This is a genomic window from Streptomyces sp. NPDC005485 (assembly GCF_040606085.1).
In the GTDB taxonomy this organism is placed as follows: domain Bacteria; phylum Actinomycetota; class Actinomycetes; order Streptomycetales; family Streptomycetaceae; genus Streptomyces.
Genome location: NZ_JBEXDZ010000009.1, coordinates 56,725 through 100,600, shown reverse-complemented (window position 1 = coordinate 100,600; position 43,876 = coordinate 56,725). Strand labels below are relative to the sequence as shown.

General features: G+C 70.9%; 40 protein-coding genes (1 of these 40 cut by a window edge). 28 read left to right on the top strand and 12 right to left on the bottom strand.

What is annotated here, in order from left to right; all coding sequences use genetic code 11:
* Window positions 1-584: 584 nt before the first annotated feature.
* Window positions 585-1,148 carry an ATP-binding protein gene (locus ABZS97_RS05810; protein WP_356133969.1) on the bottom strand — a complete coding sequence of 188 codons (564 nt, stop codon included), beginning with the start codon at window positions 1,146-1,148 and terminating at the stop codon, window positions 585-587.
* Window positions 1,145-1,903, bottom strand: a complete 759-nt coding sequence (locus ABZS97_RS05805) for a GntR family transcriptional regulator (RefSeq protein WP_356133967.1) — start codon at window positions 1,901-1,903, stop codon at window positions 1,145-1,147. Before ABZS97_RS05805 ends, ABZS97_RS05810 begins: the two co-directional genes overlap by 4 nt.
* Window positions 1,904-2,230: 327 nt before the next feature.
* On the opposite strand from ABZS97_RS05805, the gene ABZS97_RS05800 reads away from it, so the two are divergent.
* The 5 genes from ABZS97_RS05800 (at window position 2,231) to ABZS97_RS05780 (ending at window position 7,864) form a co-directional block, all read left to right on the top strand.
* Complete coding sequence (locus ABZS97_RS05800) at window positions 2,231-3,271, top strand: GntR family transcriptional regulator (RefSeq protein WP_356133965.1); 1,041 nt, start codon at window positions 2,231-2,233, stop codon at window positions 3,269-3,271.
* On the top strand, window positions 3,268-3,930 hold the full coding sequence (locus ABZS97_RS05795; protein ID WP_356133963.1) for an HNH endonuclease signature motif containing protein: 663 nt from the start codon (window positions 3,268-3,270) through the stop codon (window positions 3,928-3,930). The genes ABZS97_RS05800 and ABZS97_RS05795 overlap by 4 nt, the downstream gene beginning before the upstream one ends.
* Window positions 3,927-5,570, top strand: a complete 1,644-nt coding sequence (locus ABZS97_RS05790; protein WP_356133961.1) for an ATP-binding protein — start codon at window positions 3,927-3,929, stop codon at window positions 5,568-5,570. Before ABZS97_RS05795 ends, ABZS97_RS05790 begins: the two co-directional genes overlap by 4 nt.
* Before the next feature lie 250 nt (window positions 5,571-5,820).
* Complete coding sequence (locus tag ABZS97_RS05785) at window positions 5,821-6,060, top strand: helix-turn-helix domain-containing protein (RefSeq protein WP_356133959.1); 240 nt, start codon at window positions 5,821-5,823, stop codon at window positions 6,058-6,060.
* A gap of 550 nt (window positions 6,061-6,610) precedes the next feature.
* Complete coding sequence (locus ABZS97_RS05780) at window positions 6,611-7,864, top strand: site-specific integrase (protein WP_356133957.1); 1,254 nt, start codon at window positions 6,611-6,613, stop codon at window positions 7,862-7,864.
* A gap of 139 nt (window positions 7,865-8,003) precedes the next feature.
* Here ABZS97_RS05780 and ABZS97_RS05775 read toward each other — a convergent pair whose 3' ends face one another.
* Window positions 8,004-8,267: a hypothetical protein gene (locus tag ABZS97_RS05775; protein ID WP_356133955.1), complete on the bottom strand. Its 264-nt coding sequence runs from the start codon at window positions 8,265-8,267 to the stop codon at window positions 8,004-8,006.
* Between the two features lie 1,247 nt (window positions 8,268-9,514).
* Here ABZS97_RS05775 and ABZS97_RS05770 point away from each other — a divergent pair.
* From ABZS97_RS05770 to kynU, 10 genes are all read left to right on the top strand, one after another.
* A complete protein-coding gene (locus tag ABZS97_RS05770) occupies window positions 9,515-10,060 on the top strand; it encodes a DUF2617 family protein (protein ID WP_356133953.1) in 546 nt (181 codons plus the stop codon).
* Between the two features lie 139 nt (window positions 10,061-10,199).
* Complete coding sequence (locus ABZS97_RS05765; protein ID WP_356133951.1) at window positions 10,200-11,843, top strand: polyamine aminopropyltransferase; 1,644 nt, start codon at window positions 10,200-10,202, stop codon at window positions 11,841-11,843.
* Window positions 11,844-11,920: 77 nt separating this feature from the next.
* Complete coding sequence (locus tag ABZS97_RS05760; protein WP_356133949.1) at window positions 11,921-12,775, top strand: SRPBCC family protein; 855 nt, start codon at window positions 11,921-11,923, stop codon at window positions 12,773-12,775.
* A gap of 113 nt (window positions 12,776-12,888) precedes the next feature.
* On the top strand, window positions 12,889-13,680 hold the full coding sequence (locus ABZS97_RS05755; protein ID WP_356133947.1) for an aldose 1-epimerase: 792 nt from the start codon (window positions 12,889-12,891) through the stop codon (window positions 13,678-13,680).
* A 10-nt stretch (window positions 13,681-13,690) separates the two neighbouring features.
* Window positions 13,691-14,242, top strand: a complete 552-nt coding sequence (gene pyrE, locus ABZS97_RS05750; protein ID WP_356133945.1) for an orotate phosphoribosyltransferase — start codon at window positions 13,691-13,693, stop codon at window positions 14,240-14,242.
* Window positions 14,243-14,467: 225 nt separating this feature from the next.
* Complete coding sequence (gene fbaA, locus ABZS97_RS05745) at window positions 14,468-15,490, top strand: class II fructose-bisphosphate aldolase (RefSeq protein ID WP_356133943.1); 1,023 nt, start codon at window positions 14,468-14,470, stop codon at window positions 15,488-15,490.
* 68 nt (window positions 15,491-15,558) lie between these two features.
* Entirely contained in the window at window positions 15,559-17,040 is a 1,482-nt protein-coding gene (locus tag ABZS97_RS05740; RefSeq protein ID WP_356133941.1) for an MFS transporter, read from the top strand.
* 296 nt (window positions 17,041-17,336) lie between these two features.
* On the top strand, window positions 17,337-17,750 hold the full coding sequence (locus ABZS97_RS05735) for a DUF3151 domain-containing protein (RefSeq protein WP_356133939.1): 414 nt from the start codon (window positions 17,337-17,339) through the stop codon (window positions 17,748-17,750).
* 165 nt (window positions 17,751-17,915) lie between these two features.
* Entirely contained in the window at window positions 17,916-18,764 is an 849-nt protein-coding gene (locus tag ABZS97_RS05730) for a tryptophan 2,3-dioxygenase family protein (RefSeq protein WP_356133937.1), read from the top strand.
* Window positions 18,757-19,992: a kynureninase gene (gene kynU, locus ABZS97_RS05725; RefSeq protein WP_356133935.1), complete on the top strand. Its 1,236-nt coding sequence runs from the start codon at window positions 18,757-18,759 to the stop codon at window positions 19,990-19,992. The genes ABZS97_RS05730 and kynU overlap by 8 nt, the downstream gene beginning before the upstream one ends.
* 237 nt (window positions 19,993-20,229) lie before the next feature.
* Here kynU and ABZS97_RS05720 read toward each other — a convergent pair whose 3' ends face one another.
* Window positions 20,230-20,838: a TetR/AcrR family transcriptional regulator gene (locus tag ABZS97_RS05720; RefSeq protein ID WP_356133933.1), complete on the bottom strand. Its 609-nt coding sequence runs from the start codon at window positions 20,836-20,838 to the stop codon at window positions 20,230-20,232.
* Window positions 20,839-21,036: 198 nt separating this feature from the next.
* Here ABZS97_RS05720 and ABZS97_RS05715 point away from each other — a divergent pair, with 198 nt between their 5' ends.
* From ABZS97_RS05715 to ABZS97_RS05680, 8 genes are all read left to right on the top strand, one after another.
* A complete protein-coding gene (locus tag ABZS97_RS05715) occupies window positions 21,037-22,017 on the top strand; it encodes an alpha/beta hydrolase (protein ID WP_356133931.1) in 981 nt (326 codons plus the stop codon).
* Window positions 22,018-22,268: 251 nt separating this feature from the next.
* Window positions 22,269-23,324 (top strand): alpha/beta hydrolase, encoded by a 1,056-nt coding sequence (locus ABZS97_RS05710; protein WP_356133928.1) that lies wholly within the window; start codon window positions 22,269-22,271, stop codon window positions 23,322-23,324.
* Window positions 23,325-23,373: 49 nt separating this feature from the next.
* Window positions 23,374-24,570 (top strand): acyltransferase, encoded by a 1,197-nt coding sequence (locus ABZS97_RS05705; RefSeq protein WP_356133926.1) that lies wholly within the window; start codon window positions 23,374-23,376, stop codon window positions 24,568-24,570.
* Window positions 24,571-24,772: 202 nt separating this feature from the next.
* Window positions 24,773-26,107 (top strand): sensor histidine kinase, encoded by a 1,335-nt coding sequence (locus ABZS97_RS05700; protein ID WP_356133977.1) that lies wholly within the window; start codon window positions 24,773-24,775, stop codon window positions 26,105-26,107.
* Entirely contained in the window at window positions 26,104-26,778 is a 675-nt protein-coding gene (locus ABZS97_RS05695) for a response regulator transcription factor (protein ID WP_356133923.1), read from the top strand. Before ABZS97_RS05700 ends, ABZS97_RS05695 begins: the two co-directional genes overlap by 4 nt.
* A 115-nt stretch (window positions 26,779-26,893) precedes the next feature.
* Entirely contained in the window at window positions 26,894-28,240 is a 1,347-nt protein-coding gene (locus ABZS97_RS05690) for a histidine kinase (protein WP_356133921.1), read from the top strand.
* Window positions 28,237-28,923 carry a response regulator transcription factor gene (locus tag ABZS97_RS05685; protein WP_356133919.1) on the top strand — a complete coding sequence of 229 codons (687 nt, stop codon included), beginning with the start codon at window positions 28,237-28,239 and terminating at the stop codon, window positions 28,921-28,923. Before ABZS97_RS05690 ends, ABZS97_RS05685 begins: the two co-directional genes overlap by 4 nt.
* A gap of 95 nt (window positions 28,924-29,018) precedes the next feature.
* Window positions 29,019-30,221 carry a cytochrome P450 gene (locus ABZS97_RS05680; RefSeq protein ID WP_356133917.1) on the top strand — a complete coding sequence of 401 codons (1,203 nt, stop codon included), beginning with the start codon at window positions 29,019-29,021 and terminating at the stop codon, window positions 30,219-30,221.
* Here the strand turns inward: ABZS97_RS05680 and ABZS97_RS05675 are convergent.
* The 3 genes from ABZS97_RS05675 to ABZS97_RS05665 are packed head-to-tail and all read right to left on the bottom strand — an operon-like array spanning window position 30,205 to window position 32,939.
* A complete protein-coding gene (locus ABZS97_RS05675) occupies window positions 30,205-30,429 on the bottom strand; it encodes a hypothetical protein (protein ID WP_356133915.1) in 225 nt (74 codons plus the stop codon). The genes ABZS97_RS05680 and ABZS97_RS05675 overlap by 17 nt on opposite strands.
* A 45-nt stretch (window positions 30,430-30,474) precedes the next feature.
* Complete coding sequence (locus tag ABZS97_RS05670) at window positions 30,475-32,043, bottom strand: ABC transporter permease (protein WP_356133913.1); 1,569 nt, start codon at window positions 32,041-32,043, stop codon at window positions 30,475-30,477.
* Window positions 32,040-32,939 (bottom strand): ABC transporter ATP-binding protein, encoded by a 900-nt coding sequence (locus ABZS97_RS05665; protein WP_356133911.1) that lies wholly within the window; start codon window positions 32,937-32,939, stop codon window positions 32,040-32,042. The genes ABZS97_RS05670 and ABZS97_RS05665 overlap by 4 nt, the downstream gene beginning before the upstream one ends.
* A gap of 73 nt (window positions 32,940-33,012) precedes the next feature.
* Here ABZS97_RS05665 and ABZS97_RS05660 point away from each other — a divergent pair, with 73 nt between their 5' ends.
* Complete coding sequence (locus tag ABZS97_RS05660) at window positions 33,013-33,507, top strand: MarR family transcriptional regulator (protein ID WP_356133909.1); 495 nt, start codon at window positions 33,013-33,015, stop codon at window positions 33,505-33,507.
* A gap of 25 nt (window positions 33,508-33,532) precedes the next feature.
* Here the strand turns inward: ABZS97_RS05660 and ABZS97_RS05655 are convergent, their stop codons facing one another.
* Together ABZS97_RS05655 and ABZS97_RS05650 are read right to left on the bottom strand one after the other, a co-directional pair.
* On the bottom strand, window positions 33,533-35,065 hold the full coding sequence (locus tag ABZS97_RS05655) for an APC family permease (protein WP_356133905.1): 1,533 nt from the start codon (window positions 35,063-35,065) through the stop codon (window positions 33,533-33,535).
* 153 nt (window positions 35,066-35,218) lie between these two features.
* Window positions 35,219-36,082, bottom strand: a complete 864-nt coding sequence (locus tag ABZS97_RS05650) for a diacylglycerol kinase (RefSeq protein WP_356133902.1) — start codon at window positions 36,080-36,082, stop codon at window positions 35,219-35,221.
* 191 nt (window positions 36,083-36,273) lie between these two features.
* Here ABZS97_RS05650 and ABZS97_RS05645 point away from each other — a divergent pair, with 191 nt between their 5' ends.
* The 3 genes from ABZS97_RS05645 to ABZS97_RS05635 all read left to right on the top strand — a co-directional run bounded on the left by ABZS97_RS05645 (window position 36,274) and on the right by ABZS97_RS05635 (window position 40,029).
* The gene (locus ABZS97_RS05645) at window positions 36,274-37,557 is read left to right on the top strand and encodes an adenylosuccinate synthase (RefSeq protein ID WP_356133900.1); all 1,284 of its coding nucleotides are present in this window, start codon (window positions 36,274-36,276) and stop codon (window positions 37,555-37,557) included.
* 232 nt (window positions 37,558-37,789) lie between these two features.
* Window positions 37,790-39,625 (top strand): 5'-nucleotidase C-terminal domain-containing protein, encoded by a 1,836-nt coding sequence (locus ABZS97_RS05640; RefSeq protein ID WP_356133898.1) that lies wholly within the window; start codon window positions 37,790-37,792, stop codon window positions 39,623-39,625.
* A 113-nt stretch (window positions 39,626-39,738) separates the two neighbouring features.
* On the top strand, window positions 39,739-40,029 hold the full coding sequence (locus tag ABZS97_RS05635; RefSeq protein WP_356133896.1) for a hypothetical protein: 291 nt from the start codon (window positions 39,739-39,741) through the stop codon (window positions 40,027-40,029).
* A gap of 33 nt (window positions 40,030-40,062) precedes the next feature.
* On the opposite strand, the gene ABZS97_RS05630 is transcribed toward ABZS97_RS05635, so the two are convergent.
* A complete protein-coding gene (locus ABZS97_RS05630; protein ID WP_356133894.1) occupies window positions 40,063-40,467 on the bottom strand; it encodes a helix-turn-helix domain-containing protein in 405 nt (134 codons plus the stop codon).
* An 84-nt stretch (window positions 40,468-40,551) separates the two neighbouring features.
* On the opposite strand from ABZS97_RS05630, the gene ABZS97_RS05625 reads away from it, so the two are divergent.
* The gene (locus ABZS97_RS05625) at window positions 40,552-41,481 is read left to right on the top strand and encodes an NmrA family NAD(P)-binding protein (RefSeq protein WP_356133892.1); all 930 of its coding nucleotides are present in this window, start codon (window positions 40,552-40,554) and stop codon (window positions 41,479-41,481) included.
* Here ABZS97_RS05625 and ABZS97_RS05620 read toward each other — a convergent pair.
* Together ABZS97_RS05620 and ABZS97_RS05615 are read right to left on the bottom strand one after the other, a co-directional pair.
* Window positions 41,478-42,128, bottom strand: coding sequence for a hypothetical protein (locus ABZS97_RS05620; RefSeq protein ID WP_356133890.1), 651 nt, complete (start codon window positions 42,126-42,128; stop codon window positions 41,478-41,480). The two genes, ABZS97_RS05625 and ABZS97_RS05620, sit on opposite strands and share 4 nt — an antisense overlap.
* 108 nt (window positions 42,129-42,236) lie before the next feature.
* Window positions 42,237-43,876: the 3' portion of a dolichyl-phosphate beta-glucosyltransferase gene (locus ABZS97_RS05615; protein ID WP_356133888.1), read on the bottom strand. The gene runs 814 nt beyond the window's last position; 1,640 of the gene's 2,454 nt are visible here — the last part of the coding sequence; its start codon lies beyond the right edge, outside the window; its stop codon occupies window positions 42,237-42,239.

Sequence of the window (43,876 nt, the reverse complement as noted above, 5' to 3'; positions counted from 1 at the left end):
GCTTGTTGTCGCTACAAGCGACAACAAGCACACCCCCACCTAGGGGCCCTCCAGGGGCTGTGACCCCCTGTTCCCGCTTGTCGCTTGTAGCGACAACAAGCGACAAGCAACCACACACCGTAACCGTCAGGCGCCCGGACAAGCGCAGCCCACCACGGCTTTTCAGCCCGGCGCAGACGGCCGTCCCTTCCACGGCCCCGGCGCCTGAAAAGCCGTCCTTCTCGTCTTACTAGAGAGTTGAGGGAAGATAGCGTCCGCAGCGTCCGCCGGCTATCTCTCACTCCTTCTGACCTGCACTGTTTCTGTGGACGCTAAACAAAATGTTTAGCGTCCGCTAGTGTCCGCAGCGTCCGCACACGCACCACTACTAAGAGCCGTTTTTGCACAGGTCAGGGCGGCTCTTAGTTGCCGGCGGGTTGCGGACGCTGAGCCCGGAGTGGCGCAGCAGAAGAGACCACCCGCGTGCGGCGAGGTGGTCTCTTCAACATCACGGGCGGGCCCGGGCGACGGCGCTTGGGCCTGCCCGTCGGCCGCGCGCGAGCGCAGCGAGCTGCCAGGGGCCGCGCGGCCGTAGGCCGCACCTTCTATCTCCTGTCTTGCTGGGTCGCTTCATCAAGCGCCTTCAGCACTGAATTAGGGTCGCCGTTGTACACGAGGTGTGGTTCGTCCGGCTCCGGAGGTTCAAACCGGGTTCGGTAGCGGAGCAAGTCACTTTCGGCGAAGTAGATGGAGTTTGGGTCGGCCTCATGGTGAGCATTCCGTTTGCTCACACGGGCCCAGAGTTCTTCGTGACTCGCCTCTAGGTAGACGAGTACCGTGCTCGCGCCCGCCTCCGTCGCGATCGAGTGCCAATGAGCACGGTCGTTGGGTGTCCAGAACCCGTGGTCAACCACCACGTCATGCCCGGCGCGGAGTTGCCCGCGGAGTTCGTCGGAGATCTCTTCTAGGACCGGTCGTTCCAGGGTCGGAAAGACGCCCCGAGGGAAATCAACTCCGTACACGCCGTGTCGGTGGAACATCTCTTCGTCGGGACACAGCCTGACAAAGCCTATGGATACGAGCGCACGGGACAGAGTCGTCTTGCCCGACCCGGGGAGTCCCGCCATCAGGACGCAGAACGGCCGGCGGGCGCCGTTGGTGGCGGTCACGCGGTGACTTCCGATTCCGTCCGCCAGGTACGCCCGGGGCCCCCAAGGTCGACCCCGTACTCCACAACCTCGCCGTCACTGTCGACGAACTTTGCCGTCATCACCACTACCGGTTCAGCAGGCGGCTTCACGGGGTCCAGCTCCAGGAGTTCGGCATCCTCCGGCGTCAGCACGCGCGCAGACGCGGTGTCGATCCGATGCGTGATCGGTCGACCGGTGGCCGCGGCAATGAGCTGTAGCGAAGTGCCTCCAGTGAGACGCTCGCCCTTCGCCAACTGCGGGATCAACTTCTCATACCGGGCCGGAATCCATGATGTCGAGTGAGCGACGATGCCGTGCCGGTCGCGATACACACGACGTCGCCTGATCACATCCGAGCCGGGCTTGATGTTGAGCGCTTGGGCCACGTCTCGGGGTGCCGACACTACTGCCGCTTGGTGGGAGTCGGACCGTTCGCCAGATCCCCAGCTAGACCCGGTGCGGCGTCCGCGATCCTGGCGCTGGGCTCCCGAGGACATCGGGGCAGGCCGGTCTAGAACCTCCGTCCCGATTCCGTGAATCCCCCTGACCAGTCCCTCATTGCGAAGCTTCGCCAACGCCTTTTCGACGGTGGCAGTGCTGACCTGCCACTCCTTCGCGATGCTCTTGATGCTTGGTAGGAGAGAGCCCGGCTGTAGTGCGCCGGACGTGATCAGTTCCGCGTAGTGGGCGGCAATCTGCGCGTACGGCGCTCGGTTGTCGGCCTGATCCGACATCTCGCGTGCTCCCTTGTCTCAGTGGATGCCATCCCTACTGTACCCCTTGACACCCTAGGGTGCCCTAGGGAACCTTAGGGATGTGCCCGCCGGTCGGATCGGTCGATCGGAGACGGTCTGTCCGGCGTGCGCTGTACCGCGAAAAGGCCTGGTCACGCCAGGAAAAGCAAGGAGCGGCCTCCACCGCCAAGCAGATAGCCGCTCCCTGACCCTCGAAGGGGCTCATCCATCATGCCCGGAGTCGTTGCGGAACGGACGAACGAGCAGGTCACGCGTCAGGGCAATGGTCCCGGTGGGCGCCGGTTACGTCAGGGGGAGGACATCCCGTTGACGGCTGCGCAGTCGCAGCGCCTCGCCGCTCTCTACGAGCGCCACGGTGCCCACCTGGTCGGCTACGCACGGCGCAAGCTGATCAGCTACGGCTTCAGCTTCGCGGCGGCTGAGACGCTGGCGGAGGACATCGCCCAGAACGCGTGGCTTGAGGTCTCGCGGACGGGTGCGAAGGACTTGCTTCGCGCGGAGCCGCTGAGTGAAAGTGACACGCGATTCATCCTCTACGCACGGGTGAAGACGCAGCTCGGGAAGCACTTCAAGCGTTCGTCCTCGTACGAGCGGCCCATGGACTTCAGTGACCCGATCACCTGCTACGTCCTGGCCCCGATGGTGGAAGGGCAGTGCCCCCTTGCGGACCCGTCCGAGACCCTCTTGCGGCTGGTTGCTGACCTCCCCGAACGGGAGCGGGAGGCGCTGCTGGCGCGGTTGGACGGCTGCCCCGCCCTGATCGTGGGCGAGCGTCTGGGGTGCAGCCTGGCGACCGGCAGTCGGCTAGTCGAATCGGCACTGCTGCGGATTCAGATGTGCCACCCGGAGGTGGCTCGCGAGCCGGTCACGCTGGAGTCCCTTCCGGCCTGGCAGCGCGAGGCGCTGGCCACGCTGGACGACGCCCAGCGTGACGCGCTCCTGCGCATCGACGACTTCCCGCGGCAGGTGCTGCTGCTGCACCTGAGTGAAGGCCTGGAAGCCAACGCGATCGCTGCGCGACTGGGTGTCGACCGCATGGCAGTTCGGTCGGCGTACGGCTGCCTGACCTCCATCAAGACACCCGAGAAAGCTGCTGCACGCGGAATCTTCCGGGAGAAGGGGGCCGCTGCCCGCGACCTGGCGAACACACTGCGCGGCGAGGTGGAAGCGCTGGCACCGGGCGAGCGGGTACCGCCCGAACGCGACCTCGCCGCCCGCTTCAGGTGCTCCGCCAAGACCGTGCGCGCCGCGATGAAGACGCTGCGTGCCGAGGGTCTGGTCACCCTGATCCGTCCGTACGGGTTGTTCCGCGCGACGGCAGCCCGTGATCTGGCGGTCGCAGCATGAGCCGCCGTCCACCGCACCTGAACGCGGCTCGGCGGCGAGCCCGCAAGCAGCAGCTCGCCGCCCGCGACGGCGCACACTGCTACTACTGCCGTCGCCCTTTCCTGGACCTGCGGGAAGCCACCGCCGACCACATCGCACCAGTGAGCGTGTGGCGCTCCTGGTCGGTGTCCTCTCTCGTGTTGGCCTGCCGATCCTGCAACGAGGCCAAGGCCGACCGCTTCCCGCTCTTGCTCGCCCTCCTGCTGTCTTCGACGCCCGTCAACGACGCTTCGACGCCTGTCGACACGGAGGGCGGCGTCACGGCCCTCATCAGCGTGACGGCCCGCGTCACGCCCGGCGTCACGGCTCAGATCGACGCCGACTCGGTACCCGTCGACCGGACGGCCGACGGGGGATCGACGCCCGTCAACGCCGGCGCGACGCCCGTCAACCTGCTCGCTGTGTGGTGCCTGCTGGCCCGGCTCGCTCACGCCCACCAATCGGTGTTCACGGCGGTGTGGTCGGCCGATTCAAGCGACGGCGAGTCGACCCCTGACCTTTATGAATCGACCTGCCACGGCCGTCGCACGCGGCGGCCGTCGGCCCGACCCGTCTGCCTGCGAACGACCCGTCCTGTGCGGAAGTGTTCAGGGCCGACCGGAGAGGCGGTCCCCGCGTGAACATCGTGAACACTCCCGTGAACGGATCGGCCCGCGCTGTGAACAGCGTGAACGGGGCCGTGAACACCCCGGGCGCACACCCCTCCGCCCGTACGGATCGGGCACCCGCACGGGTCCCGCACGGCGCGGGTGACGACAAGAAGCCGTCAGCCGCCTCCCGACTGGTCGCCCTCGCGCGCGAGCAGTACCGGTTCGTGATGTCCCCGGACGGCCGCCCGTACGCGGTCGCCATCGACGGCCCGAACATCGCGCTGCCGCTGCGGAACAAGGGCGGACTGCGCCAACGGCTGGCCCGCCAGTTCGCCGACGCCTACCCCAGCGAGGTGGCCTCACAGTCCGCCCTCGCGGACGCCATGACCGTGCTGGAAGGCATCGCGGAGGACACCGACCCGGTACCGGTGCATCTGCGAGTGGGGCGCGACCCCGCCGGCGCAATCGTGGTCGACCTCGGCAGCGCGGACGGACGCGCGGTCGTCGTGACCGGCGTCGGCTGGCAGGTGGTCGACCGGGCCCCGGTGCTCTTCCGCCGCTCCGGCGCCATGGCCCCGATGCCGCCCCCGGTGCTGGACGGTGACGGACTGGCCAAGCTGCATGCCCTGCTGAACATGGACACGGCCGCGTTCCACCAGCTCGTTGCCTGGCTGGTCGCCGCGTGGATTCCGGACATCCCGCACCCGGCCGTGGTCTGCAAGGGCGAGCAGGGCACGGGCAAGTCCAAGGCCGCACAGATGTTCATCAACCTCATCGACCCGTCCCCGGCCGCCAAGCGCAGCCAGCCCCGTGACGAAAAGGCTTGGTCACGGCAGGCGTTCAGCTCATGGGCGCTGTGCCTGGACAACATCAGCACCATCCCGCCATGGCTCTCCGACACCCTGTGCAAGGCTGTGACCGGCGACGGCGTGGTCGACCGCGCCCTGTACACCGATGACGACGTGGTGGTCCTCACCTTCAAGCGGGTGCTCGCCCTGACCACCATCGACGCGGGAGCGCTCGCCGGGGACCTCGCCGAACGCGTCCTCATGCTCGACTTGCAGCTCATCGATTCCGAGCACCGCCGCTCCGAAGAGGAGTTGGACGCCACCTTCGAAGCGGTACGGCCGGCCGTGCTCGGGGCCCTGTTCGACGTGCTGGCCTGCGTGCTCGCGGTCCTGCCCGCGGTGCGGCTGGAGTCCATGCCGCGCATGGCCGACTTCGCCCGCGTCTTGGCGGCCGTCGACCAGACGCAGGGCTGGAACACCCTGGACGACTACCTCGCCACCTCCGCGAACGTCGCCACGGACGCGATGGAGGGCGACCTGTTCGCCATGGCCATTGCCCACCTGGTGGAGCAAGCAGGCACCTGGCAGGGCACCGCCGGGCAGCTGCTCGAAGCCCTGCCCACCCCGTTCGTCCGGCCGAAGAACTGGCCGGCAGACCCCACCCGCGCGAGCGGACGCGTCAAGCGGCTCGCCCCGCTCCTGCGGTCCATCGGGGTCATGGTCGACGACACGCAGCGTAGCCGCGACCGAACCCGACACCGACTCCTCACGCTCACCCGCGCACCCGACGAAGACGACTCAGCGTCCGCACCCGAACAGGCCTCCCTCTGGCCGGAGGTGGCCCGACCGGGGCACCTTGAACCCCCGCCCGACCAGCACTGACGTAGCCGGACAACCCGCCGGGCCGGGCCGCACACCAGCGGCCCGGACACGTCCAAGCTGCGGACGCTACAGCTGTCCAGCGTCCACAGCGTCCGCACTAGCGTCCACACCCCTTGCCCCCGCTGGCCTGCACCAACGCGACCGTGCGGACGCTAGGACGCTGCGGACGCTGCGATACACCAACTCTCTAGGACGGCGACCGGCACCACTCCCACGCACCGCACCCCGGACACGAGGAGTCACCACCGCCATGGCCACCCCCGAGCACACCGACCCGCGCGCCATCCTGCGCGACGGCCTCCCGGACCGCTACCTCACCCCTGAAGACCTGGTCACCATGTTCAGCCTCCCGAGCGTCGAGACCGTGTACCAGTGGCGCCGCAAGCGCATCGGCCCGCCCGGCTTCCGCGTCGGCCGTTACCTCCGCTTCAACCCCGCCGCCGTACGGGAGTGGGAGGCGGAACGGACCGCTATCACCGACGCGGCCTGACTGTACGAACGCGGCCTGAGGTAGAGCCCTCCCGCTCTACCCGAGCCCGTCGGTCCACCCGGCGAAGGGCGTACTCGCCCCGCCCTGCCCATCGCCGCCGGGTAGGGGGCCCTCTACCTCGGTAGAGGGGCAGGTAACGGCCGCTGACCTGCCCGGTAGAGGGGCAAAGGGGGCGCCGCCCACGGGGAGGCAACCCCCCCCCAGGGCCGGGGAGGAGGGGAGAACTCCCTGACTCCCTCCCTGACCCGCATCCCTCCACCTGATCAGCGCAGATGCCCTCTCAGGGAGGCAGGGAGGCACACCTCCAGCACCCCCGAAAACCCCCTCCAGAGGCCACCCGAGCCCCTGTCACAGCCTCCCTGAACCCCGCCAGAGCCCTGCTACCGGTAGCACCCCGACCCGCTACCGGTAGCAGCCCCGCTAGCACCCCAAACCCCCAGTGATCAGGCCCATAGCGAGTAGCGGGCCTGGCCCGGCACACCCCTAAACCGGCCGGACGGACGCCACCAGGCCCCGCCGTGCCCTGCTACCGAGAAGGGAGTCAGCCCCCATGGCTGGCCACATCCAAGACCGCTGGTACAGGACCGAGACCGGCCCGGACGGCAAGACCGTTCGCGTCAAGACCGATCGGCACGGCACGGGCATGCGCTACCGGGCCCGGTACGTCGGCCCCGACGGCACCGAGAAGTCCAAGAGCTTCCCCGACGGCAAGAAGCGGCTTGCTGAGAAGTGGCTCAGCGCCATCGAGACGGACATGACGCGAGGTCAGTACACCGACCCCAAGTCCATGCAGATCACGTTCCGGCAGTATGCCGACAAGTGGTTGGACACCAAGACGCCCAGTGTGATGACCCGGAAGGAACTCGGCCGGCGGCTGCGGCTGCACGCCTACCCGGTGCTCGGCTCCCGACCGATCGGGACGTTCCGGCCGGAGCACATCCGGGAGTTCGTTGCCGCCCTGGAAGCGAAGCCCGGCGTCGGCCCCTCCTACGCCCGGAACATCTTCGCGGACGTTCAGGGGGTCCTGTCTGCCGCTGTCGACGACACGCTGTTGTCGCGCAACCCCTGCGGTGCGCGCACCGTTCGGCGTCCCAAGCCTGACCCGCATCCCGTGGTCCCGTGGGTACCCGACCACGTGTTCGCCGTTCGCGCGGCCCTTCTGGATCGGTACCAAGCGATGGTCAACGTCGGGGCCGGATGCGGGTTGCGGCAGGGCGAGGTGTTCGGGCTGGCTGAGGATGCCATCGACGCCGATGGGCGCACGCTCCACGTGGTCCGGCAGATCAAGCACGTTGAAGGGCGGCCGGTGTTCGCGCTCCCCAAGGGCGGCAAGAGGCGGGACGTGCCGTTGCCTGACTCCGTGGCGGACGCCCTCCGGGCGCATATGGACGCCTTCAAGCCCGTGGAGATCACGCTGCCATGGGACGTACCGGAGGGGCCGAAGGTGTCCGCCCGGATGATCTTTACGGCTGAGCAAGGGGGCATGGTGTGGCGCAGCAACTTCAACGGCAAGGAGTGGAAGCCCGCTCTGGCGGTCGCTGGCCTCATCCCGCCGGAAACGGATGAGAACGGCAAGTACGAGGCGGCGCGCGAGCACGGCATGCACGCCCTCCGGCACTTCTACGCCTCTGCGCTGTTGGACGCGGGCGAGAACATCAAGGCCGTGAGCGAGTACATGGGGCATGGTGACCCGGGGCTGACCCTGCGGGTGTACGCCCACCTGATGCCCGACAGTCGCAGGAGGGCCCGCCGCGCCATCGACACGGTGTTTCAGGGCGCACCGCAGGAGGATCACAACTCCTAGACGTCCCAGTGAAGCACGGGCAGTCTTTGCCGGAGCTAGTCCGTGGCACCCGCCGTGCAGCAGATCGCACGGCGGGTGCCGGTCGCAGCAGTAAGGTGGCAGGGCTGTCTGCTGCGACTTTGTCTGTTCCTGGCAGGGATCAGACGCGTTGCCAGACGACGTATCCGACGATCGCCAGCACCGAGAAGGCGCTGCCGATCAGGGCACGTGTCAGCAGGATGGCGATGTAGCGGACGGTCCGGGAGGTCTCCTTTACGACGGCCCGGACCGTCTGCCCCTGTTCAGAGATGTGCCGCTCTAGCATTGGCACATAGATCAGCTCCTTTTCTCGGTTGGTTGGAGCCCAGACAGGCAGGAACCCCGTGCCGATCACCGCGAAACTTCCATCCCGCAGCACGAACATGTCGGGACAGACCTCGCGGCTGAGACTGCATCACAGTCGTGGAGGATCTCCGACTCGACGGATGACCTTGCGGACTGTGCGTTGTTTTGAAGCACGGGTCGCTGCCCCTCGCAGGGTGTTTGGGCTCCTCGGTGAGGGACAACATACGGCTTTCCGGACCCTGATGGCTGCCAGTGCCAAGAGCCGTACCCACGGCCCACAATTCGTCCAGGGCACGGCCCACGCCAAGAGCCGTACCCACGACCCACCACTCGTCCGGGGCATCCGCTAGTTCTGCAGACTTGAACAGCACCTCCTTGAGATGCCCGCGCTCGACGACTGCGAAAGTGCTCTGTCTGCCCTCACCTCTGTGTTGCTTCGGCATTTCCTAGGAAGATCACGGCCCACAGACGGCCCAGTGAGGCCCGGACAGCTCTTGAACTGCGCCTATGTGCAGGTCAGGGGTCGTTTCCTCGATAGAACCCTCTGAAGTTCCTCAACTCTGCTTTGGCCCGCCGGGCGCGAGGGCATCCCCCTCTCACGCACGGATCCCGTGCACGGAGCGAGAGCCCACGGGGGGCCGCTTCGGGGGAACGAAAGGGGGGTGGCGCCATGGTCATCGGCATCATCCTGGCGGTTGGGTGCATCGTGCTGGTCGGGGCCTTCGTGGCCGCGAACCGGAAGGGGAGGAAGGCCGTACGCAGGTCCGGAGGCGGGGGCACGCGTTCCCGGCGCACCGGCAGCAGCAGCAACAGCTGGTGGGCCGGCGGCGCCGGCAGTGCCGGCAGTACGGCGGTCTCGTGCGGCAGCGGTTCGTCGGGCGGGCACCACGGGGGACACCACAGCAGCCACTCGTGCGGGGGCGGTTCTTCGTGCGGAGGCGGGTCCTCCTGCGGGGGCGGGTCCTCGTGCGGTGGCGGCGGCGGATGCGGCGGAGGCAGCTGACACGGGGCAGCCGAGCTCCTCAGGGGAGCCGCATCCGGAACGCAGTGAAGTGCCCGTCGGGGAACGGCTTCCGGCGGGCACTTCCGTGCTCCGGGCGTACGCCGTGGTTGAACAGTTGAGCTGTGAAGCCCTCGGGGGGATGGAAACCCTACGAAGTTGGGTAAAAACGCTGTGGCGGCGCCATAGTTCATGATTCCCTCTACATCACCAAAGCAGCCCTCGGACGTCCTTCCTGACGGGCTGACCGGGCCGTTCTCCCGGCGCCGACCGGGTGCGCCGGACCTCCCCCCACCTCCCTTAATGCGTGCTAGCGGAGCCGACCCATGCTCACGACCCTGAACACCGCCTACACCGACACGCGCGCGGCAGACCTCGCCTGGGCCCTGGGGCGCGAACCGCTCCCCGCGCTCGCCACCCTCGACCTCGAACTCGCCGGAGCGAGACTTCAGTTGCGGCTCCTCGGCGCGTCGCACCAGGTGCTCCTCGATGAGGAGCAGGGCAGTTGTTCGGAGACGGTCGCGTGCATCTCCGGCAGCAGCACGCCCCTCCCGCTCGGCGTGGCGAAACGGCTCGGCGACTGGGAGTACGAGTTCGCGGCCCGCGTCGAGACCCTCTCCCACGGCTCCTTCGCGGGCCGCGCCCAGGAGTTGCTGGCCCTCGTCTCCGACCACCCCAACGGACTCGCGGGTGTCTTCCCCGGCAGCCCCCACGCCTTCACCGCGATGCTCGCCCAACGCCACGAGGGCCAGGTCCACTGGCGCACATGGCACGCGTATCCGCAGGACGGCCAGCTGGTCGCGACGCGCACGCGGGTGGGGGTACGGCAGTTGAGCCCGTCCGGCGGATTTCTCAGCCCGTCCGGCGTTTGAGGACGAGGCCGTTCAGGCCGATGGCGGGGGTCTGGGGGCGACAGCCCCCAGGAACACAAACCCCGAACGCCCAACAAGCCCACGTTTCCACACGTGTGGGTGACGAAGCGCAGCGCAAGCGTGACGTAGCGTTCCCAAGGTGATCGAACCGCACGCGCCTGCTCCACCCGGCGCGCCGCCGTCCTGGGGCGTCCAGGGCCAGGCGCGGCTGCCCGTCAGTCCGGGCATCGGACGGTTCCTCGTCCTCGCGGGAGTGTTCGTCTGCGCGGCCTGTGGACTTGTGTACGAGCTCGAACTGGTCGCCCTCGCCTCGTACTTGATGGGCGACTCGGTCACCCAGGCGTCCGTCGTCCTGTCCGTGATGGTCTTCGCGATGGGCATCGGCTCCCTCGCCGCGAAACGGCTGCGCCCGCGCGCCGCGGCGGGGTTCGGCGCGGTCGAGGCGGCGCTCGCGCTGGTCGGCGGATGCAGCGCGATGGCGCTGTACGCGGTCTTCGCGTGGACGGGGGACTGGAGCGGGCTCTGGGCTGCCGGCTCCCGTTACCTCCTGGTCGCCTTCTCCCTCGCCATCGGCCTGCTGATCGGCGCCGAGGTCCCGCTGCTCATGGAGCTGATCCAGCGCATCCGCCGCCAGGACGCGGGCGGCGCGGTGGCGGACCTCTTCGCCGCGGACTACGTCGGCGCGCTCGTCGGCGGCCTCGCCTTCCCCTTCCTGCTGCTGCCGCTGCTAGGCCAGGTGACGGGCGCGCTGCTCACCGGCACGGTCAACGCGCTCGCCGGCGGCGCCCTCGTACTCGGCCTGTTCCGGCGGGATCTGACCCGGCGCGGCCGCTGGCTGCTGCTCGTCGCCAACCTCGTCGTCCTCGGGGTGCTCGCCGCCGCGGCCGTCCTGGTCGACGACTTCGAACGGGCGGCGCGACACGCGGTCTACGGCGAGAACGTACGGGTGGCGCTGCAGAGCGGCGTCCAGGAGGTCGTCCTGACCGGCGGCACGCACGGCAGCCCCCTCGACCTCTTCCTCGACGGCCGCCTGCGGGTCAGCGGCCGGGACGAGCGCCGCTTCCACGAGGCGCTCGTCCACCCCGCGATGAACGGGCCGCACGCGCGCGTGCTCGTCCTCGGCGGCGGCGACGGCCTCGCGGTCCGCGAGGTGCTGCGCCACTCGGGCGTACGCCGGGTCGACGTGGTCGAACTCGACGCGGCCGTGATCGGGCTGGCGCGCCACGACCCGGCGCTCTCCCGGCTCAACGGGCATGTGTACGACGACCCGCGCGTCCATGTCGCCGTGACGGATGCCTTCCGCTGGCTGCGCGGCGCCCACTCCACGTACGACGTGGTGATCTCGGACCTGCCCGACCCCGGCATCACGGCGAGCACGAAGCTCTATTCGCAGGAGTTCTACGGCCTCGCGAGCCGCGTGCTGGCGCCGGACGGACGGCTGGCGGTGCACGCGGGGCCGGTGGCGACCCGGCGGCGGATCTTCTGGACGGTCGACGCGACGGTGCGGGCGGCCGGACTGCACACGGTGCCGTACCGCGTGGGCGGGCGTGACATCGGCTTCGCCGCGGGCCCCGACCGCACGGCGGGCGCCTCCCGCGCCCCGCACGACTGGGGCTTCCTTCTCGCCGCCGCCACTCCCCCGGTCCTGGGCCTCGACCCGGCGGCCCCGCCCCCGCGCACCCTGACCCGGCCGGGGCTGAACGCGGACGTCCGAGCGGCCTCCCGCACCCGCATCACCGGCCTGGCGCCCTCCACGCTGGTGCATCCGCGGTACGCCGACTGAGGCGGAGCCCGGTTTCGGCCAGGGAATCGCGTCATTGACAGGTGCGGTCCGGGCCGTGCTGGGTAGGCTCGGCTGACATGGAGCATGAGGTGTTCGTTCCGGTTCCGGTCGAGCGGCTGCGGGAGGCGCTGGCCGATCCCGCACGGGTGGCCAGGGCGGTTCCCGGCCTCCAGCAGGACGCGGGCACGCCGCCCGTGTCCGGCCGGCTGAAGGTCCGCATCGGCGGCCACACGATCACCTACCGCGGTGCGGTGCGGGTCACTGCGCACGACGACGACACCTACGCCGTCGAGGGCGACGCGACGGAGGCCCGCGGCAGCGGCTCGGTCAAGCTGGCCCTCTCGCTACGGCTCGCCCCCGCGGACGGCGGCACGACGCTCGCCTTCGGCGGTACGGCGACGGCGGACGGCCGGGTGACGGAACTCCCGCCGGACGCGGTGACATCGGCGATGACGCGGCTGCTGAACCGTTTCGCGGAGGCGCTGGGGGGTGGGGCGGAGGAGAAGCGGCCGGGCTCCGAACCCGAGCCGCGACAGGGCACGGACGCGGCGCCCGAACCGACCCCCGAAGCGACCCCTGAACCCGCCCCGGAAGAGCCCTCCTCCCCCTCCGTCTTCGAGACCGAGGTTCCTCCGCCGTCCCTGGAGCAGGAGTTCGGTGCGGAATTCGGCGACGCGGAGGAGTCCCTGGGCGGGGCCCCGCTGCCCGGGGAGCGAGCCGATCCGATGGCCGAGGCGGCGCACGCCCGGCGCACGATGATCGGTCGCAGCGCGGAGGAGGTGGACCACGCGCCGCCGCGGGGCCGCTACGCCCCCGTCCCGGCTCCGGAGGCCGCCGCCGCCCGCGCCACCCTCCGCTGGGCGGCCCCCGCCGCGGCCCTCGCCCTCGCCTCCGCCATCGCCGTAACCCGAGCCCTGCGCAAACGCCACTGATGCCGGCCCCAGGGGTGGGTGGGCACGATTGCCCGCAGTGACGCGGCCCGCAGTCGCCCACCGGCACGGACCCGGCCCCCAGCGTGCGTCACCCCCGCCAGTAAGGTCAGGGCGTGAGTAACGAAGACATCACGCTGACCGCGGGTGACGCGGAGGTGACCGTGCTGCCGGAGAACGGCGGCCGGGTGGGCAGTCTGCGAGTCGGCGGCGTCGAACTGCTGCGCCAGGGCGAGAAGTTCGGCTGCTTCCCGATGGTCCCGTGGTGCGGACGCATCCGCGAAGGCCGCTTCCTGGACGGGGCCGTCGTACGGCAGATGCCCCTCAACTCCCCACCGCACGCCATCCACGGCACCACCCGGGACGGCGCCTGGACCACCGCCCGCACCACCGCCACGGAAGCGGTCATCACGTACGACCTCGTCGCCCCCTGGCCCCACCCCGGCCGCGTCACCCAGGTCTTCGCCCTGACACCGGACGCCTTCACGCTCACCACGTCCGTGGAGACGTACGGGGACTCGTTCCCGGCCCAGATCGGCTGGCACCCCTGGTTCAACCGGAACCTCGGCACCGGCGAGGACGTCCTCCTCGACTTCACCCCCGCCTGGCAGGAGGAGCGCGGCGACGACCACCTCCCCACCGGCAAGCGCGTCGACCCGCGCCCCGGCCCCTGGGACGACTGCTTCGCAATGCCCGACGGAGTCGACGTCACGCTCACCTGGCCCGGGCAGCTGGAGCTGAAGGTGGCAGCCCGCGAGCAGTGGGTCGTCGTGTACGACGAGCAGGAGGCGGCGGTGTGCGTGGAGCCGCAGACCGGCCCGCCCAACGGCCTGAACACCCACCCCCGCCTGGTCACACCGATCGAGCCGCTGGAAGCCACGACCACCTGGAGCTGGCGCCGCCTCTAAGCTGATGCGCATGAGTGATGACGTACGCGGAGCACTGCTGCAGCAGATCAAGGACAAGGCCGTGGTGCACGGCAAGGTGACCCTTTCGTCGGGTCTTGAGGCGGACTACTACGTCGACCTGCGCCGCATCACCCTCGACGGCGAGGCCGCGCCGCTGGTCGGGCAGGTGCTGCTCGACCTGACCGCGGACCTCGACTTCGACGCGGTGGGCGGCCTGACGATGGGCGCCGACCCGGTCGCCGCGTCGATGCTGCACGCGGCCGCCGCGCGAGGGCAGAAGCTGGACGCCTTCGTCGTCCGCAAGGCCGCGAAGGCGCACGGCCTGCAGCGCCGCGTGGAGGGCCCCGAGATCAAGGGTCGCCGCGTCCTCGTCGTCGAGGACACCTCCACCACGGGCGGCTCCCCGCTCACCGCCGTGGAGGCCGTGCGCGAGGCGGGCGCGGAGGTCGTCGGCGTGGCGACGATCGTCGACCGGGCGACCGGCGCCGACGAGAAGATCCAGCAGGGTGCCGGAGTCCCGTACCTCTTCGCGTACTCCAAGGACGAGCTGGGCCTGGACTGACGCAGTAGAGCGCCCCGGCCCGGGCACGGACCGGGACATGGGCCGGCGCACGGGCTGAGGCAGCAGGGACCCCTGGGGCGGGCGGCTCCAGGGGTTACCGACCAGTCCCTGACACCCTGGCCGGAGCATCCGGCCACGTCTGGAAAGATGGGGCCGACGATGACGTCGCCCCCCTAGGTCAGGGCCGTAAGCAGAACGCCACCCGCACATACAAGGAGCGGTCAGATGCCCATCGCAACCCCCGAGGTCTACAACGAGATGCTCGACCGGGCGAAGGCAGGAAAGTTCGCCTACCCGGCCATCAACGTGACCTCGTCCCAGACCCTGCACGCTGCGCTGCGCGGCTTCGCGGAGGCGGAGAGCGACGGCATCATCCAGATCTCCACGGGTGGCGCCGAGTTCCTGGGCGGCCAGCACAAGAAGGAGATGGTGATCGGCGCGGTCGCGCTCGCCGAGTTCGCGCACATCGTCGCCGCCAAGTACGACATCACGGTCGCGCTGCACACGGACCACTGCCCCAAGGACAAGCTGGACGGCTACGTACGTCCACTGCTCGACATCTCCGCCGAGCGTGTCGCCAAGGGCGAGAACCCGCTGTTCCAGTCGCACATGTGGGACGGCTCCGCCGAGACCCTCGCCGACAACCTGGCCATCGGCCAGGAGCTGCTCGCGAAGGCCGCCGCCGCGAAGATCATCCTCGAGGTCGAGATCACCCCGACCGGCGGCGAGGAGGACGGTGTCTCGCACGAGATCAACGACTCCCTCTACACCACGGTCGACGACGCGCTGCGCACCGCCGAGGCCCTCGGCCTGGGCGAGAAGGGCCGCTACCTCCTCGCCGCGTCCTTCGGCAACGTGCACGGCGTCTACAAGCCGGGCAACGTCGTGCTGCGCCCCGACCTCCTGAAGGACCTGAACGAGGGCGTCGCCGCCAAGTACGGCAAGCCGAGCCCGTTCGACTTCGTCTTCCACGGCGGCTCCGGCTCCACGGCCGAGGAGATCGCCACCGCGCTGGAGAACGGCGTCGTGAAGATGAACCTCGACACCGACACCCAGTACGCGTTCACGCGTCCCGTCGCGGACCACATGTTCCGCAACTACGACGGTGTCCTGAAGGTCGACGGCGAGGTCGGCACCAAGTCGAAGTACGACCCGCGCACCTGGGGCAAGCTCGCCGAGGCGTCGATGGCGGCCCGCGTCACCGAGGCGTGCGGCGCGCTGCGCTCCACGGGCACCAAGCTGAAGTAGTACGTCCGGTACGTACGGATCAGGGCTCGGCACCGCGCGGTGCCGAGCCCTTCCGTATGCTCCGGTGTATGGCTGCCCCTCCGCAGGAGTCCCCGGCCGTAAGGATCACGAGCGGCACGGGAAAGTGGATTCTGCTGACCACCGTTCTCGGCTCCAGCATGGCGATGCTGGACTCGACGGTCGTCAACGTCGCGCTGCCGCGCATCGGCCGCGATCTGGACGCGGACCTCGCGGCGCTCCAGTGGACCGTGAACGCCTACATGGTGACGCTGGCCGGGCTGATCCTGCTGGGCGGTGCGCTCGGGGACCGGTTCGGGCGCCGGAAGGTCTTCGTCATCGGCGTGGTCTGGTTCGCCGCGGCCTCGCTGCTGTGCGGGCTCGCGCCCAGCGCGGGCGTGCTGGTCGCGGCGCGTGCCCTGCAGGGCGTCGGCGGGGCGCTGCTCACGCCGGGCTCGCTCGCGCTGATCCAGGCGTCCTTCCATCCGGACGACCGGGCCAGGGCGGTCGGCCTGTGGTCGGGGTTCGGCGGTATCGGCGCGGCGGTCGGCCCGTTCCTGGGCGGCTGGCTGGTGGACGGCCCCGGCTGGCGCTGGGTCTTCCTGCTGAACGTCCCGGTGGCGCTGCTGTGCGCCCCCATCGCCGTACGGCATGTCCCCGAATCCGCGGACGGTCGTAAGCACGGCCGTTTCGATGTCCTCGGCGCGGTCCTCGGCGCGCTGGCCCTCGCCCTGGTGACGTACGCCCTGATCGAGGCGCGCAGCGGTTCCGTGCTGGTCGTGGTGTCGGCGGTCGCGGGCGTGGCGGCGGGCGTCGCGTTCGTGTTCGTCGAGCGGCGCCGGCCCGATCCGATGATGCCGCTCGACATCTTCGCCTCGCGCCAGTTCACCGCGGTGAACCTGGTGACCCTGTGCGTGTACGCGGCCTTCGCGGGCTTCTTCTTCCTCTCCGCGCTGCAACTCCAGGTCGTGGCGGGCTACTCGGCCCTCGGCGCCGGTACGGCGCTGCTGCCGACGACCGCCCTGATGCTGCTGTTCTCCGCCCGCTCGGGCCAGCTCGCCCAGCGCATCGGCCCGCGCATCCCGCTCACCGTGGGCCCGCTGCTGTGCGCGGCCGGGATGCTGCTGATGCTGCGGGTCGGCCCTGACGCGTCGTACGTCGCCGACGTACTGCCCGCGCTGCTGGTGCTGGGGCTCGGCATGGTGACCCTGGTGGCGCCGCTGACCGCGACGGTGCTGGCGTCCGTGGACGCGGGGCGGGCGGGGCTGGCCAGCGGCGTCAACAACGCGGCGGCCCGCGCGGCCGGGCTTGTCGCGGTGGCCGCGTTGCCGCTGCTGGTGGGGATGGGGCCGGAGGCGTACCGGGTGCCGGAGCGGTTCGACGACGCGTTCCGGCGGGCGATGCCGCTGTGTGCGGCGGTCCTCGTGGTGGGCGCGGTGCTTGCGTTCGCGACCGTGCGGCGTCCGGGGGCCGGGTGCCGGGTTCCCGAGTGTCGTACGCATGGGTGTGTGACCGCGCCGCCGCTGGAACGGGTTTCTGGCGGGGCGCGCTGAGGGTCCGGTGCGGTCCCGTGCGGTTCGTTGTGGGTCGGGTCGGGGCCGGCACGTCTTGCCCGTCGCCGCGTGGGCGTACTGCCCGGGAGTCGAGCACGGCGGGACTTGGCGGGCGGCCGGCTACGCGACGGGCAGAGACGTACCGGCACGGACCCTTCCGCCGGATTTCGGCCGCGGGTGCCTGGGGGTGTGCGTCGGGCCGCGGGGTGCGGGGTCTCCGGCCGGCGGGGGCGTGCCGTCGGGCCGTGGGTGTGCGGGGTCTCCGGGGGGCGGGGGGATGGCGCAGACTGGGAGTCATGAGCCTTCACGAGAATCTTCTCGGGGGACCGCCCCCGACTCATCTGCCCGATGACCCGGAGCCGCGCGAGCTCCTCGCGAACGGCGCGGCGCCCGCCGACGTCGCCGCGAAGTACCCCACCTCCTCGCTTGCCTGGGCCCAGCTCGCCGACGAGGCGTTCGAGCGTGGCAGCGTCGTCGAGTCGTACGCCTACGCCCGTACCGGCTACCACCGGGGCCTGGACTCCCTGCGCCGCAGCGGCTGGAAGGGCCACGGCCCGGTGCCCTGGGAGCACGAGCCCAACCGTGGCTTCCTGCGTGCCCTGCACGGCCTCGCCCGCGCCGCCCAGGCGATCGGTGAGCAGGAGGAGTACGAGCGCTGCAGCCAGTTCCTGAAGGACTCCTCGCCGGCGGCGGCCCAGACGCTGGGCTGACACCGGGGTCAGCTGAGGCACGTCAGTGCAGATCCGCCCGGTGTGACCGGGCGGACCTTGCGGACTCGGGGGACGATTGTGGAGGATGCGCGGTGGGGACCGGGGCCCCCGTGTCGAAAACGGCAGGGGCGGACCGCTACCCGGAGTACGCATCGGGAGACAGCGATGTCCCAACAGGCTCAGAACTCTGACGAGACTCAGGAGCCCGAGACCCCGCATCTCGACTTCCACGGAACGACGCCGTACGAGGACTACGTACAGGCGGACGTCCTCACCCACCTCCAGCACACCCGCTCCGACGACCCCGGCGAGATGGTCTTCCTGGTCACCACCCAGGTCATGGAGCTGTGGTTCACCGTCATCGTCCACGAGTGGGAGACCGCGGCGCGGGCCCTGCGCGAGGAGCGGGTGCCGGTCGCGGTGGCGGCCCTGAAGCGGTCCCTGCGCGAGCTGGAGGCGCTGAACGCCTCCTGGCGGCCGCTGGCGCAGCTCACGCCGGCCCAGTTCAACTCCTACCGCTCCGCCCTCGGCGAAGGCTCCGGCTTCCAGTCCGCGATGTACCGCCGCATGGAGTTCCTGCTCGGCGACAAGTCCGCGTCCATGCTCGTCCCGCACCGGGGCGCGCCGCGCGTGCACGCCGAGCTGGAGAAGGCGCTGCACGAGCCGAGCCTCTACGACGAGGTGCTGCGGCTGCTCGCCCGGCGCGGCCACGCCGTCCCGGACGCCGTACTGCAGCGCGATCTGTCGCGCCGCTACGAGCCGTCCCCGGAGGTGGAGGCGGTGTGGACCGCCCTGTACGCGGGCGACGAGAACGACGAACTCGCCCGGCTCGGCGAGGTGTTGACGGACGTCGCCGAACTGGTCTGGCGATGGCGCAACGACCACCTGGTGGCGACCCGGCGCGCGATGGGCGCCAAGTCCGGCACGGGCGGCTCCGCCGGGGTGGCCTGGCTGGAGAAGCGCGCGCAGAAGAACGTGTTCCCCGAGCTGTGGACGGCGCGGTCGCATGTCTGAGCCGAGGGAGAGCGCCGAGCTGCGCACGAGGGCCGAGTCGCTCGACTCGACCGACGAACTGGCCAAGGCGCGCGAGCAGTTCGTCCTTGACGAGGTCGTGTACCTGGACGGCAACTCGCTCGGCGCGCTGCCGGCGGGCGTCCCCGGGCGGGTGGAGGACGTCGTCCGCCGCCAGTGGGGCGAGCTGCGCATCCGCTCCTGGGACGAGAGCGGCTGGTGGACGGCGCCCGAGCGAATCGGCGACCGGATCGCGCCGCTGGTGGGTGCCGGACCCGGCCAGATCGTGGTCGGCGACTCCACAAGTGTCAACGTGTTCAAGGCGGTTGTGGCTGCGGTACGGATGGCCCGGCTTGCGGGGGGAGGGGCAGGGCAGGGGGCCGGAGGCGGCCGGGACGAGGTCGTCGTCGACGCGACGACGTTCCCCACCGACGGCTACATCGCCGAGTCGGCGGCGCGGCTGACCGGCTGCACACTGAGGCCCGTGCTGCCGTCCGAGGTGCCCGACGTCCTGGGTCCCCGCACGGCGGCGGTCCTGCTCAACCACGTCGACTACCGCACCGGCCGCCTGCACGACCTCCAGTCGCTGACGGCCGCCGTGCACGCGGCGGGCGCCGTGGCGGTCTGGGACCTGTGCCACAGCGCGGGTGCCCTGCCCGTCGGCCTGGACGAGCACGGGGTGGACCTCGCGGTCGGCTGCACCTACAAGTACCTGAACGGCGGCCCGGGTTCACCGGCGTACCTGTACGTACGACGCGACCTCCAGGACCGCTTCGACTCCCCGCTTCCCGGCTGGAACTCGCACGCCGAGCCCTTCGGGATGCGACCGGACTACGAAGCCGCGCCGGGCGCGCTGCGGGGCCGCGTGGGCACGCCGGACATCCTGTCCATGCTCGCCCTGGAGGCGGCCCTGGACGTTTGGGACGGCATCCCGATCGAGTCGGTCCGCGCCAAGTCCCTCGCCCTCACGGACTTCTTCCTGGAGTGCGTGGCGGCCTACGTCCCCGAAGGCCGGGTGGAGTCCCTGACCCCGTCCGCCCACCGGGAACGCGGCAGCCAGGTCGCCCTCCGCTGCGACAACGCCGGCGAGGTCATGCAACGCCTCATCGCCCGCGGCGTCATCGGCGACTTCCGCCACCCCGACGTCCTCCGCTTCGGCTTCACCCCGCTGTACGTGGGCTTCGCGGACGTGGAACGGGCGGCGGGGGTGCTGGGGGAAGTTCTGGCGTAGCCGCGTTTCTGCGGTGCGTGTGGCGCCGGGTGGCCGGCGAAGCCGCGTTTCTGCGGGCAATCGTGCCGCCAGGGGCGGCACGGGTGGGCGCAGCGGCACCCCGTAAGCGCCGGGCTGCGTGACCCACCCCCGGCCGGCACCAACACCGGGTGACCGAGCGAAGCAAGAGGGCGCCCGGGGTTTGCCCACCCACCCCGGGTGCCGGGGAACCCCGGGGTACCCGTAGCCCACCCCGGGTCACCGAGAGGCCACGTACACCCCAGCCACCGCCGCGGCCACCGCAGCCTCCGCCGCCCGATCCCCCGCGGCAGCGTCCGGCGCCACCCCGGTGGTGAGCAACAGGTAGTACAGGGGCGCCGACACAGCCCGTACGACCTCGGCGGCATCCGTCCCGGGGGGCAACTCCCCCCGGGCAACCCCCTGTTCGACGCAAGGGGCCCACTCGGCCACCCGAACGTCGTAGAACCGCCGCAACGCCTCCGCCGTACGACCGTCACACGCCGCCGCGGCGATCACGGCCCGGAACAACGCCCCCTGCCGGGGATCCGCGAGCGTCCGCCGCACCAGCGCGGCGTTGGCCCGCAGATCCCCCAGCACGGACCCGGTCTCCACCCGGGGAAGGGACTGCTCGGCCATGTCGCTCAGCAGGTCGGCGACCAGCCCGGTCACCGATCCCCATCGCCGGTAGACGGTGGTCTTGCCGACCTCCGCCCGCCGCGCGACATCGGCAAGATCGAGATGAGCGAACCCCTGCTCGGCGAGCACGTCCCCGGCGGCGTGGAGTACGGCCGCACGGACACGGGCGGTGCGCCCCCCGGGACGGACGGTGCCGGGCTCGGCGGACATGTCGGGCTCCTTCGGAGAGACGGACGGTACCCCGGCAGCGTAACGAAACGGCAGAACCGTTTAACCCTCACCGAGCGTGACATCCGTGTGTCGACGCACGTCACGGGCCTGATACCGTCCCCGCCAACGGCCGAACTCACACCCGGCCCGCCGAACACCTGGTCCGCCAAATCCTTTTCACCGCTGAGAGGTTGGAGCATGCCGGACGACGCCGCAGCCCGCGAGGGAGCCACCCCGGACGACGCCGCCACGCACGGCGACGGCGACGCTGCCGAGCGCCGGGACGCCGCCACCGCCCGCGATGCCGAGGAACAGGCGTCGGTCTTCTCGCACCCGCCCGTCGACCCCGACGTCACCGCCGCGTACGGCGACCACCCCGACCAGGTGATCGACTTCTACGCCCCGCGCGAGCCGGACCCCTCGGTCCCCGCCCCGCTCGTGGTCGTCCTGCACGGCGGCGCCTGGCGTGCACCGTACGACCGCCGGCACATCACTCCCTTCGCGGACTTCCTGGCCCGCCGCGGCTTCGCCGTCGCCAACGTCGAGTACCGCAGGGGCAGCGTGATCCCCGCGCAGGGCGGTGCGATCGCCGCGCAGGGCGGTGGCTCGGGGCCGGTCGCGGGTCGCTGGCCGGACACCTTCGACGACGTCGCGGCCGCGCTCGACGCGCTGCCCGGTCTCGTACGCGAACTGCTGCCGCAGGCCGACGCCCGGCGCACGGTGGTCACCGGGCACTCCGCGGGCGGTCACCTGGCCCTGTGGGCGGCGGCCCGGCACGTGCTGCCCGCCGACGCCCCCTGGCACACCGACCGCCCCGCCCCGCTTCGCGGCGTCGTCGCGCTCGCCCCGATCGCGGACTTCCGGGTCGCCGAGGAGCTGGGGGTGTGCGGGGGCGCCTCCGGCCAACTCCTGGGCGGAGAAGCCAGGTTCGCGGAGCGTCTGCCGTACGCCGACCCGGCGTTCCTGCTCCCCACCGGCATCGCCACGACCCTCGTGCAGGGCCGTACCGACATCGTGGTCCCGGAGGCGGTCGCCGAGGCGTACGCCGACGCGGCGGCGAAGTCCGGCGAGGTGATCGGGCTGACGCTCCTCGAGGACGTCGGCCACTTCCCGCTGATCGACCCGGCCGCGGACGCGTGCGCGGTGGTGGCGGAGGAGATCGCTCAGCTGGCCTGGTAGACGTCTCAATGTGCCTGGTGGGGACGGTAGTTGGTGGCTTTCGGGGGCATTCTGGAGGCCTTCCGGGGGCCTTTCAGGGGCCTTTCAAGGTTCTGCCGGAGGCCCTTCTGAGGCGTCCCGGTCATACCCGTAATACCTGAGAGCTACCTCGCAGGTGAGCTCCCTGGTGGGACGCCGACGACACGTCACGGTCCGTAATTTCCCTTTCGGAGACGCCCGATGAGCGGGCGCACCGGGAGGGGGAGGACGGTATGGGGGCCCAGGCGAAGTCGAACGCGGCGCCGGCCGCGGAGGGGGGCGCGGACGCGACGGCGCCTGCCGGCAGCAAAGGGAGCACAGGCCGCGACAGGCGTACGGGGCGCGCCGGACGTGCCGGGCGGCTGCGCCGTGCATTTCTCGCCGCGTTGGTCGTGGGGGCCGTCGTCGTGCCCGTGTCCGCTGCCGCGCGGCCCCGGACACCCGCTCCGGCGCCCGCCGTCCTCGGTCCGGTGACGGCGTCGACGCTGGAGGGGGCGTACGCGGCGAACCGTGCGAACGCCGCGGAGGCGGCGCGCATGGCCGCGGCCCACGGTGACCGAGGTCGCGCCGCGGCCGACCGTGCGATGGCCGCCCCCTCCCGGGACTTCCTCTCGTTCGACGGCCGGGACGCGGGCCAGGCGGTCGAGGTCCTCGGCGACCTCGCGCACGCCGACCGCGTCGCGGTGCTCGTCCCCGGTTCCGACACGAGCCTGGACACCTACAACCGCTTCCGCGCGGGCGCTCTCGCCCTGCACCACCGGCTCGGCCCGCACACGGCCGTCGTCGCCTGGCTCGGCTACGAGACGCCGGGCACCGTCAGCACCACGGTCCTGACGCCGGGGCGGGCCGAGGACGCGGCCCCGCACCTGCGGGGGTTCGTACGGGAACTGCGGGGCGTGGTCGGGCGGTCGGCGCACATATCCGTGCTGTGCCACTCGTACGGCACGGTGGTCTGCGGCCGAGCGGCGCACGGGCTGGACGTGGACGACATCGCCCTCGTCGGCAGCCCGGGCACCGGCGCGGACTCGGCGGCGGGGCTGCACACGTCCGCCCGGGTCTGGGCGGCCCGCGGCGCCGACGACTGGGTGGCGAACGTTCCGCACCTCCACGCGGACCTCTTCGGCACGACCGTCGGCTTCGGCACCGACCCGGTCTCCCCGGACTTCGGCGCCCGCGTGTTCGCGGCGGGCGGCGGCGGTCACAGCGACTACTTCGCACCGGGCTCGGAGTCCCTCGACAACCTCGCCCGGATCACCCTCGGCGACACCTCGGAGGTGACCCATGCCTAGGGGGTGTTTCAAAACACCCCCTGGCCACACGGGCGTCATACGCAGGCGCATGCACGGCCTGCGTGCCGGAGCCCGCCGCATCGACGCCGCCACCCCCGCGGAGCGCGACCGCGCCGTCGACGCCCTGCGTGCCCTCGCGATCCTCGGCGTCGTGCTCGGCCACTGGCTGGTGACGGCCCTGGTCGCGGACGACGGCGGCGCCCTGCACACGGCGAGCCCGCTGCAGCACATGCCATGGCTGGCCCCGATCTCCTGGCTCTTCCAGACACTCGCCGTGTTCTTCCTGGTGGGCGGCCATGTGGCGACGAAGAGTTACGCGTCGGCGCGGGCGCGCGGCACGATGTACGGTCAGTGGCTGGGCAGCCGCCTCGCCCGGCTCTTCAGGCCGGTGGCCGTCGTGGTGATCGTGTGGACGGTGATCGCGGCCGGGCTGCTCGTGTCGGGCACGGGCGTGGAGACGGTGCACGCGCTGGCGAAGCTCGCGCTGTCCCCGCTGTGGTTCCTGCTGGTCTTCGCCGGGCTGACGGCGGCGACCCCGCTGCTGAGCCGCCTCAACCCGCTGTGGCCGCTGGCCGTCGTCCTCCACGTGGACCTCGTCCGCTTCGGCCTCGGTGGTCCTTCGTGGCTTGGCTGGGTCAATGTCGCGGCCGGCTGGATGGTGCCGTACACCCTGGGTGCGGCGTGGACGCGCGGTGAGCTGGACCGGCGCCGCGCGGGCTGGGTGCTGTTCGGACTCGGCGCGGCGGCGACCGCGGGGCTGGTGGCGTGGGCGGGGTATCCGGCGTCGATGGTCGGTGTTCCGGGCGCCGCGGTCTCCAACCTCAACCCGCCGACGCTGGCCGCCGTCGCCTTCGGCCTGGCGCAGTGCGGTCTCGCCCTGCTGCTGCGCGAGCCGCTGCGCCGGGTGATGCGGCGCCCCGTGGCCTGGGCGGCCGTGGCCCTGGTCAACCTGTCGGCGATGACGATATTCCTGTGGCACCAGACGGGGATGATGGCGGTCACCGCCCTGGGCCTGCGCGCGGGCCGTCTCCCCGGTCTGCACACCACCCCCGACGGTCTGGACTGGGTGCTGTCCCGCCTGCTCTGGCTGCCGGCCTTCGCGCTCGCCCTGACGGTCTGCTGGGCGGCCTTTCGCTCCTACGAACAGTCCGGCCGCCGGCGCCGCCGCACCGCCCGTCCCTCGCGGGTGGTCGCCGTCCACCGCCGGTCCACCCGGGCGGGGACGAAGGCGGTACGCGGTGCCTAGGGTTGCCCTCGTGGAGGAGAAGGAGCAGGCGGCCGGGGGACACGGCGACGACGCGGACCGCCGCCGGGGTGCGCCCGAGGGCACGGACCCGGACGGGTCCCGGCGGGCGGAGACGTCCGCGGGCGTGGCTCCGGTGTCGGGGGCGGGGGCTCGTATCTCCCTCCCGGAGTGGGTCGGGCATCGCGTCCTCGTTCTCCTCCGCATGCTCCGCGCCGATCTCGTGACGGGCGATTCCCTCCCGCTTCCCCCGATGTCCCGGCCGCGCCGACTGCGGTGGCTTCCGCACGTGGTGATCTGCATCGTCGCGCTCGTCATCGTGCTCACGGGCAGAAACGAGATGGACGACGACTACGGACTGGGTGTGGCGCTGGCCGTGGCGGCCGGGGTCGCACAGGGCGTGGCCATGGTCCTCGCCCTGTGGCGGCCGCTGCCCGCATGGTGGCTGTCGCTGGCCGGTACCGTCGTGGCGGCCCAGGGCGCGCGCTCGCACATGCCGATGATGGTTCCCCCGGGCCCCAACTGGCCGTGGAGCATGTCCGCGATCATCGCGCAGGCATTCGTGCTGTTCCTCGTCGCGCTGCGGGTGCCCACGCGTGTGGCCGCCGAGGCGCTGGCCGGGACGGCGCTGGTGACGTACCTCCTGCAGGGGATCCTGGGCGGCCCCCTGTACACGTCGACGGGTGTCTTCGCGCTCGTGGTCTTCGCGGCCGTCGTCCTCCTCGGCACCGCCCTGCGCGGTCGCCGAGAAGCCCGCACCGAGCTCGTCCAGCAGGCCTCGCTGACCGCCGAGGAGCGCGCCCGCCGCACGCTTCTGGAGGAGCGCAGCCGCATCGCGCGCGAGCTGCACGACGTGGTCGCCCACCACATGTCGGTGATCTCCATCCAGGCCCAGGTCGCCCCGCACCTGGTCGACAACCCTTCCCAGGAGCTGAAGGAGAACCTGGAGGGCATCCGGCACAACGCGCTGGAGGCGCTGACGGAGCTGCGCCGCGTCCTCGGCGTCCTGCGCTCAGAGAACCCCGACGATCCGTACGGTCTCGGGGCCGGGACGGGCGCCGCCCCGCACGCTCCGCAGCCCACGCTCGACCGCCTCGACGCACTCGTGGAGAACACCCGCGCCGCCGGGCTCGACGTGCACACCGAGATCACCGGGGAGGCGTTGCCGCTCGCGCCCGGTGTGGAGCTGTCGGCGTACCGGATCATCCAGGAGGCGCTCAGCAACGCCCTGCGGCACGCGCCCGGTTCCGTCGTCCGGGTGGAGCTCACGCACTTCCCGCGCGGCCTGCAGGTAAGGGTCATCAACTCCAGACCCGAGCGGGCCGCCCCGCCCTCCCCGGGCGCGGGGCACGGACTGCTCGGCATGCGGGAGCGTGCCGCGATGCTCGGTGGCACCCTCGTGACGTCCGAGACGTCGCACGGCGGCTTCGTGGTCGCGGCCTTCCTGCCCCGCAACGGAGTCGCCCCCGCCGACGACCGCTCCCCCGACGGCGATTCGGCCGTCCACGACTCCCCAGGTCCAGGAGAAGAGACCCCATGACGAGCGGCACCATCCGCGTACTGATCGCCGACGACCAGCAGATGGTCCGGCAGGGCTTCACCGTGCTGCTCAACGCCCAGCCCGGCATCGAGGTGGTCGGCCAGGCGGTCGACGGCCGGGACGCGATCGCGAAGGTCGCCGAACTGGCCCCGGACGTCGTCCTGATGGACATCCGCATGCCCGAGATCGGCGGCATCGAGGCGACCCGCCGCATCACCGAGGCCACCCCGCACATCAGAGTGCTGGTGCTCACCACCTTCGACCTCGACGAGTACGTGTACGACGCGCTGCGCTCCGGCGCGTCCGGGTTCCTGTTGAAGGACGCGTCCGCCGAGCAGCTCGCCGAGGCGGTGCGGGTGGTGGCGGCGGGCGACGCACTGCTCGCCCCGGGCATCACGCGCCGGCTCATCGCGGAGTTCTCCCGCCTCAATGCCACGCCCCGCGCCCCGCTCAAGCAGCGTGTGGGCGAGCTGACCGAACGCGAGACGGAGGTCCTCGCGCTCATCGCGCAGGGCCTGTCGAACGCGGAGATCGCCGAGCGGCTCGTCGTCGCCGAGCAGACCGTGAAGACGCACGTGGGCCGCATCCTGGTGAAGCTGGGGCTGCGCGACCGCACCCAGGCGGCGGTGTTCGCCTACGAGTCGGGGCTGGTGCGCCCGTCGGGCTACTGAGCCCGCTCCGTCCCCGGTGGTCCCCCGGGACATACCCGTAGTACCTGAGACGGATCCCGCAGGACCCCCCTCACTGGTGACGACCGCGACCCCGTTCTGGCCTACCGTTTTGAACGTGACCGAGACGACCCAGACGCAGACGACGCCACCCGGCAGGGCCAAGCCGCGCAGCCCGGAATTCCGGCTGGCCGCGGACGCCCTGCGCGGGCTGCGGCAGGATCTGTTCCACGATGCCTTCGCCTACCGGCCGCTGCCCCGCATGCGGGTGGACGGCCCGTTGACGCGGCGGCTGCCGCCGCGCATCCGGGAGAAGGCGGTGTGGATCCCGCACGCCGTGGTGGCGGCCGCCGGAGTGCTGGCGACGGCCATCGGCGTCTCGGCGAACGACCAGGCCAGCCGTCAGCTCAACCTCCCGCTGGGCGTCCTCTTCGTGCTGTGCCCGATCCTGCTGACGCTGGTCCGGCCGGTCGGCGCCTTCTGGCTGTCCGTCGCGGTGGTACCGATCACCGGGACGTTCGGCGGCTGGACCGGCGACTGGCCGTGGCAGCCCGGCAGCTTCGCCGCCCACCTCGTGGTCCTCACGGTCGTGGCGCTGCGGACCCGACCACGCACGGCGGCGTGGATGTGGGCGCTGACCGCGGCGTACGGACTCGTTGTCGAGAGCTTCTTCGGCAGCGGGCACTTCGCCTCGAACACCGGACCGATGATGGTCGTCTCCGCCCTGGCGCTGCTGGTCGTCACCGTCGTGCACATACGCCACGAGGCGGCGCAGAAGGTGACCGCGCAGCAGACGGTGACCGCGCACGAGCGTTCCAAGCGCACCCTTCTCGAAGAGCGCACGACGATCGCCCGCGAGCTGCACGACGTGGTCGCCCACCACATGTCGGTGGTGGCCATCCAGGCGGAGGCCGCGCCGTACCGGGTGGAGAACCCGCCGCCGGAGCTGGAGCAGGCCTTCGCCACGATCCGGGAGAACGCGGTGGCGGCACTGACCGAACTGCGCCGTGTCCTCGGCGTCGTCCGGGCGGAGGACTACGAGGCCCCGGACGCCCCGCAGCCCACGCTCGCCGACCTCGACCGGCTCCTGGAGAACGTGCGTGACGCGGGCCTCGTCGTGGACAAGGTGGTCACCGGGGCGATACGCGAGCTGCCGCAGGGCGTGGAGCTGTCGGCGTACCGCATCGTCCAGGAGGCCCTCAGCAACAGCCTGCGGCACGCGCCCGGCGCCGGCGCCCGCGTCGAGATCGGCTACGTGCTCGGCGGACTCGGCCTGCGCATAGTCAACGGCCCTGCGCGGGGCCTGGTGAAGCCGTCACCCGGCGCCGGCCACGGCCTGACCGGTATGCGGGAGCGGGTGGTGATGCTGGACGGCGAGATGACGACCGGGGCGACGGACGACGGGGGGTACGAGGTGACGGTGTTCCTGCCGGTGCCCGCGCCGGAGACGGAGGAGTCCGCATGACGGACGGCACCACGGACGGCACCATCCGCGTCCTGATCGCCGACGACCAGATGATGGTCCGCGAGGGGTTCTCGGTGCTGCTCGGCGCGATGCCGGGTATCGAGGTGGTCGGCGAGGCGGTCAACGGAAGGGAGGCGGTCGAGCGGGTGCGGGAACTCGCACCGGACGTCGTCCTGATGGACATCCGCATGCCGGAACTGAACGGCATCGAGGCCACCCGGGAGATCGTCGCCGCGGACAGCAGTGCGAAGGTCCTCGTGCTGACCACCTTCGACCTCGACGAGTACGTGTACCAGGCGCTGCGCGCGGGAGCCTCCGGCTTTCTGCTCAAGGACGCCTCGGCACGCCAGCTCGCCGACGGCGTACGGGTGGTGGCGGCCGGGGAGGCGCTGCTCGCGCCGTCCGTGACCCGGCGCCTCATCACGGAGTTCTCCAAGCTCGGCGACGCGCCCAGGTTCCCGGCCGCGGCGCAGGCGGCGTACGGGGACCTGACCGAGCGGGAGACGGAGGTGCTGGTGCTGATCGCGCAGGGGCTGTCCAACGCGGAGATCGCGGAGCGGCTGTTCGTCGCCGAGTCCACCATCAAGACCCATGTCAGCCGCATCCTGGTGAAGCTGGGCCTGCGGGACCGCACGCAGGCGGCGGTGTTTGCGTACGAGGCGCGACTGGTCACGCCGGGGTGAGGAGCCCGTGTCGTCTCCCGCCGGTGGGATGACGAGAGGGCCGCGCCGCGAGACACCCCTGGTCAGCGGGGGGCGGCTCGGGCTAGCGTCCGGTCATGGCAGCCTTTGATCCCTGGGACCCTGCGTTCCTCGCCGACCCGTACCCCGCCTATGCCGAGCTGCGTGCCCAGGGCCGCGTGCACTACTACGAGCCGACGGGGCAGTGGCTCGTCCCGCACCATGCGGACGTGTCGGCGTTGCTGCGGGACCGGCGGCTGGGGCGGACGTACCAGCACCGGTTCACGCACGAGGACTTCGGGCGGACGGCGCCGCCGCCGGAGCAGGAACCGTTCCATGTGCTCAACGACCACGGGATGCTCGACCTGGAGCCGCCGGACCACACGCGCATCAGGCGGCTGGTGTCGAAGGCGTTCACACCGCGGACGGTGGAGCAGCTCAAGCCGTATGTGCACAAGCTGGCGAACGACCTGGTGGCAGGGCTGGTCGAGGCGGGCGGCGGCGATCTGCTGACCGATGTCGCCGAGCCGCTGCCGGTCGCGGTGATCGCGGAGATGCTGGGCATCCCGGAGTCCGACCGGGCGCCGCTGCGGCCGTGGTCGGCGGACATCTGCGGGATGTACGAGCTGAACCCGTCCGAGGAGACGGCGGCGCGGGCGGTGCGGGCGTCGGTCGAGTTCAGCGAGTACCTGCGGGAGCTGATCGAGGTCCGCCGCAAGGAGCCGGGGGAGGACCTGATCTCGGGGCTGATCGCGGCGTACGACGAGGGCGACCGGCTGACCGAGCAGGAGATGATCTCCACCTGTGTCCTGCTGCTGAACGCGGGGCACGAGGCGACGGTGAACTCGACGGTGAACGGCTGGTGGACGCTGTTCCGCCACCCCGACCAGCTGGCGGCCCTGCGCGCGGACCACACCCTCGTCCCGTCCGCCGTGGAGGAGCTGATGCGCTACGACACCCCGCTTCAGCTCTTCGAGCGCTGGGTGCTGGACGACATCGAGATCGCCGGGACGACGATCCCGCGCGGGTCCGAGATCGCGATGCTCTTCGGTTCCGCCAACCACGACCCCGAGGTCTTCCAGGACCCCGAGCGCCTGGATCTGACGCGCGCCGACAACCCGCACATCTCCTTCAGCGCGGGCATCCACTACTGCATCGGCGCGCCCCTGGCCCGTATAGAGCTGGCGGCTTCCATGACGGCTCTGCTGACGAAGGCCCCGACGCTGAGCCTGGCGGCGGAGCCGGGACGCAAGCCGAACTTCGTGATCCGGGGCCTGGAGGGGCTCAGCGTCGCGGTCTGAGCCGCCGGAGCAGGGCCCAGACGCCCAGGGCGGCGGCGGTTCCGCCGAGGATCGCCAGCGGCAGTTCGGCGTAGAGCACGCGCCAGTCGGGTGCCTGCTCGAACCGCCAGAGCCGCTTGCGGACGTCGACGGCCCACACCGCGAGCCCCGCGCCCGCGCCGACGGCCGCGATCAGACAGCCGGCGGCGGCCTCCGTACGTTGTCCCATGCCCGGGAGAGACGTACGGGGGCCGCTTCGGGGTTCCCGCGCCGGTCAGGTCGTCAGGTCGCGGCGCCGCAGACCCGCCAGTCCGCCCGCCACCAGTACCGCAGCGAGCCCGAGCAGGATCAGCACGGGTTGCCATTGCATCGCCCCGCCCGGCAGCTTCGGGAGGTGGCCGAAGGGCGACAGGTCCAGTACCGCCCGGGGAGCGTCCAGGGCGGGACCCACCCAGCCGATCAGCAGGACCGCCCCGGCCACGCCCCACGCCGCCGTCGCGCCCCGCGGAGCAATCCCGTGCAGCATCACCGCGAGCCCGCCGACGACCCAGACCCCGGCGACCTGTACGAGGCACGCGGCCAGGATCGGCCCGGCCTCCTTGCCGTATCCGACCGCGAAGCCCAGGCCCGCGAGCAGCATGATCAGCAAGGCGCCCCCGAAGGCGATCACCAGGTGCCCGGCGGCCCACCGCAGCCGCCCAACGGCGTTCGCCAGCACGGGTTCCGCCCTGCCGGACGTCTCCTCGCCGTGCAGCCGCAGGACGGAGCCGACGACGTACAGCGCGGCGACCAGCCCGAGCATCCCGACCATCGAGGCGAGGAAGGCGTCCGTCAGGCCGCTGTGACCGCCCATCCGCTCGAAGATCTCTCGGGCGTTCTTGTTGTCGCCGACCAGATCGGCCGCGCCCTCCGTCAGGCCGCCGTAGACCACTCCGGCGAGGAAGAAGCCGATGCTCCAGCCCAGCACGCTCCCGCGTTGCAGCCGCCAGGCCAGTGCCGCCGCCGTGCCGAGGCGGCCGACGGCAGGTCCGGGCCGGGTGGGCATGAAGCTCATGCCGACGTCCCGGCGCCCGGCGAGCGCGTACGCCACCGCGCCCTGGATCAGCACGGCCGCCGCGAACAGCAGGAGCACCCACCAGCGTTCGTGCGCGTACGGCCGCAGGTTCTCCAGCCAGCCGAGCGGCGAGAGCCAGGTCAGCACGGACGAGCCGTCGTCGGTCGTCGAGTCGCCCGCCGCGCGCAGCACGAAGGCGGCGCCCAGGATCGCGGCCGTGAGCCCGCGCGCGAGCCGTGCGCTCTGCGTGAACTGCGCGACGATCGCCGCCATCGTGGCGAACACCGCCCCGACGCCCGCGATCCCGAGCCCGAAGGCCAGCGCGCCCGCCGTCCCCTGCCCGGCCAGCCCGGCCGTGATCAGCAGGGCCAGGACGGCGTTCGCGACCGCGGCCGCCCCCAGCGCCGCCGTCAGCGAGGCGCGCCGGCCCACCGCGGCGGAGGCGATCAGCTCCTGCCGGCCGCTCTCCTCCTCGTCGCGGGTGTGCCGTACGACGACCAGAAGGCCGGTGACGGCGGCGAGGGCGCCCGCGTAGACGCCGACGCGCCAGGCGGTGAGGGCGCCGAGGGAGTCGCCGAAGACGGGGCCGATCAGGGAGCGGAAGGAGGAGTTGGTGGCGACCTGGTGCAGCAGGTCGGTGCGCTCGGCCTCGGTGCCGTACAGGCCCTTCAGCGTGTTCGGCATGGAGAGGACCATCAGGGCGTTCACCGCCACCCACACCGGGATCATCACCCGGTCGCGGCGCAGGTTGAAGCGCAGCAGCACCCCCGTGCCCACGAGGGACGTCATCGCGCCGCCACCTCCTCGTCCTGGTAGTGGCGCAGGAACAGCTCCTCCAGGGTCGGCGGCTTCGACGTCAGGGACCGTACGCCCGAGTCGGTCAACGACCGCAGTACGGCGTCGAGTTTGTCCGTGTCGACCTGGAGTCGGACGCGACGGCCCTGTACGTCCAGGTCGTGCACGCCCGGCAGCCGCGCCAACCCGTTGGGGGCGCCCGCGAGTTCGGCGGTCACGCTCGTCCGCGTCAGGTGGCGCAGGTCGGTGAGCGAGCCCGTCTCGACGGTGACGCCCCGGCGGATGATGCTGACCCGGTCGCACAACTCCTCGACCTCGCTGAGGATGTGGGAGGAGAGCAGGATCGTGCGGCCGCGGTCGCGCTCCTCCTCGACGCAGCGCTGGAAGACCTCCTCCATCAGCGGGTCGAGGCCCGACGTCGGTTCGTCCAGGATCAGCAGGTCGACGTCCGAGGCGAAGGCGGCGACGAGGGCGACCTTCTGCCGGTTGCCCTTGGAGTACGTGCGGCCCTTCTTGGTGGGGTCCAGCTCGAAGCGTTCGATCAGCTCGGCGCGGCGCCCGGTGTCGAGCCCGCCGCGCAGCCGCCCGTACAGGTCGATGACCTCGCCGCCGGAGAGGTTGCGCCACAGGGTGACGTCACCGGGGACGTAGGCGATCCGGCGGTGCAGTTCGACCGCGTCGGCCCAGGGATCGCGGCCCAGCAGCTGCGCCGCGCCCGAGTCGGCGCGCAGCAGGCCGAGCAGAACGCGGATGGTGGTGGACTTGCCGGCGCCGTTCGGGCCGAGGAAGCCGTGGACCTCACCGGTCTCGACGTCCAGGTCGAGGCCGTCCAGGGCGTGCGTCTTGCCGAACGACTTGTGCAGTCCGGAGACGGTGATTGCCTTCGTCATGCTTCGGAACGTACGCTTCTTTCAGAAATTTGTGAAGTTAAGGAAGCGTATGAATGCCGGATAGGGTGGGGCCATGACGGAATCGAAGGCGGGGCGCGACCCGGAGTCGGTCTCGCGGTTCGTCGAGCACTTCGCGGCGCAGCTGGTCGAAGCGGGCGTGCCGAGGATGCCCGCGCGTGTGTTCGCCGCGCTGCTCGCGTCCGACACCGGGGCGCTCACCTCGACCGAGCTGGGCGAGCAGTTGCGGATCAGCCCCGCCGCGGTGTCCGGGGCGGTGCGCTATCTGGCGCAGGTGCATCTGGTCTCACGGGAGCGGGAGCCCGGTTCGCGCCGGGAGCGCTACCGGGTGCACAGCGATCAGTGGTACGAGGCGATCACCAACCGCGAGGCCATCATCAAGCGCTGGGAGGACGGGCTGCGCGACGGGGTGGTCGCCCTGGGAGCCGACACCCCCGCGGGGCGCCGGCTCGCCGAGACGCTGGCCTTCTTCGAGTTCATGGGGGGCGAGGTCCAGGAGATGATGGGCCGCTGGCGCGTCGAACGCGAGAGACTGTTCGGCTCTTCCTGAGGCCGCGGGCACGCCCCGCCGTGCCCTACCGCTCCTTCGTCTCCTCCAGCACCGTCCGCCCCAGCAGCGCGTACCGCTCCGGTCGGCGCCGCTTCAGATAGGTGGCGTACACGAGTCCGCCCACCGCGATCAGCGCGACGATCCACGGGGTCGCCCGCAGGACCAGCGAACCGGACTCCGTGCCGGCCGCGACCCCCATGTTCGACACCAGCAGGACGACCACCGCGAGCATCGCGATCCCGCCGGCCAGTGGGGCGGTGAACGTCCTGAACCAGTGCCGGCTCTCGGGGTGGTTCCTGCGGAAGTAGGCGAGCACCGCGAACGAGCACACGGCCTGCACGACCAGGATCGCCATGGTGCCGAGAATGGCGAGCAGGACGTAGGTGCCGGTGTACGGGTCCTTGCCGGCGATCCAGAACGCGCCGATCAGGACGGCGCTGATGACCGACTGGACGATGCCCGCGATGTGCGGGGAGCCGTGCCGTGGGTGGGTGCGGCCGATGGTGCGCTGAAGGGACGGCAGGACGCCCTCGCGCCCGAGCGCGTACATGTAGCGGGCGGCGCAGTTGTGGAAGGCCATGCCGCAGGCCAGCGAGCCGGTGATCATCAGCCACTGCATGACGTCGACGGCCCAGTGGCCGACGTAGCGCTCGGTGGGGTTGAAGAAGAGGGCGAGCGGGTTGGCGGAGGAGGCGGCCTTCACCGCGTCGGCCTCGCCGTTGCCGGTGATGGCCATCCAGGAGACGAGGACGTAGAAGACGCCGACGCCGAGGACCGAGATCATCGTTGCCTTGGGGATGATCTTCTTGGGGTCGCGGGACTCCTCGCCGTACATCGCCGTCGACTCGAAGCCGACCCACGACCAGAACGCGAAGAAGAGGCCGAGGCCGGCGCTGGTGCCCTTGAAGGCGTTGACCGGGTTGACCGGGCCGAAGGTGAAGCCGTTCGGGCCGCCGCCGTGCGCGGCGACGGACACCGCCATCGCGGCGAGGACCGTGACCTCGGTGGCCAGCAGCACGACGAGCAGCTTCTCGGCGACCGAGACGCCGAACCAGGTGCCCACCGAGTTGATCGCGAGCATCAGGACCGCGAAGGCCCACCACGGGATGTCGAGGCCGGTCTGGTCCTTGAGGGTGGTGGTCGCGAAGGTCGAGAAGATGCCGATCAGGGCCGGCTCGAAGACGACGTACGCGAAGGTCGCGAGCAGTCCCGAGGCGAGGCCCACGGTGCGGCCGAGACCGTAGGAGATGAAGCCGTAGAAGGCGCCCGTGGAGGTGATGTGCTTCGCCATCGAGGTGAAGCCGACCGCAAAGATTGCCAGGACGACCATTGCGACGAGATAGCTCGCCGGGGCGCCGATGCCGTTTCCGGCGGAGACCATGAAGGGCACGTTCCCTGTCATGGCGGTGATCGGCGCGGCGGTGGCGATCGCCATGAAGACCACGCCGAGCAGGCCGATGGCGTTCGGTTTGAGCCGGTGAACGGTGCTTCCGGGCGCCCCTTCGGAAGCGTCCGCCGCTTCTCCGGCTCCGGGGGCCAGGTCCTCTTGTACGGCCATGGAGTGGCACCCTTCCTGCTGCGCTCAGTGTGTCCGCCTGAGCCGGAATCCTCCTGGGTGAATGAGTCCGCGTAAAGGTATCGGCGTTAAATATTTGTCTCGTAGACCTTTGGGATGGGTGTCGCGACCCCGGGCCGCGGTCGCATGCGACGCTCAGCCCGGCAGCGTGAGGCCCCAGGCCCCCTCGCGCACCGTCCACGTCCGGGTCCGCACGGGCCCGCTGATCACCGAGTCCGCCCGGTAGCGGAAGTCCGGCCCGGAGACGGTGACGCGCTTCCCGACGGCCAGCAGGGGGGAGGCGGCCGCGCCCACGGACAGCGGGTGGATCTCGACCTCCGCGCCTCCCGAGGCCCCCGGCGTCACCGACAGGGCCTCCACGGGCTGATCGAGGTCGACCACGGTCACGCCGTCGACCTCGACGCGCAGCCGGACCGACCGGGACCCGCCCCCGGGCCCGGGGACGGAAGCCACCCGCGCCGGCCGCGCGGCCAGCGTGCGCACGAGCGACTGGCACGTACGCAGCCACGGATGCCCGGGACCCGCGGGCGCCCTCTCCGCGGCCCCCACCGGCGCCGGAACGGTCGCCGCGGGTATCCGCAGCGCCCCCAGCACCACCCCGTCGCTGTCGTCCACCAGCAGGTCCAGCCGCCGTTCCGTCCCGTCGAGGACAGCCCGGGCCGCCGCCACGGCTCCCGTGGGCACCCCCAGGGCGCGCGCCAGCGAGAGCGCACCCCCGACGGGCACGAGGGACAGCCCGCACGTGGCGAGTTCCCGCCGTCGGTGCAGCAGGGCCACCGCGCGCAGCAGAGCCCGGTCGTCGCCCACCACGACAGGCCGTCTCGACCCTCTTCGGGCCAGTGCGCGGGCGAATTCCTCGGGCCCCTCGGGGAGGCACACTTTGGCGCTCGCACCTGCGCTGAGCACGTCTTTTGCGATCCGTACCGACTCACCGTCACTGCGACGGGCGACCGGGTCGATGACCACCAGAAGCTGGTCGGAAGCCGCCACCTCGGTCATGCCTCGCTTCCTCGGGTAGCATCTTTGTGCAAGAGCCCCTTGCGCTATTGCGCCAGGGGCTTCGTCTATTCCGGGGCATCCGGTCCGACGGTCGCGGCCAAAGGTGGTCGCCGGCGTACGCAGCCGTACACATGTTCAGCCGCGTACGTCCCCGACCTTGGACATGCCCCGCCCGGAAGGGGTGTACGCCTGTGCCCGCACTTGTGCTGCTCGGTGCTCAGTGGGGTGACGAAGGCAAGGGAAAGGCCACCGACCTGCTCGGTGGATCCGTGGACTATGTGGTGCGCTACCAGGGCGGCAACAACGCCGGCCATACGGTAGTCGTTGGCGATCAGAAGTACGCCCTCCACCTCCTCCCTTCCGGAATCCTCACGCCGGAGTGCACTCCGGTGATCGGAAACGGAGTCGTCGTCGACCCGTCGGTCCTGTTCTCCGAGCTGAACGGACTGAACGAGCGAGGCGTTGACACGTCCAAGCTCCTGATCAGCGGAAACGCTCACGTCATCACGCCGTACAACGTCACCGTCGACAAGGTGACGGAACGCTTCCTCGGGAAGCGCAAGATCGGCACGACCGGGCGCGGTATCGGCCCGACGTACGCGGACAAGATCAACCGCGTCGGCATCCGCATCCAGGACCTCTACGACGAGTCGATCCTGACGCAGAAGGTCGAAGCGGCGCTCGACGGCAAGAACCAGCTCCTCACCAAGGTCTTCAACCGCCGCGCCATCGAGGTGGAGCAGGTCGTCGAGGAGCTGCTGAGCTACGCGGACCGGCTGAAGCCGTACGTCGCGGACACGGTCCTGATCCTGAACAAGGCGCTCGAGGACGACAAGGTGGTCCTCTTCGAGGGCGGCCAGGGCACGCTTCTCGACATCGACCACGGCACGTATCCGTTCGTGACGTCGTCGAACCCGACCGCGGGTGGCGCGTGCACCGGCGCGGGTGTCGGCCCGACCAGGATCAGCCGGGTCATCGGCATCCTGAAGGCGTACACGACCCGTGTCGGCTCCGGTCCCTTCCCGACCGAGCTGTTCGACGAGGACGGCGAGGCGCTGCGCCGTATCGGCGGCGAGCGTGGTGTGACGACCGGCCGTGACCGCCGCTGCGGCTGGTTCGACGCGGTGATCGCCCGCTACGCGACCCGTGTGAACGGCCTGACGGACTTCTTCCTGACGAAGCTCGACGTGCTCACCGGCTGGGAGGAGATCCCGGTCTGCGTGGCGTACGAGATCGACGGCAAGCGCGTCGAGGAACTCCCGTACTCCCAGACCGACTTCCACCACGCGAAGCCGATCTACGAGACCCTCCCGGGCTGGTCCGAGGACATCACCAAGGCCAAGACGTTCGAGGACCTCCCGAAGAACGCCCAGGACTACGTGAAGGCCCTGGAGGAGATGTCCGGCGCCCCGATCTCCGCGATCGGCGTGGGCCCGGGCCGCGACGAGACGATCGAGATCAACTCGTTCATCTAGCACGGCGGTAGGACGGTAGGGCGGTACGGCGGGATGGCCGTACGGCGACTCATGTGCGCCCCCGGGCGGCTTCGGCCGCCCGGGGGCGTTCGCGTGGGGCGCTTCGCAGAGACTTGACCCGGACATGGCCTGTTCCTGGTTCCGGACGGGCGGGGGCGGGGCCAGGATCTACGCGTGTAGTCCCGCCAGGCTCATCCCTCTGCCCGCGAAACGCCAGTCCCAGGAGACCCGTATGCCCGTCAACCCCATGGACCGCCGGGAGTTCATGCAGAAGTCGGCAGCCACCGGTGCGGCCGTCGCCGTGGCAGGAGCCGTCGGCGCGACGCCCGCGCAGGCCGCGGCGCAGCCCGGAACGCAGCACGAGAACCACACGCGGAGGCCCCGCACCTGGTCGTTCTCCATCCTGGGCACCACGGACCTGCACAGCCATGTCTTCGACTGGGACTACTACACGGACGCCGCGTACCAGGACAAGGCGGGCAACTCCGTGGGCGTCGCGCGCGTCGCCACGCTCATCAAGCAGCAGCGCGCCGCCAAGGGCGAGCACCGCGTACTCCTCGTCGACGCGGGCGACATCATCCAGGGCACGTCCCTCGCGTACTACTACGCGAAGGTCGACCCCATCACGGGAACCGACGGCCACAAGGGCCCGAAGCACCCCATGGCGGTCGCGATGAACGCCATGAAGTACGACGCCGCCGCGCTCGGCAACCACGAGTTCAACTACGGCATCGACACGCTCCGCAAGTTCGAGAGCCAGTGCCACTTCCCCCTCCTGGGCGCCAACGCCCTCGACGCGAAGACGCTCCGCCCCGCCTTCCACCCGTACACCGTGAAGCGGATCTGTGTGCCCGGCGCCCCCGATATCAAGGTCGGCATCCTCGGCCTGACGAACCCCGGCATCGCCCTGTGGGACAAGGACAACGTCGCCGGGAAGATGGTGTTCCCGGGCCTCGTCGAGCAGGCGAAGAAGTACGTTCCGCGGCTGCGCGCCCTCGGCTGCGACGTCGTCTTCCTCACCGACCACTCGGGCCTGGACGGCAGTTCGTCGTACGGCAGTGAACTCCCGTACGTCGAGAACGCGTCGAATCTCGTCGCCGAGCAGGTCCCCGGCATCGACGCGATCCTGGTCGGTCACACGCACACCGAGGTCTCCTCCTACACGGTGACCAACAAGGAGACCGGCAAGGACGTCGTCCTCTCCGAGCCGTACTGCTACGGCATGCGCCTGACCGTCTTCGACTTCGAGCTCGAACTCGTCCACGGGCAGTGGAAGGTGACCAGCACCAAGGCGCAGACCCTCAACAGCAACACGGTCGAGGAGGACGCGGAGATCACGGGCCTCCTCAAGGCCGACCACGACCTGGTCGTGAAGTACGTCAACACACCGGTCGGCACCTGCACGGCGGACCTCTCCGCCGCCGAGTCCTGCTGGAAGGACGTGCCGATCATGGACTTCATCCACCTGGTCCAGGCGAAGGCGGTCGCGGCCGGCCTCTCCACGGCCGACGCCGCGCTCCCGCTGATCTCCGTCGCCGCGCCCTTCAGCCGCACCGCCGACATCCCGCAGGGCGACGTCACGATCCGCGACGTCGCGGGCCTCTACATCTACGACAACACCCTGTACGGCAAGAAGCTCACCGGCGCCCAGCTCAAGGACTACCTGGAGTACGCGGCGAAGTACTACCACCAGGTCCCGTCCGGCACGAAGGTCGACACGGCGACCGTGACGAACGCCAACAGCTTCTGGGACTACATGTACGACACGGCCGCGGGCGTCGACTACGACATCGACATCGCGCAGCCGGAGGGCTCCCGCATCAAGAACCTCTCCTACAAGGGCGCGGCCGTCACGGCCGACCAGGTCTTCGTCGTCGCCGTCAACAACTACCGCGCCAACGGCGGCAGCGGCTACCCGCACATCGCCTCCGCCGACATCGCGTACAGCTCGACGGACCAGATCCGTCAACTGATGATCGACTACGTGACGGCCAAGGGCGCCCTCGACCCGGCGGACTTCGCAGCCGCCAACTGGAAGCTGACGCAGAACGGCACGCCGGTGTTCTAGGCACTGCTCCGCCGCACGCCCCCACAAGTGGGCGTGCGGCGATGGCGGAGCATAGGCTGAAACGTGCACCTCTGTGTGCGTATGCGTGCGTCCGTCAGGAGAAGGTGAGTGCGATGCGCGTGTTGCTCAAGGCGACATTGGACCCGGACAAGGCGAACGAGGTTCTGCAGGGCGGAAAGATGCCGGACCTGCTCAAGGAAACGATGGACCGCATCAAGCCGGAGGCCGCCTACTTCGGCCCCCTGGGCGGTCGGCGCACCATCCTCCTGGTCTTCGACATGCAGGAGAGCTCCGAGCTCCCACCCGTCGGAGAGCCGTTCTTCACCAACCTCAACGCCACGGTCGAGGTCTGCCCGATCATGAACCTGGAGGATCTGCAGAAGGGGCTCGGCCAGCTCAAGTAGGACATCTGCCAGGACATCGGCCAGGACACCGGCTCAGGCCGCGTCCTCCGGCTGCTGCGCGTCCCAGCGGGCGCGGGCGGCGGTGATCGCGGCCTTGTGGGTACGGGACCAGTCGGCAAGGTCGGCGATGGCCCCGGCGAGGCTCTCGCCGGTGGGAGTCAGCCGGTACTCGGTCCGGGGCGGGATCGTCGGGCGGACGGTGCGGTGCACCAGGCCGTCGCGGAGCAGCCGGCGCGTCGTCACCGTGAGCATCCGCTGTGAGATGCCCGGAATCGCGCGCTGGAGTTCGCGGAACCGGCGTACGCCCTTGGCGAGTTCGACGACCACCAGGACCGACCACTTGTCCCCGATGCGGTCCAGCACGTCGCGAATCCCGCAGTCGTCGTCCCCGCACGGCCCGTTGACCTGCGGGGTTACCGCGGTGTGCGTGACGGTCATGGAAGTGCCTCCTTATGCGATCCGCTGGGCGCGGTGAAGCTGTCGTCACCAGTGAAGCAACCACGTATCGCACGGAGGCATTTCATGATTCTGGTGACCGGTGTGTCCGGCGCTCTCGGCGGGCTGGTGCGGGAACGGCTCGCGGCCGCGGCCGCGCTGCCGGGCGGCCTTGAGGTCGTCGCGGGGACGCGTTCCCCGGCGCCCGGCTCGGGTGAGCGGCGTATCGACTTCGACGATCCGGCGTCCCTGGCGGACGGCTTCGCGGGCGTCGACGTCCTGGTGTTCGTCTCGGCCGGGTACGCCGAGGACGACGTGGTGCTGGCCCGGCACGGCGCGGTCGTCGACGCGGCCGCCGCGGCCGGGGTCCGGCATGTGATCTACACCAGCCTGGCCGGTTCCGGCGAGCGCCTCACCATCGCCGTCCCGCACCGCTGGACGGAGGAACGGCTGGCCGCGGCCCCGTTCGCCACCACTGTGCTGCGCAACGGGCTGTACGTGGAGGTGCCGGTCGGGCTCGCCGTCGCGGGCGCCGGACCGGCCGCCGGGACAGGCGTGTTCAGCGCGCCGTTCGGCGACGGCCGTATCTCGGTGGTGGCCCGCGAGGACCTCGCCGACGTCGCGGCCCGGGTGGCGCTGGAGGCCCACGCCGACCTCACCACCGGGACCCCCGGACGTCACGCCGGACGCGTCTACGAGCTGGAGGGCGTCGACGCGCTGCACGGCGACGACATCGCGGAGGTGCTGGCCCGCGAGCTGGGCCGTGCGGTGCGCTACGAGTCGGCGCCGCTGGGTGCGACGCGCGCCGCGCTCACGCGCAGCGGTCTGCTGCCCTACCAGGTCGGCCACGCCGTCTCGGTGTTCGCCAACCTCAAGGCCGGGTGGCTTGCGGTGGACGGCGGCGCGAGCGACCTGCCGGGACTGCTGACCGCCCCGCCGCGCCCGGTACGGCAGTTGATCGCGGATGCCGTACGGGCGGGGCGGGTACGTCTCGCAGTCGGTGCAGGAGCCCCCTAGCTGAAGATGATCATCGATCCTTGTGCCAGGCTCCGCGTCGCCGCCGCGTGCAGGCCGAGCCAGACGTGGCGCTCGCGGGCGAACGGGCTGGAGTCGTACGGGGCGGGAGCCGCCGGTTCCTCCAGGGCCGTGGGGGCGGCCGGGGGCTGCGGGGGCACGGGCGGGTTCGCCGGATCTATGCCGATCGACGGGGCCACGAACTCGAGTTCGCGCAGCAGCGTCTGGGAGGAGCCCAAGGGGCCGCCGCCCGCGAGGAGATCGTCGTTGGCGAGGGGGTGCGGGAAGTCCACCGGGACGTAGGCGCCCGCGTGGTCGTAGTGCCAGACCAGGTGCGACTGCTGGGCGTTCGTCTCGAACATCTCCAGCAACTGTTCGTAGTCGCCGCCGAGTTCGTCCACCGGCGTCACCGCCAGGCCGCACATCTGCAGCAGGTACGCCCGGCGCAGGAAGTGCAGCGCGTCGTAGTCGAAGCCCGCGACCGGGGCGACCTCGCCGGACAGCCCCGGCATGTACTGGTACACCGGTACCGGCGGCAGGCCGGCCTCGGCCAGCGCCTTGTTGTAGAGCGCGAGTTCGTCGGCGAACGGGTTGTCCGGCGTGTGGCACAACACGTCGACGAGCGGGACCAGCCACAGGTCACAGGCCAACTGACAGCTCCTCTAGCTCCTTGGACGGCATATCGGTCAGGGCAGCGTAATGCGTGCGGGGCGCATCCCGTCCCCCCTCGGATGTGCTCGGGTTCGGCTTCTACGCGCTCAGTTCCCCGCGTGCAGGTCCCATACCCACACCCCGTCGACCCACTTCCCGGGCCGCCCCACCAACTGGTCCACCGCCTTGCGCAGCACCGCGTCGTTCGGCTGCGGGGCCAGCACCAGCGCGCCCGCCTTCCAGAAGGCGAAGTCGCGCTTCGCCTGGGCCCGCCAGTTCTTGCCGATGACCGGGGGGACGCCGGTGTAGCGGACGTCGCGCAGGAGGTTGGAGGTGTAGCGGGGCGCGGCGCCGTAGATGCCGATGCGATCCTTGCCGTAGGGGCCGTTGAAGTAGCCGCCGGGCAGCGAGAAGCCCAGGTCCGCCGCGGTCTGCCAGTGCAGCGCCTCCGCGTTGCCCGGGTCGGGCACGGGCACCGGGACGAGCGACTCGCCCTCGCCGACGTACGCCTTCCACGTCCCGTCGGCGATGAAGTCGGGCACGGCCACGCGGTCCACGGCCTTGAGGGGTGCGGGAACGAGCGGGATCAGCGCGGCCGCGACGGCGACGAGGCCGACGTACTGCGTGCCGAGGCCGCGCACCCTGACCAGGCGTTCGATCGCGATCGCGACCAGCATGCCCAGGGCGGGCGCGCAGATCATCGCGACCCGTCCCTCGATCACCGACTCGAAGAGCGGCTTGTGCGCGAGCAGCGCCCAGGGGCCCGGCAGCACCACGTCCGTCAGCGGGATGCGGAACTTGGGGCCGAGCGAGAGGAAGGCCGCCGCGAGCGTCGTGAAGGCGAGCGCCTTGACGAGGGCCTGGTCCCACAGCCGTATGACGACCGCGAAGGTGAACACGGCGAGCGGCCAGCCGTAGAAGGCGTTCTGCTCGGTGGGGTTGAGGGAGAGCGCGTTCGCCGTCTCCGCGTTCCCGGCGACGAGCGAGCGCTCGGCGAAGGAGAGGAGGGCGAGGGGGCTGTTGCCGGCGTTGTCGCCGTGCAGCACGCTCTTGTAGCTCTGCGGCCCCGCGAACTGCCAGTACAGGGGGAACAGGACGAGGGGCAGACAGACGGCTCCGGCGATCGCCAGACCGTTCAGCAGCGGGCGCCAGGACTCCTTCGCGACATCCCTGCGCACGGCCGCGTAGCCGAGCGTGAAGAGCAGCAGCCCCATCGCGGCGAGCAGCAGCGGCTCCTCGCCGAGGAAGATCTGGTACGCCGCCATCAGCCCGAGCACGACCCCGTCGCGCACCACCCGGGTGCCCGTGCACAGCCGCAGCGCCCGGTCGATGATCAGCGGGACCATGAACAGGATCATGAAGTTCGGGTGGGCGTTGGCGTGGCTGACCATCGGGGGAGCGAAGGCCGCGAGGGCCGCGCCGAAGAAGGCCGCGACCCGGTGGCGTACGACCCTTTTCACGATCAGCCAGTACCAGGCGGCGGCCGTCGCGGCCAGGCCCAGCGTCATCACCAGGGTGAGCGAGACCGCCGGGCCGAAGAGCAGGGTGACCGGCGCGAAGGGCACCGACAGGCCCAGCATGACCGTGTTGGCCATGAGGTTCACGCCGTCGGGGAAGCCCTGGAGGGTGGTGAAGAGCGGGTTGCGGAAGTGGCTGACGTTGTCCGCGGTCACCGCGAAGAACCACTCCCACTGGTTCTGGTCCTGGAGGGAGTCGGGGAGGTAGCGGTTGCCGGGGTCCGTCCAGC

Bases quoted from the DNA above. Each gene is read 5' to 3' on its own strand.
- ABZS97_RS05665 (WP_356133911.1), bottom strand. From the start codon at position 32,939: ATGACGAAGGCAATCACCGTCTCCGGACTGCACAAGTCGTTCGGCAAG.
- kynU (WP_356133935.1), top strand. From the start codon at position 18,757: ATGTCTGAGCCGAGGGAGAGCGCCGAGCTGCGCACGAGGGCCGAGTCG.
- ABZS97_RS05625 (WP_356133892.1), top strand. From the start codon at position 40,552: ATGATTCTGGTGACCGGTGTGTCCGGCGCTCTCGGCGGGCTGGTGCGG.
- ABZS97_RS05675 (WP_356133915.1), bottom strand. From the start codon at position 30,429: ATGGGACAACGTACGGAGGCCGCCGCCGGCTGTCTGATCGCGGCCGTC.
- ABZS97_RS05640 (WP_356133898.1), top strand. From the start codon at position 37,790: ATGCCCGTCAACCCCATGGACCGCCGGGAGTTCATGCAGAAGTCGGCA.
- ABZS97_RS05670 (WP_356133913.1), bottom strand. From the start codon at position 32,043: ATGACGTCCCTCGTGGGCACGGGGGTGCTGCTGCGCTTCAACCTGCGC.
- ABZS97_RS05770 (WP_356133953.1), top strand. From the start codon at position 9,515: ATGCTCACGACCCTGAACACCGCCTACACCGACACGCGCGCGGCAGAC.
- ABZS97_RS05635 (WP_356133896.1), top strand. From the start codon at position 39,739: ATGCGCGTGTTGCTCAAGGCGACATTGGACCCGGACAAGGCGAACGAG.
- ABZS97_RS05715 (WP_356133931.1), top strand. From the start codon at position 21,037: ATGCCGGACGACGCCGCAGCCCGCGAGGGAGCCACCCCGGACGACGCC.
- ABZS97_RS05650 (WP_356133902.1), bottom strand. From the start codon at position 36,082: ATGACCGAGGTGGCGGCTTCCGACCAGCTTCTGGTGGTCATCGACCCG.
- ABZS97_RS05730 (WP_356133937.1), top strand. From the start codon at position 17,916: ATGTCCCAACAGGCTCAGAACTCTGACGAGACTCAGGAGCCCGAGACC.
- ABZS97_RS05680 (WP_356133917.1), top strand. From the start codon at position 29,019: ATGGCAGCCTTTGATCCCTGGGACCCTGCGTTCCTCGCCGACCCGTAC.
- pyrE (WP_356133945.1), top strand. From the start codon at position 13,691: ATGAGTGATGACGTACGCGGAGCACTGCTGCAGCAGATCAAGGACAAG.
- ABZS97_RS05710 (WP_356133928.1), top strand. From the start codon at position 22,269: ATGGGGGCCCAGGCGAAGTCGAACGCGGCGCCGGCCGCGGAGGGGGGC.
- ABZS97_RS05785 (WP_356133959.1), top strand. From the start codon at position 5,821: ATGGCCACCCCCGAGCACACCGACCCGCGCGCCATCCTGCGCGACGGC.
- ABZS97_RS05795 (WP_356133963.1), top strand. From the start codon at position 3,268: ATGAGCCGCCGTCCACCGCACCTGAACGCGGCTCGGCGGCGAGCCCGC.
- ABZS97_RS05760 (WP_356133949.1), top strand. From the start codon at position 11,921: ATGGAGCATGAGGTGTTCGTTCCGGTTCCGGTCGAGCGGCTGCGGGAG.
- ABZS97_RS05735 (WP_356133939.1), top strand. From the start codon at position 17,337: ATGAGCCTTCACGAGAATCTTCTCGGGGGACCGCCCCCGACTCATCTG.
- ABZS97_RS05660 (WP_356133909.1), top strand. From the start codon at position 33,013: ATGACGGAATCGAAGGCGGGGCGCGACCCGGAGTCGGTCTCGCGGTTC.
- ABZS97_RS05695 (WP_356133923.1), top strand. From the start codon at position 26,104: ATGACGAGCGGCACCATCCGCGTACTGATCGCCGACGACCAGCAGATG.
- ABZS97_RS05685 (WP_356133919.1), top strand. From the start codon at position 28,237: ATGACGGACGGCACCACGGACGGCACCATCCGCGTCCTGATCGCCGAC.
- ABZS97_RS05630 (WP_356133894.1), bottom strand. From the start codon at position 40,467: ATGACCGTCACGCACACCGCGGTAACCCCGCAGGTCAACGGGCCGTGC.
- fbaA (WP_356133943.1), top strand. From the start codon at position 14,468: ATGCCCATCGCAACCCCCGAGGTCTACAACGAGATGCTCGACCGGGCG.
- ABZS97_RS05740 (WP_356133941.1), top strand. From the start codon at position 15,559: ATGGCTGCCCCTCCGCAGGAGTCCCCGGCCGTAAGGATCACGAGCGGC.
- ABZS97_RS05780 (WP_356133957.1), top strand. From the start codon at position 6,611: ATGGCTGGCCACATCCAAGACCGCTGGTACAGGACCGAGACCGGCCCG.
- ABZS97_RS05720 (WP_356133933.1), bottom strand. From the start codon at position 20,838: ATGTCCGCCGAGCCCGGCACCGTCCGTCCCGGGGGGCGCACCGCCCGT.
- ABZS97_RS05805 (WP_356133967.1), bottom strand. From the start codon at position 1,903: ATGTCGGATCAGGCCGACAACCGAGCGCCGTACGCGCAGATTGCCGCC.
- ABZS97_RS05705 (WP_356133926.1), top strand. From the start codon at position 23,374: ATGCACGGCCTGCGTGCCGGAGCCCGCCGCATCGACGCCGCCACCCCC.
- ABZS97_RS05700 (WP_356133977.1), top strand. From the start codon at position 24,773: ATGCTCCGCGCCGATCTCGTGACGGGCGATTCCCTCCCGCTTCCCCCG.
- ABZS97_RS05775 (WP_356133955.1), bottom strand. From the start codon at position 8,267: ATGTTCGTGCTGCGGGATGGAAGTTTCGCGGTGATCGGCACGGGGTTC.
- ABZS97_RS05655 (WP_356133905.1), bottom strand. From the start codon at position 35,065: ATGGCCGTACAAGAGGACCTGGCCCCCGGAGCCGGAGAAGCGGCGGAC.